General features: G+C 39.0%; 48 protein-coding genes, 2 pseudogenes and 1 riboswitch. Of the genes and pseudogenes, 14 read left to right on the top strand and 36 right to left on the bottom strand.

The features are described 5' to 3' along the window. Positions 1 to 177: 177 nt before the first annotated feature. Positions 178 to 1179, bottom strand: a complete 1002-nt coding sequence (ccpA, locus tag AX762_RS03100; protein WP_071847706.1) for a catabolite control protein A — start codon at positions 1177 to 1179, stop codon at positions 178 to 180. Positions 1180 to 1383: 204 nt separating this feature from the next. On the opposite strand from ccpA, the gene AX762_RS03105 reads away from it, so the two are divergent. After that, positions 1384 to 2481, top strand: coding sequence for a Xaa-Pro peptidase family protein (locus tag AX762_RS03105; RefSeq protein ID WP_071847707.1), 1098 nt, complete (start codon positions 1384 to 1386; stop codon positions 2479 to 2481). 63 nt (positions 2482 to 2544) lie between these two features. On the opposite strand, the gene AX762_RS03110 is transcribed toward AX762_RS03105, so the two are convergent. The 4 genes from AX762_RS03110 to AX762_RS03120 all read right to left on the bottom strand — a co-directional run bounded on the left by AX762_RS03110 (position 2545) and on the right by AX762_RS03120 (position 4275). Beyond that, positions 2545 to 3051 carry a DUF421 domain-containing protein gene (locus tag AX762_RS03110; RefSeq protein WP_083432765.1) on the bottom strand — a complete coding sequence of 169 codons (507 nt, stop codon included), beginning with the start codon at positions 3049 to 3051 and terminating at the stop codon, positions 2545 to 2547. Between the two features lie 81 nt (positions 3052 to 3132). Next, positions 3133 to 3312, bottom strand: a complete 180-nt coding sequence (locus tag AX762_RS12525) for a hypothetical protein (RefSeq protein WP_143139272.1) — start codon at positions 3310 to 3312, stop codon at positions 3133 to 3135. Positions 3313 to 3402: 90 nt separating this feature from the next. After that, positions 3403 to 3825 (bottom strand): YtxH domain-containing protein, encoded by a 423-nt coding sequence (locus AX762_RS03115; RefSeq protein ID WP_071847708.1) that lies wholly within the window; start codon positions 3823 to 3825, stop codon positions 3403 to 3405. A gap of 54 nt (positions 3826 to 3879) precedes the next feature. Next, positions 3880 to 4275: a DUF948 domain-containing protein gene (locus AX762_RS03120; protein WP_071847709.1), complete on the bottom strand. Its 396-nt coding sequence runs from the start codon at positions 4273 to 4275 to the stop codon at positions 3880 to 3882. 172 nt (positions 4276 to 4447) lie between these two features. Between AX762_RS03120 and AX762_RS03125 the strand changes: the two genes are divergently transcribed. Beyond that, positions 4448 to 5329, top strand: coding sequence for a mechanosensitive ion channel family protein (locus AX762_RS03125; RefSeq protein WP_071847710.1), 882 nt, complete (start codon positions 4448 to 4450; stop codon positions 5327 to 5329). Positions 5330 to 5424: 95 nt separating this feature from the next. Here AX762_RS03125 and cbpB read toward each other — a convergent pair whose 3' ends face one another. From cbpB to racE, 4 genes and pseudogenes are all read right to left on the bottom strand, one after another. Beyond that, positions 5425 to 5904 carry a cyclic-di-AMP-binding protein CbpB gene (cbpB, locus tag AX762_RS03130; protein ID WP_071847711.1) on the bottom strand — a complete coding sequence of 160 codons (480 nt, stop codon included), beginning with the start codon at positions 5902 to 5904 and terminating at the stop codon, positions 5425 to 5427. 183 nt (positions 5905 to 6087) lie between these two features. Then, a complete protein-coding gene (locus AX762_RS03135; RefSeq protein WP_071847712.1) occupies positions 6088 to 6609 on the bottom strand; it encodes a metallophosphoesterase family protein in 522 nt (173 codons plus the stop codon). A 15-nt stretch (positions 6610 to 6624) separates the two neighbouring features. Further along, positions 6625 to 7233: pseudogene (locus tag AX762_RS03140) on the bottom strand (XTP/dITP diphosphatase); the annotation flags it as partial. After that, entirely contained in the window at positions 7229 to 8050 is an 822-nt protein-coding gene (gene racE, locus AX762_RS03145; RefSeq protein WP_071847714.1) for a glutamate racemase, read from the bottom strand. The pseudogene AX762_RS03140 and the gene racE, both read right to left, overlap by 5 nt. Positions 8051 to 8262: 212 nt before the next feature. Between racE and AX762_RS03150 the strand changes: the two genes are divergently transcribed. Beyond that, positions 8263 to 8694, top strand: a complete 432-nt coding sequence (locus AX762_RS03150; protein WP_071847715.1) for a DUF2507 domain-containing protein — start codon at positions 8263 to 8265, stop codon at positions 8692 to 8694. A 67-nt stretch (positions 8695 to 8761) separates the two neighbouring features. On the opposite strand, the gene AX762_RS03155 is transcribed toward AX762_RS03150, so the two are convergent. From AX762_RS03155 to mgtE, 11 genes are all read right to left on the bottom strand, one after another. After that, entirely contained in the window at positions 8762 to 10204 is a 1443-nt protein-coding gene (locus AX762_RS03155) for an FAD/NAD(P)-binding protein (RefSeq protein WP_071847716.1), read from the bottom strand. 579 nt (positions 10205 to 10783) lie between these two features. Next, positions 10784 to 11065 (bottom strand): hypothetical protein, encoded by a 282-nt coding sequence (locus AX762_RS03160; protein ID WP_071847717.1) that lies wholly within the window; start codon positions 11063 to 11065, stop codon positions 10784 to 10786. Between the two features lie 285 nt (positions 11066 to 11350). Further along, on the bottom strand, positions 11351 to 11662 hold the full coding sequence (gene trxA, locus AX762_RS03165) for a thioredoxin (RefSeq protein ID WP_071847718.1): 312 nt from the start codon (positions 11660 to 11662) through the stop codon (positions 11351 to 11353). Between the two features lie 104 nt (positions 11663 to 11766). After that, entirely contained in the window at positions 11767 to 14139 is a 2373-nt protein-coding gene (locus tag AX762_RS03170; RefSeq protein WP_071847719.1) for an endonuclease MutS2, read from the bottom strand. A 109-nt stretch (positions 14140 to 14248) separates the two neighbouring features. Further along, entirely contained in the window at positions 14249 to 14809 is a 561-nt protein-coding gene (locus AX762_RS03175; RefSeq protein WP_071847720.1) for a CvpA family protein, read from the bottom strand. Between the two features lie 22 nt (positions 14810 to 14831). Further along, complete coding sequence (locus tag AX762_RS03180) at positions 14832 to 15101, bottom strand: cell division protein ZapA (RefSeq protein ID WP_071847721.1); 270 nt, start codon at positions 15099 to 15101, stop codon at positions 14832 to 14834. Positions 15102 to 15292: 191 nt separating this feature from the next. Then, positions 15293 to 17710, bottom strand: a complete 2418-nt coding sequence (gene pheT, locus AX762_RS03185; RefSeq protein WP_071847722.1) for a phenylalanine--tRNA ligase subunit beta — start codon at positions 17708 to 17710, stop codon at positions 15293 to 15295. A gap of 6 nt (positions 17711 to 17716) precedes the next feature. Further along, positions 17717 to 18763, bottom strand: coding sequence for a phenylalanine--tRNA ligase subunit alpha (gene pheS / locus AX762_RS03190; protein WP_071847723.1), 1047 nt, complete (start codon positions 18761 to 18763; stop codon positions 17717 to 17719). Between the two features lie 16 nt (positions 18764 to 18779). Continuing rightward, a complete protein-coding gene (locus AX762_RS03195) occupies positions 18780 to 19022 on the bottom strand; it encodes a hypothetical protein (protein ID WP_071847724.1) in 243 nt (80 codons plus the stop codon). Between the two features lie 47 nt (positions 19023 to 19069). Continuing rightward, positions 19070 to 19408: a helix-turn-helix domain-containing protein gene (locus AX762_RS03200; RefSeq protein ID WP_071847749.1), complete on the bottom strand. Its 339-nt coding sequence runs from the start codon at positions 19406 to 19408 to the stop codon at positions 19070 to 19072. Positions 19409 to 19516: 108 nt separating this feature from the next. Beyond that, a complete protein-coding gene (gene mgtE / locus AX762_RS03205) occupies positions 19517 to 20881 on the bottom strand; it encodes a magnesium transporter (protein WP_071847725.1) in 1365 nt (454 codons plus the stop codon). Between the two features lie 247 nt (positions 20882 to 21128). Beyond that, positions 21129 to 21294: riboswitch (M-box (ykoK) riboswitch) on the bottom strand. A gap of 186 nt (positions 21295 to 21480) precedes the next feature. Between mgtE and AX762_RS03210 the strand changes: the two genes are divergently transcribed. The 3 genes from AX762_RS03210 (at position 21481) to AX762_RS03220 (ending at position 24469) form a co-directional block, all read left to right on the top strand. Then, the gene (locus tag AX762_RS03210; RefSeq protein WP_071847726.1) at positions 21481 to 21900 is read left to right on the top strand and encodes a hypothetical protein; all 420 of its coding nucleotides are present in this window, start codon (positions 21481 to 21483) and stop codon (positions 21898 to 21900) included. 34 nt (positions 21901 to 21934) lie between these two features. After that, positions 21935 to 22801, top strand: coding sequence for an SDR family oxidoreductase (locus AX762_RS03215; protein ID WP_071847727.1), 867 nt, complete (start codon positions 21935 to 21937; stop codon positions 22799 to 22801). Between the two features lie 465 nt (positions 22802 to 23266). Further along, on the top strand, positions 23267 to 24469 hold the full coding sequence (locus tag AX762_RS03220; RefSeq protein ID WP_071847728.1) for a YibE/F family protein: 1203 nt from the start codon (positions 23267 to 23269) through the stop codon (positions 24467 to 24469). Between the two features lie 594 nt (positions 24470 to 25063). On the opposite strand, the gene AX762_RS03225 is transcribed toward AX762_RS03220, so the two are convergent. The 3 genes from AX762_RS03225 to AX762_RS03235 all read right to left on the bottom strand — a co-directional run bounded on the left by AX762_RS03225 (position 25064) and on the right by AX762_RS03235 (position 28005). After that, the gene (locus AX762_RS03225; RefSeq protein ID WP_071847729.1) at positions 25064 to 25591 is read right to left on the bottom strand and encodes an HD domain-containing protein; all 528 of its coding nucleotides are present in this window, start codon (positions 25589 to 25591) and stop codon (positions 25064 to 25066) included. Between the two features lie 161 nt (positions 25592 to 25752). Further along, positions 25753 to 26517 carry an RNA methyltransferase gene (locus AX762_RS03230; protein ID WP_071847730.1) on the bottom strand — a complete coding sequence of 255 codons (765 nt, stop codon included), beginning with the start codon at positions 26515 to 26517 and terminating at the stop codon, positions 25753 to 25755. Positions 26518 to 26619: 102 nt separating this feature from the next. Then, positions 26620 to 28005, bottom strand: a complete 1386-nt coding sequence (locus tag AX762_RS03235; RefSeq protein ID WP_071847731.1) for a peptidoglycan DD-metalloendopeptidase family protein — start codon at positions 28003 to 28005, stop codon at positions 26620 to 26622. A gap of 532 nt (positions 28006 to 28537) precedes the next feature. On the opposite strand from AX762_RS03235, the gene AX762_RS03240 reads away from it, so the two are divergent. The 3 genes and pseudogenes from AX762_RS03240 to AX762_RS03250 all read left to right on the top strand — a co-directional run bounded on the left by AX762_RS03240 (position 28538) and on the right by AX762_RS03250 (position 31872). Continuing rightward, the gene (locus AX762_RS03240; protein WP_071847732.1) at positions 28538 to 29302 is read left to right on the top strand and encodes a GNAT family N-acetyltransferase; all 765 of its coding nucleotides are present in this window, start codon (positions 28538 to 28540) and stop codon (positions 29300 to 29302) included. Beyond that, positions 29303 to 30325 carry a GNAT family N-acetyltransferase gene (locus tag AX762_RS03245; protein ID WP_071847733.1) on the top strand — a complete coding sequence of 341 codons (1023 nt, stop codon included), beginning with the start codon at positions 29303 to 29305 and terminating at the stop codon, positions 30323 to 30325. 488 nt (positions 30326 to 30813) lie between these two features. Continuing rightward, positions 30814 to 31872, top strand: a pseudogene (locus AX762_RS03250) (YeeE/YedE family protein). A 216-nt stretch (positions 31873 to 32088) separates the two neighbouring features. On the opposite strand, the gene AX762_RS03255 reads toward AX762_RS03250, so the two are convergent. Continuing rightward, positions 32089 to 33786: a M3 family oligoendopeptidase gene (locus AX762_RS03255; protein ID WP_071847734.1), complete on the bottom strand. Its 1698-nt coding sequence runs from the start codon at positions 33784 to 33786 to the stop codon at positions 32089 to 32091. A 213-nt stretch (positions 33787 to 33999) separates the two neighbouring features. On the opposite strand from AX762_RS03255, the gene rpoN reads away from it, so the two are divergent. Beyond that, a complete protein-coding gene (rpoN, locus tag AX762_RS03260; protein WP_071847735.1) occupies positions 34000 to 35280 on the top strand; it encodes an RNA polymerase factor sigma-54 in 1281 nt (426 codons plus the stop codon). A 97-nt stretch (positions 35281 to 35377) separates the two neighbouring features. Here the strand turns inward: rpoN and AX762_RS03265 are convergent, their stop codons facing one another. From AX762_RS03265 to AX762_RS03285, 5 genes are all read right to left on the bottom strand, one after another. Next, positions 35378 to 36319 (bottom strand): PTS system mannose/fructose/sorbose family transporter subunit IID, encoded by a 942-nt coding sequence (locus AX762_RS03265; RefSeq protein ID WP_143139273.1) that lies wholly within the window; start codon positions 36317 to 36319, stop codon positions 35378 to 35380. 19 nt (positions 36320 to 36338) lie between these two features. Beyond that, a complete protein-coding gene (locus AX762_RS03270; protein ID WP_071847737.1) occupies positions 36339 to 37136 on the bottom strand; it encodes a mannose/fructose/sorbose family PTS transporter subunit IIC in 798 nt (265 codons plus the stop codon). A gap of 28 nt (positions 37137 to 37164) precedes the next feature. Continuing rightward, the gene (locus AX762_RS03275; protein WP_071847738.1) at positions 37165 to 38139 is read right to left on the bottom strand and encodes a PTS sugar transporter subunit IIB; all 975 of its coding nucleotides are present in this window, start codon (positions 38137 to 38139) and stop codon (positions 37165 to 37167) included. Between the two features lie 53 nt (positions 38140 to 38192). Continuing rightward, positions 38193 to 38684, bottom strand: coding sequence for a PTS sugar transporter subunit IIB (locus AX762_RS03280; protein ID WP_071847739.1), 492 nt, complete (start codon positions 38682 to 38684; stop codon positions 38193 to 38195). A gap of 207 nt (positions 38685 to 38891) precedes the next feature. Further along, on the bottom strand, positions 38892 to 41723 hold the full coding sequence (locus AX762_RS03285; RefSeq protein WP_071847750.1) for a sigma-54-dependent transcriptional regulator: 2832 nt from the start codon (positions 41721 to 41723) through the stop codon (positions 38892 to 38894). A gap of 750 nt (positions 41724 to 42473) precedes the next feature. On the opposite strand from AX762_RS03285, the gene AX762_RS03295 reads away from it, so the two are divergent. Beyond that, a complete protein-coding gene (locus tag AX762_RS03295; protein WP_371261624.1) occupies positions 42474 to 43409 on the top strand; it encodes a transposase in 936 nt (311 codons plus the stop codon). Positions 43410 to 43436: 27 nt separating this feature from the next. After that, a complete protein-coding gene (locus tag AX762_RS13265; protein WP_371261625.1) occupies positions 43437 to 43649 on the top strand; it encodes a transposase in 213 nt (70 codons plus the stop codon). Between the two features lie 106 nt (positions 43650 to 43755). On the opposite strand, the gene AX762_RS03305 is transcribed toward AX762_RS13265, so the two are convergent. Beyond that, positions 43756 to 44307, bottom strand: a complete 552-nt coding sequence (locus AX762_RS03305; protein WP_071847742.1) for a hypothetical protein — start codon at positions 44305 to 44307, stop codon at positions 43756 to 43758. Between the two features lie 26 nt (positions 44308 to 44333). Further along, on the bottom strand, positions 44334 to 44552 hold the full coding sequence (locus AX762_RS03310) for a hypothetical protein (protein WP_071847743.1): 219 nt from the start codon (positions 44550 to 44552) through the stop codon (positions 44334 to 44336). Between the two features lie 661 nt (positions 44553 to 45213). On the opposite strand from AX762_RS03310, the gene AX762_RS13075 reads away from it, so the two are divergent. Together AX762_RS13075 and AX762_RS13080 are read left to right on the top strand one after the other, a co-directional pair. Further along, positions 45214 to 46101 carry a transposase gene (locus AX762_RS13075; protein ID WP_256244367.1) on the top strand — a complete coding sequence of 296 codons (888 nt, stop codon included), beginning with the start codon at positions 45214 to 45216 and terminating at the stop codon, positions 46099 to 46101. Between the two features lie 184 nt (positions 46102 to 46285). Then, on the top strand, positions 46286 to 46393 hold the full coding sequence (locus AX762_RS13080) for a transposase (protein WP_143139276.1): 108 nt from the start codon (positions 46286 to 46288) through the stop codon (positions 46391 to 46393). Between the two features lie 297 nt (positions 46394 to 46690). Here the strand turns inward: AX762_RS13080 and AX762_RS03330 are convergent, their stop codons facing one another. From AX762_RS03330 to AX762_RS03350, 5 genes are all read right to left on the bottom strand, one after another. After that, on the bottom strand, positions 46691 to 47278 hold the full coding sequence (locus AX762_RS03330; RefSeq protein WP_143139274.1) for a polymer-forming cytoskeletal protein: 588 nt from the start codon (positions 47276 to 47278) through the stop codon (positions 46691 to 46693). Positions 47279 to 47403: 125 nt separating this feature from the next. Next, positions 47404 to 47943 carry a hypothetical protein gene (locus AX762_RS03335; protein ID WP_083432766.1) on the bottom strand — a complete coding sequence of 180 codons (540 nt, stop codon included), beginning with the start codon at positions 47941 to 47943 and terminating at the stop codon, positions 47404 to 47406. A gap of 211 nt (positions 47944 to 48154) precedes the next feature. Beyond that, positions 48155 to 48640: a glutathione peroxidase gene (locus AX762_RS03340; RefSeq protein WP_071847745.1), complete on the bottom strand. Its 486-nt coding sequence runs from the start codon at positions 48638 to 48640 to the stop codon at positions 48155 to 48157. Between the two features lie 22 nt (positions 48641 to 48662). Next, the gene (locus AX762_RS03345; protein WP_083432767.1) at positions 48663 to 50537 is read right to left on the bottom strand and encodes a heavy metal translocating P-type ATPase; all 1875 of its coding nucleotides are present in this window, start codon (positions 50535 to 50537) and stop codon (positions 48663 to 48665) included. Positions 50538 to 50727: 190 nt separating this feature from the next. Further along, positions 50728 to 51591: a VOC family protein gene (locus AX762_RS03350; RefSeq protein WP_071847746.1), complete on the bottom strand. Its 864-nt coding sequence runs from the start codon at positions 51589 to 51591 to the stop codon at positions 50728 to 50730. Positions 51592 to 52060: the final 469 nt, after the last annotated feature.

Genomic DNA, 52060 nt, shown 5'->3' on the forward strand with positions numbered 1-52060 from the left:
AAAGTATCACTTAATTCTTTTATACTCAATCCATCATCTAGAAACATTAGAATATAATTTTCAAGTTCTTTAACCGTATGCTTACTATTTGAACGCATAAAAAACTCCCCCTGAAGTAGTTTACTTTAGGGGGAGCATATCACAATGTGATAAGGACCGTTTTTTTATTCGTTTTTTTTATTTAGTCGTTCCTTTTGATTTGATTGTGTATGGTAAAGTAATTGTTTTTTCATCAATCTCTTCTTTGTTCATTAATTTGGTCAATAGACGCATTGCTACCGCACCAATATCATACAAAGGCTGCTCTATAGTTGTTAGTCGTGGACGTGACATTGATGTTAATTTAGAGTTGTTTGAGGTGATAATTTCAAACACTTCTGGTACTGACACACCACGGTCCAACGCAGCATTCAACACCCCTAAAGCCAATTCGTCGTCCGCAACAACTGTAGCTGTTGCTCCAGCTTTGACAAGTTGTTCGTAGACAGCTTCCCCAACTTTATACGTGTACTCTGATTGTAAAACTAAGTCTTCTTCATAAGGTAATGATGCTTTTTCTAAAGCATTTTTATACCCATTCAATCGGTAAATTCCATTAATGGGTTCCTCATGGCTTTCGGAAATAAAGCCAATTTTTTTATGACCGTTTTCAATCAGCATAGTGACTGCATCTTCTGTCGCTTTTTCATAATCGATATTGACACTTCCGACTTGTGCATCCGGATCGACTGTACCTGCTAAGACAACAGGTGTGCGTGAGCGAGAAAATTCAGCGCGCAATTCTTCTGTAATTTTGTTCCCCATGAAAATGACACCATCTACTTGTTTAGCTAATAATGTATTCAGTACTTGTACTTCTTTTTCTTCATTTTTATCAGAGTTTGCCAGGATGATGTTGTATTTGTACATGGTGGCAATATCATCGATCCCGCGTGCTAATGATGAAAAATAAAGGTTCGTAACGTCTGGAATAATAACTCCGACCGTCGTTGTTTTTTTGCTTGCCAGTCCACGAGCGACAGCATTCGGACGATAATCTAAACGTTCAATAACATCTAATACTTTCTTTCTTGTGGTTGGTTTAACATTCGGGTTTCCGTTTACGACACGTGAAACAGTTGCCATTGAAACGCCTGCTTCGCGTGCCACATCATAAATTGTAATTGTTTGTTTATCCATTATTTGACTCCTTCTAGAGAGAATATTTTTATTTGTGAGCGTATTCTACCTTATATAGAATAACAGATTACGCTTACAATTTCAATTGTTATCTTATGTTTTCATGAAATTTTCTTATTTGTTTTCAGAAAAGGCTTTCTTGAACTATACTCCCCCCTTTTTTTCTGATAGACTGAATGTAAATTCTTGAAAGAAGGTTTATTGATGTCCGTCCTAACTCAACTACAAAACAGTATGAAAGAAAAAGAAATATCTTTACTTTATTACGATGACCCCTTAACGGTTGCTTACTTAACTGGTTTCGAAAGCGAGCCACACGAACGCGTTGTTGGCGCCCTCGTTTTCCTTGATAAGGTTTGGTTGATTGTTCCTGAACTTGAAAAAAAATCAGCAACAGCTAGTGAATGCGACCACGTATTATCGTATAAAGATGAAGTCTCACCCTGGTCTGTATTAGCTGCAGCATTACGCAGTGACCTAGATAGTATCAAAACGATCGGCATAGACGAACATTCATTGCTCGTTTCACGTTATCACGCTTTAAAAGAAATATTCCCAAAAGCCACTCTTATAAACAGTACCTCGTTGATTCAAGAATTACGCGTAATAAAACAGCACAATGAATTAGATATTATGAAAGAAGCTGGACTTTTAGCAGATAAAGCGCTGGAAATCGGAATGCATTACTTGAAAACAGGAATCACTGAAGCCGAAGTGGTTGCGCGCATTGAATATGAAATCAAAAAATACAGCGTAGAAAAAATGAGCTTCCCGACAATGGTATTGTTTGGCGACCACGCCGCAAGTCCTCACGGCAATCCAGGGAAGCGTCAGCTCAAGCCAAATGAGTGGGTGTTGTTTGATTTAGGTGTGGTTTATAACGGTTACACAAGTGACATGACCCGAACGATCGTTTACGGTAAGGCTGATGAAAAAACAAAGGCCATTTACACAATTGTCAAGGAAGCACAAGAAAAGGCCCAAGCTTTTGTTAAACCAGGCATTCTAGCCGGCGATATCGATACTATAGCCCGAACACATATTGAAGAATCCGGTTATGGCAGTTATTTCACTCATAGACTGGGCCATGGCATAGGGAAATCCGTTCATGAATATCCTAATATAGCGCCTAATGTTGGTGTCAAGCTAAAAGAAAATATGTGTTTTTCGATAGAGCCAGGTATTTATATTGAAGATTTCTTTGGAGTACGCATTGAAGACTGCGTTTATGTGAGTGGATCAAAAGCTCGACCTTTTACTCATACGACTAAAGAAATCATTGAATTACCGATAAAAGATTAAATTAGAAAAACGAGAACCAGAGGTTGCACTTCAATCTGGTTCTCGTTTTTTTCATACCTTCATCTAATCTATAAATATAAATTCTTCTTTTTGAATTTGTTTTTTATCAGATTTATCCATCACCGTTAACGTACCGTCTGATTCTAAAATGATTGCGGATATTTCATCAAAGGAAACATAACCCGCTTTTCTGATCGCCTGCTTTAATTCTCTCTTATTGACTCGCTCTTTTTTTAAATTTTCGTCCTTAAATTGACCCTCATAAAACAATAACGAAGGCTCTGAATTCAGTATCGATCGTATCTGTTTAAAATGAACAGACAGCCAGGTGAAAACATACTGAAGTCCTACCAACATGGCGAATGTCAAAATACCGCTCCAAAAAGACTCTTTATAGTTGACGATCGTCGTGGCTAAGATCGAACCTAAAGCAACGGTGACAATAAAATCAAAGGCATTCATCTTCGACAAGGTTCTTTTCCCTGAAGCGCGCAAGATAAAAACAATAGCAATGAAACTAACTATACTGATCGCGATGAGTTTGAAAACATCTGTATAACTTATTGTCATACGTCTCCTTCTTTCTAAATTTCACTTTTCAATCCAAAGCTTTGGGTGCATCCAGTAATTTATCATTACTTGTTATTTAAGTCATCCGGCTATCATCCCATTTGTTTCCAAAACGACCGTACCTACTTGTTCACGAATCGCCTTATTAACTTCCGATTTAGGCATACGTTCTTTTTTCAAAGCGGATCCCTTCGTCTCCAGCTCCACCGTCAGATCACCCTTATATAGATATAGTGAAAAAGGACGCGACGTTAGCCGCATCCTTCACCCTACTTATTCAATAATCTTTATTTTTTCAGGATCAAAGTAACTGACAATATCACCTATTGATTGATTTTTATCGTAATTCAGTTATTTTGACGTCGCTGAAGGTGTGGTCGGATCTTTTTCAGATGAATCTTTGTCTTCTTTATTCATTTTCTCTTTGACATTTTCGGCAGTTTCTTTAGCTTCTTCTTTGATTTTATCTAAATTTTCTCCCGCTTCATCTAATTCTGTTCCTAGTCGACTTGTTAACTGTTCGTATGTTGCTGATGCGCTATCCAAATAGTCTGAACTTGCTTGGTGCACAGAATCTTTTAATTCTAATCCTTTATCTTTTGCTTTATTCACATAATCTTTTGCCTGGTCTTTTGTTTTAACCGTATGGTCTTTGATATCTTCACGGACTTCTTTACCTGATTTTGGAGCCAATAACAAGGCTGTTAACCCAGCCACAGCCGCACCAACAAAAGTTCCCAATACGAAATATTCTATATTATTATCTCTATACATATAATTTCCTCGCTTTTCTATTATTTAGTTTATTTGTTAACATTGATGTTAATCTTAGCTCATTTTCGATCCAACTTTTTTAGCAATACCTATTGAAGCACCTTTTTTCCCAGCACTTGCTAAATGAGACGTTAAATTACTTGTCGAATTATTTAATCTTGAAACAGATTCGCCTAAATCTCCAACGGCTTTGAATAATGGATTTGTTAATCCTAACTTGCCATTTACATCATCCAAAGTGACATTGGTCTTGTTGAGCAAACCTTCTACCTCGATAAGTAGTAAATCTGCATCTTTCGTTATGGTGCTTAAACTCTTATTCGCTTCTTCCACTGTCGTGTTCAATTCAGATATCATTTTTGCTACCTTGAATAACACGTAAACTAAACCTAACACGAGTACTGCAAATGCTATTGCTGCAATTAATGCTGCTATTTCTCCACCTGTCATAATTATCCCTCTTCCTTCTTTTCTGTATGGGTTAACATTACCATTTAATGTCTTTTAAATGCAACTAAGATGGTTTGAAACACAAATTAAATAGAAGAATTGTATCTTTAACAAAACATGTTAAAATAGTTAATGACTATGCTTATTACTAAATATTCTTAAAGGAGACTATATGGATCAAACAAATGAAGCTCTCGAAAAAATTGAAGAACAAAGGAGTTTACTGACCGAAGTATTGGATACCATTGATTGGCAACAAATTGCCTGGTCAGTGATTATTACACTTTTACAAATTGTATTCGCGTTGATTATTTTCTTTATCATAAAACGAGTTGGACGTTATGTCATCGAAAAGATATTTACCCGGTATATGAACAAGAGAAATACTGTCCCTAATCGATTAAATACATTATATAAATTAAGTAAGAATATTTTTAATGCTGTCATTTATTTTTTTCTGGTTTACACTATTCTTGAATTACTCGGTTTTAAAGTAGCACCTTTAATAGCCAGTGCCGGTGTGCTCGGTCTAGCTTTATCACTCGGTGCACAGGGTTTTGTATCTGATATCGTTAATGGCTTTATGATTTTGCTTGAGAAGCAAATGGATGTGGGTGATGTGGTTAAAATCGGCGTCATTACCGGTACTGTGGAAGATGTTAATTTGAAAACAACCAAAGTAAAAGACTTTGATGGAACGACTCATTTCATCCCAAATCGTGCGATTACGATTGTCAGCAATCAATCACGCTCAGACATGCGTGTCCTCATTCAAATACGTCTCTATCCCTCAACGAATCTTGAGAATGTGAGGAAAGCACTTGAAAACGTCAATAGAGAAGCCATCCTGAATTTCGAGGAAATCACGATCGAACCGTCAGAAATTTCGTTCGTTCCAGTCGGACCTGGTCAACTCGCAGCGCAAGTCATTATGTACACAAAAGCTGGTACTCAGTATGGTATGCGTAACACCTTCTATGAAAAATATGTTAATGCTTTGAGAGAGTCCGGCATTGATTTGCCAAATGTTACCCTTGAATTACCCAATGCATAATCAAATAAAACAGTTTGTTTTGCATGCCCTTAGTCCATAATAAAACCACTCTAGTCGGCTCGATTTTCGAGAAGCAGACTAGAGTGGTTTTATTTTTAGTGGGCGACTATTTCTTTTTCTGTCACACTGTACATTTTTTCGAATTGATGCGCTAACCGATTCGTTCCTTTAAGTATTTCACTCCGTGTGATGATACCTTTAAAGTAACCCTCATTATCAACGACTGTAATAAACGCATGATTCACTAGCATACGCAGAACATCTTCTAACTCAAAGTCTTCTGTTACTGCAGGATAATCCGTATCCATAACTTCGCCCACTTTGATTTCGCTCAATTTTTCAAAATGAACATCTTCTATATCCATGATGGTCTGCATGATGATCGGCATCGATATAAGCCCTCTCATTTTTGAGCGTGCATCTAAAACAGGTACCACAGCATATTTATCCGTGGTCAATAACAGCAAGGCATGGTCTAATCCATTCTTCACTCCAACAACGGCAACTTTCTCAGCTGGTTTGACTAATTCCGATTCACTTTCAATCAATAATTTTTTAACCTTTTCACCTATCAATTTTTTCACTCCCTGTAACCGTTCTCTATAACTACATTGTACCTTTATTTCACTTGAAAGCCAAAACAAAGAAGTTGTTTTAGTGAATATTCTTAGATGTTAATCATACATCTTTATCATTAGCCCCGGTAATAGCGATTAAGACGTGATAAAAATGAGAATCCAATGAGGGTCAACAAGGTGTTAATCAATCCATGAAACACTTTTGCTCAAATCATGTAACACATTATGATCCTGGTCGTAATAAGTAAGCGAAGCCTTTGATAACTCTTCATCTATTTCCATCACTAGATACGTTCCTTTATCTCTGTCTCTCGGTTGAGCAATACTTCCCGGATTGATGAACACTATGCCCTCTTTTTTTTCAGCTTTAGGAATATGCGTATGTCCGTAAAAGACAACTTTGACGTCATGCGATTTTGCTAACTCTGCTAACTTATCATAGCTTCTTTTAACACCATGTTTGTGACCATGCACAAGAAGATAGCGAAAATCTTTAATCTGTTCAACACGGCTTACTTTATATTTATCCGTGATATCCATGTTACCGATCACTGTTTTATAAGTCTGCCACAAGGGATGATCTTCCATTAACTCCGAGTCCCCACAGTGGATCCATTCGTCAGTATCATGTTGATGCATAGAATAAATTTCTTCCATGTAATACGTATTACAATGATTGTCACTAACCACTACTAATTTCATAGTCTGTCTTCCTTTCTATTGATCGATTAACCATTCATCTAAATGATGCTGTAATTTTTTCAAAGCATCTGCTCGGTGACTGATTTCATTTTTTTCGATTTGACTGCATTCCGCTAATGTTTTTCCTTTATTGGGCACATAAAATAACGGATCATACCCAAAACCGTATTCTCCGCGAGGTACACCAGTTATTTCTCCATCCAGTCTGCCATCGATCACTAATGACTCTTTATCAGGATGTGCCAGTGCCAGTGAACAGTGAAAATGTGCTTGTCTTTCATTATCATTGTAATCAGCTAATTCAACTAACAATTTAGCATTATTTTTTGCGTCGTTTTTTTCTTCTCCAGCATACCTGGCTGAATAGACCCCTGGTTGGCCATGTAAGACATCCACAATCAAACCTGAGTCGTCAGCAAGCACCAGCATATTCAACTCTTTAGCAATCGTTTCTGCTTTCAGCAGGGCATTCGCTTGAAAGGTCCTACCGATCTCTTCAACATCTTCAATATCTGGATGATCAAGAAGGGTTGTAATGGTATAACCTTTGCTATTAAACAGTGCTTCAAATTCTTTTGCTTTACCTTTATTTCTCGTAGCAATGAGAATGGTTTTATTTTCAGTCATGGGGTAATTCCAACCTTTCTAATGAAATGGATCGTACGTTCAATTGGCTCGTCTGCAACCAGTTTTGTGCAATCGTGCGAAATGTCTCCTCTGGTCCTGTCGTGTAGATATCAATCACACTCGCATTAACTGCTCTAGCTTCAATTTTAAATGCTTTTAGAACCTTCTCCACTTCATGTGACGTCAAAGCGCCAGAATCGATCAACGCAACTTCTATTCCTAATCTTTCTTGTATGAAGGGAGTAAGTAATGGAAAATGAGTGCACCCTAAAATAACGGTATCCATATTTTCAGTTTTAAAAGACTCTAAACTTTTTTCTACTATCTTTTTAACTTCTACTGTTTCGTAGACATTCTTTTCAACAATATCCACAAATTTAGGGCATGCTAAACTCTTTACATGGATCGATTCATCTTTTCCCAGAATCGATTTTTCATAAAATCCAGAGTCAACGGTGCTCACAGTTGCTAAAACACCTACTTCTTTTGATGTTGTAAGACGTACCGCTGCTTCACTTCCTGGTTCGATGACGCCAATGACGGGAATGTCGACTTTTTTTTTCACTATTTCCAAAGTATGAGCAGTAGCTGTGTTGCAGGCAACAACTATCATTTTTACGTGCTGATCCATTAGAAACTGGACCAATTCAAGCGTATACTCTATAATTTCTTCTTTTGAACGATTCCCGTATGGGCAGCGTTTTGTATCTCCTATATATACGATCGACTCATTTGGCAAACGGTCTGTCACTGCTTTTAATACCGTCAATCCACCAACGCCAGAGTCCAGTAATCCAATCGGTTTATTCATCATATTAAAACAACCTTTTCTAAGATACTTACATGTAGTGCTAATTTAATATCATAACTCGGCATAAATCGACATATTACTATAGAAACCTTATGTAAAAAAAGGTAAAATAAGTAAGTATGACTTTTGTCTCCTATTCTATTATAAAGAATGTTCACTAAAAGTGAAAGACAAAACGAATTTACATTAGAGACAAAAAAGCGAGAGGTGAAAGAATGCAATCCGATAATCAATCCACTGACCCGTTAAAGAGTATCAGTCTCTTAAGAGATTACTTGCTTCCCAATTTACTTAAAGAAGATGAAAAAGAGATCTTATACTGGGCTGGGAAAGAACTCGCACGGTCCAACACTTTTGATTCTTTGGAAGAACTTACCGAACAAATGACTACAATCTTTTTAGGTGAGCTTATACAAGTGAAGTCAACGAAAAACACCATGGTTTATGATTGGTCTGGTCCATTAGTCAGTCACCGTTTAACAACTAAAACTGCTCCTTCTTTTTCGCTGGAAGCCGGTTTTTTAGCGGAAGGATATCAGCAAATAACTGGGACCTATACTGAAGCAACTTATGAGCTTGATTTCAAAAAATCCCGTGTCACTATTTTATTACAATCAGATCATCACGTTTCTTTAAATGAAAACTAAAACAAACCCATGATAACGCCTGACCGCAATTCAATTCGGCAGTCTATCATGGGTTTTGTGTTATTCTTCAAATTTTCAGCATATCTTGCACGCTATACTGCGCACTTTTGGAAATCAATTCCACATTATTATTGCCATACTGTATACCTGATGAGAGCTGTCCATATACGTATAAACCGTTGACCCTCTCGCCCTTTTGACTGATGGCAGTCATTGAAGGATAGTCGATCAGGACACCTCCGTATCGATACGGCGTCAATACACCTGATTCGATCAACTCTTTTATCAAGGGTTGCTGCAAATAAAGCTGTTTTGTTAGATCCATCTGCTGCCCCGTCGCATTGATAATAAAATCGTATGCTCTGGTCTTTTGACCGTTGATTTGGACCTTGAAATCCCCGTTTTCCTTCTTAATAGATTTTATCCCACTAAGCAGTTCTACTTCTCCGTCAGAAATAGATTTTAATAACAGAGCGGCCGTTCGTTGCGGTATGGGCGCTTTAAAATTCGACCATTTCAAACCAAAGTCATTTAAAAACCGGTCTTTTTCATTATCCGGCATGGCATTCCACAGTAGCGAATAAAAGTCTCGCATTTGATGAATAAGCATCTGAAACTTACCTAATTCTTCTAAATGATTCAAGTCTCGCTGCAAACCCGTGAGTGTTCCCTCACCCAGTGTTTTCCAAATCCAAGTCAAATCAATGTCGCGGTCTGCTGTTTCTTTTTCAACCCATTCCTTTATTTGATCGAGTGTCAGCTGCTGATTTTCTTCTACCAGCTGACGAACACGTTCTTGACAGACAGCGTGTGTACCTTTTTTTGGCTCGTGTCCCCTTACAGACGAGAAGCGTCCGTCTAAAGATAAAAATGACAATTTTGCTTCCGGGTAGTACTTTCTGATATATAAAAACGTGTCTAGGGCTGTAAGACCCGTTCCAACAATTCCAACAGCTATTGGCCCCTTTTGAAGACTCAATTTTTTGTTAGCCGGATACGGATTATAAATGTACTTTTCTTCACCCTTCAAATTATAGGGGTCCTGATAAGCTAAATGACCTACTGATAAATGAATGCAATCTGTCGTTTCCGTGCTGTTTTTCGTCTTGATTTCATATTGGTTGTTTTCTTGACGCTTAACCGATAGGACCTTTACGCATATTACAGTGACATTCAACTTTTCAATCAACTCACGACTTTTATCGAGCAGATACTCTCCAAACAGGTTTCTGGGTAAATGCGTATTGTAAAGTTGTTTCAGATTTTTATTTTCTCGAACCCATTCCAAAAAATCATTGGAATCATCAGGATCTATACTCATCGTTTCTGTATACTGATTAATCAGTAGGGCTTCATCGTCCGGTTGGTAAGGAAACCCCGTCCCAAAACTTTCTTTTTCTGCATAGACAGTGATATGAAGGTCTCCACGCATATCCTTCTGCGTTTGTTTTTCTATTTCTCTCAGTATGCTTATTCCAGCCACACCCAAACCTATAATACCAATCTTCATACATGATCCTCCATCGTTTCTATAGTCTCTATCATAATAACAGAAATTCTTTCATTGGAAAAAAACCTTCGACCCGAACATTTCGAAGGTTTTCCAATATTTTAATGATTCCCAGCGAAATTAGTACCGGCTGAAAAGGTTTTGGAAGCTGAGTGGTCACTTGAGAAATATTAAGTGACCACTCAACAAATCGATGGGTCAGAGTTGGACCTTTACTCGACCTATAGTGACTACTCAGAAGTAAGTGAACGATGGGTGAACACTTGTTGCCATCTATACAAACCGCTCAAAAGCATCTAATTGGCGAGTGGGTAATATAAGGGGGCTATACCTACTACTGAAGATTTTCACTTTGTTGACTGGTCACTAACGAGGGGCAATAATACCCACTCGCATGATGTCACACTTTCGGCGGACACATAACCAACACCATACTGATCACTCATTTCTGAAAGTTACCGAGTTGGCACTTAATGGTCATTATATTTTTGCACACCTGCTTTTATTACTGTTCATACTCGCCTTTGAAGACAAAAAAATAGTGTGATTTATCTTAATTAAAAGAAAATCACACATTTTTTATAAATTCATATTTAGAAGGACCTTTTTCAGAACATATTCCTCATCATCATTAACTTTGACAAAACGTATTTCTCTCGCATTCCAAGACGTCAAATCACTTAAATCATAATTGTTTTTTCTTAAAACAACATCTAGAGGACAGTCGATTTCATCATCAGCATTGTTTATCACATCCTGATTTGCTACCTCTAATTCGACCGTTTTATCTTTGCATTCGATTATATACCTGTACTGAATCGTTGATGTCAGCACAGACTGACTTTTCTTACTATGAGACATTTTAACACTCTCCAATTAAGTATAAATTTAACGCAATTCAATAAAAAAATCTGAAAACTATAATATATTTAACTTTTTCATTATATAATACACGTTATTTATAAAACCATCTTATACCAGAAACAAAAAAAAGTATAGCTACTTAAAGGGTTTTGTATTAAAAAAAAGACAAGTGTCATAGATTAGTCACATTACCGAAGATGTTTTTGTAATGTTAATATCATATTAGAATTATCTAAACAAAAAAAAGGCAAAGCCTCTAAGCTTTGCCCTAATAAATCAATATTACTGATGTTGTGATAATTTAGCTAAGATTTGTTCTTTACTGTGGTAGCCAATTAATTTGTCTATTACTTCTCCATCTTTAGTTACGAGCAACGTTGGAATACTCATGATTCCAAATTTACTTGGTGTTGACTGGTTTGCATCTACGTCCATTTTGAAGTAGTTTACATTGCCGTCAGATTCTTCATTTAATTCGTCAATAACAGGAGACTGCATGCGACAAGGTCCACACCATGTTGCCCAAAAATCTGTTAATGCTAGACCTGAACCTGTTTCTTGGTCAAAATTCTGATCAGTTAATTCTCTTACCATTCTAAATTCCTCCTATTTATTAACTTACTTATTAAAAGTAAGTTATTCATCCTATTGATTAGTATAGCAAATTCTTATATTCTTGTCTACCATAGACTATTATTCTATTTAAACGTGACAATCGTTGCGCCGTTCCCGCCCTGGTTCGCTGGTGCATCACCAAACTCCTTGACTTGCGAGTGTTTTTTCAAGAATTGTTGGACGCCTTTTCTTACCGCACCCGTCCCCATGCCATGAATGATCGTTACTTTTGGATAATTGGCAAGTAGGGCCTGATCTAAATATTTATCCACTTTGTTGAGCGCTTCTTCCACTCGTTCTCCTCTGACATCTATTTCAGTCGAAACGCCCATGCTTGAAGAGCGTGTGATCGAGACGCGTTGTTTGGGTTCTTTTTCCTGCTCTATCTGCACCAGATCTGCTTCAGGCAGTTTCATTTTAAGCATACCCATTTGAACCACCCAGTGACTGTTATCTGCCTGTTCAACTATAATCCCTCTTTGACCGAACGACTGTACTTCGACACTATTGCCGACCCTTAAACCTTTTTTCTGTTTCTGTTTCTGCAGGACTTTATTTTTATTCAGGCTCATTTCTTCGGTCTTAAGGTGTGATAACCGTGATTGGACATCGATAAATTCGTGTTCTTTAAGTGGTTCACTCATATGCCCTTCAAGCTGTTTTTGCCGTAAGTCTTTGATGATGGCTTCTGCTTCCTGCTTTTTCTTTTCCAAATAAATATTAGCTTCTGTTTCTGCTTTTTTACGTAAATGGTCTTTTTCATTCTGATAAGTTTTGTACTCTGCTTCAAGTTTTCGATGCAAGCTCTCTGCATCTCTACGTTCTTTGGTCGCTTTGCCCGCTTCACTTTCCGCTTGCTTGCGTTTACCTTCCAGATCTTCGATCATCTGGTCTACACTCTGGCTATCGCCACTCATCAATTGTTTGGCAGATTCAATGATCATCGAATCCAGTCCCAAACGTCTAGCGATCTCAAACGCATTACTTCTTCCTGGGATACCGATGAGTAAGCGAAACGTTGGACTAAGCGTATCGATATCAAATTCCATACTGGCATTAATGGTTTCCGGTCGATTATACCCATAGGCTTTCAGTTCCGGATAATGTGAGGTGATCATGACATAACAGCCGCTTTGAGCAATCGCATCGAGTATAGCGATTGCCAATGCTGCTCCTTCTTGAGGATCCGTTCCGGCACCCAATTCATCCAACAGAATAAGACTCTTGTCATTCATTTGTTTTAAAATATTGACGATCTTTGTTAAATGCGATGAGAACGTAGATAGACTTTGTTCGATGGATTGTTCGTCACCGATATCCGCGTAGACGCTCGAGAAGATGCCCATGGCACTGTTTTCTTCTGCCGGGATAAACAACCCTGACTGCCCCATCAACTGGAGCAACCCGAGCGTTTTTAAGGCTACTGTCTTCCCGCCCGTATTGGGTCCGGTCACGATCATGGTTTTATATTCTTTTCCAATGACGATATCGTTAGGTACCACTTCATCATCAGTGAGCAAAGGATGTCGCGCCTGATATAACTCAACATGATTATCCGTACTTATTCTTGGTTTGACGGCTCTGATCGCTTTTGCAAAGCGTCCTTTGGCTTGAATCACATCGAGTTCAACCAGTAATCTCAGATGTTCTTCCAAAGCTTCCCGGTAAGGTTCGATTTCCGCGGTCAATTCAGCTAAAATGCGTTCCACTTCATACTTCTCTTCCACTTGATACTGGCGCAGTCGATTATTTAAATCGACGACACTTTGGGGCTCAACAAACAGCGTTTGTCCCGTCGAACTCTGGTCATGGATAACACCGCCAAAAACAGATCGATTCTCTGCCTTCACAGGAATCACGTAGCGGTCATTTCGCATCGTTATCAGTGCATCTGTAAGAAACCGTGATTGGGGACCTCTAACAATACTTTCAAGTTTTTGACGTGCACGACTTTCTGTCTGTCTGATACCATCTCTTAACCCTTTCAGTTTCGAGCTGGCGTCATCCAAAACGTAACCGCTCTCGTCTACGACCATAAATATTTTTTTCTCCAAAGCATTAAATGTTTCCAATTTATTTATTTTGTCATATAACCGGTGCAGAGGAATGTCCTCTTCTTCCGCTTTTCTAAAAAACGTCTTGATTTCTCTCAGTGTTCTTAGTAAACGACCAATTTGAGCAATTTCTGTACCGTTCAAACTGCCTTGAACCCGGACGCGTTTCAGGTGAGGACGGATATCTTCAAAAGCAGCCAACGGAATGCCACCTCTTAAGCGCATCAGCAACACCGCATCTTCTGTTTCTTCCAATTGTTCCAAGATGCTGTCTTTATGATCAGATGGTTTGATGGTTCTGACTTTTTCCTTACCCAGCTTCGATACTGTGTGTTCACTTAATTTAATGATTACTTTTTCATATTCCAACGTCTTGAATGAAGATTGAAATGTTTCCGTCATACTTTCTCCCCTTATATGGTTCACGCTTACGACTCAACAAAAAAGGTTGATTGAAAGGCATCATAGTGATGTTTCTCCTTCAACCAACACACCTTGCGTTTATCTGTATTTATTCTTGTGGTCCTTGTTCGATCCACCAGTCATATACTTGCTCTGACAATGCTGGTGTGTCCGTGACGATTTCTCTCGCCAGTGCGCTTGACGCAAACTGGTTTTGTATGAGTGCTACAGGCAGCATTGAAAGAACAAAGAGGACAAAGAATATCCCGATGTAATGCACAACAAAGCTCAACGCCGCTCCACCAATTGCGTTGACTGTCCGTACCACTGGTAAATCAGCTAACGACTGGAACAAGCCGCCCAGGATTCGAGTGACTAGCCAACCGACAAATAGTAAAATCACAAATGAGACGCCTTTATAAAAAGCTCCGTCTAAATCAAATAAGAAATCGATGCTGTAAAGCACGAAAGGATTGTCTGACGTAGTTACCGGTGTAGGATACGGAATAAACATCTGCGCGTACTCATTGAGCATTTGATAATAGTTCAAAGCGAACCAGAATGAGACAACATACCCGATCGTTAATACGAGCTGTAAGACCAAGCCTCTTCGTGCTCCACTATATAGTGATAATAGTAATAAAAAGATAATAATCCCTGTTAACAGCATACTTTTCTCCTTATTGGCTCAGTTAGTTTTCTAAATCCTGTTCTAACTGTTCATATTTTTCTTTCAGTTGTTCCAATTCATGTCGCATGGTCAATTGATCCGATACGGCATTGATCGCCAGTAAGATGGCCCTTTTTTCTTTATCCAGACCTTTTGTTAATTCTTTTAGTTGACTTAATTGTTCATCCACTGTCTCTGCGACGACGCGCATATGTTTTTCAGGCTTTGAACCAACAATAGTGTATATTTCTCCATCTATAGTTGCTTTATATCTTCGCTTCCCTTCGGACATGACACAGCCCCCTCGCTTCTCAAATTCTTTATTATAATAACACGAATTTGTTCGGCGTGCATTACTTCCGGCTTTTTTTATACTGATTTCTGTGAATAATCAAGGTATTCTATATGAAAAAAACAGAGTAGACAGATGCCCACTCTGAAAATCTTCTTTCTTTTCAAGTTTAACTTGACACATTTCAGCTGTTATCTAATTTCTGCAGCAAAGTGCTTCACTAAAGCTTCTTTCACTTGTTCGAAGTCTTTGGTTACCTCTTCTTCTTTTAACGTCGCTTCCGGATTCAGGTAAGCCAAGCTATACGCCATTGATTTTTTACCTTGTTCAATGTTGTCCCCCTGATACAGATCAAAGAGTCGTATGGATTTCAACCATTTCCCACCGTTTTCTTTCATCACAGAAAGAATCGTGTCATGTAAAACGGTCTCCTCCACGATAAACGCGACATCTCTTGATGTTCCCGGATATCTTGGGATCGATGAATGGATCAGGTCTTCCTGGTGGTTATCCAGCAGCTCATCCATATTGATTTCAAACAGATAGGTGTCTTTCAGATCGCGTTCTTCTGCGATATGTGGGTGTAACTGTCCGATGACACCGACGACTTTATCTCTCCATTTGATCTCAGCTGTGCGTCCTGGATGGAGTTTTGAATAAGCCTGTGTTGGTTCGTAGCTGATTTCTTCAGATACACCGATCACCTCGAACCACTCTTCCACAATACCTTTAGCCGTAAAAAAGTCTACCGTCTGCTCGTCTTCTTGCCAGTTTGCTTCTATACGCGACCCTGTCAAAGCACCTGAGACGTGTGTCACTTCTTGTGGTAATTTCGAAGCTGGATCAGGATAGAACACCCGACCAATTTCATAAAAACCAATGTGTTTGTTTTGTCGCGCAACATTATACTGGATATTATCCAATAAACCACTCAGTAAACTTTTACGTAAGGCCTGGTGTTCTTCACTCATTGGCCAATCCAATTTTACCGGTTCGCCTTTGACACGTGCGAATGCCTGAGCTTTTTTGTTTGTCGTTAAGGCGTAACTGATTGCTTGAGACAATCCTGCGCCTTCCATGAAGTGACGCGTTTCGCGAACACGCTGCTGTTTGTGCGTCAGTTCTCCCGGGACAGACTCATTTTGTGGGAGTGTTGCCGGTAATTTACTATACCCGTGCAAGCGAATCACTTCTTCAATAATATCTGCTTCGATCTCAATATCCCAGCGTCTTGGTGGAACCGTGATCGTCAGTGTTTGAATCGCCGTTTGACTGTCAAAACCTAAACGATCCATCAAGCTCACCACTTCTTCAAGTGATAAAGCTGTTCCAAGTGCCTGATTGATCTTAGCGAGTGTGATGGTTACTTTTTTATCTTCCGGCTGAATGGCTTCGACACGTGCCACACCACTGACGACTTGACCACTGCCAAGTTCTGCAATCAGTTGGGCTGCATGATCCAGTGCTTTTTCAATGGTTGCTGTATTGAGTCCTTTTTCAAAACGTGAACTCGCTTCACTTCTTAAATTAAGCGCTTGCGCCGTTTTTCTGATGATGCTTGATTCAAATAAAGCTGATTCAAGGGCGATCGTTCTTGTTTCACTTGTGACGTGGGTGTTTTGACCACCCATGACACCGGCTAAAGCGACCGGCTTTTCACCATTTGTAATGACCAGATTGTCCGGACTCAACTGTCGCTCCTGCCCGTCTAACGTCACCAGCGTTTCGCCTTGTACTGCTCTTCTGACACTGATTTTTTTAGAACCTAAAGCCTCGTAATCGAAGGCATGCAAAGGTTGTCCGTACTCCAGCATGATGTAATTCGTTACGTCAACGACGGCATCGATGGGACGGATGCCTGCATGCATCAACTTACGCTGCAGCCACAAAGGACTTTCTTTCACTGTGACCTCTTTGATCACACGTATTTTGTACACGGGTGCATCCTTTGCATCATCGACTGACACATCGATATAATCGCTGATATCTTCAGAATCGTCTTCCGAAACAATGACTTCTTTGAAATCGGGTTGTTGTGAAAGGATAGCACCGACTTCATAACCGACACCGCGCATACTCAATGCGTCGGCACGGTTTGGGGTTATATCCAGTTCAATGAAGGCGTCATCCAGACCAATGTACGGTAATGCGTAGGCACCAATTACTGCATCTTCCGGCAGGACATAGATACCATCTTCAGCTTTCTTCGGTACGACTGAATCAGAAAAGCCTAATTCCTGTAAGCTGCAGATCATGCCATTTGATACGACACCTCTTAGTTTGCTTTTTTTAATTTTCAAGCCATTAGGTAGGGTCGCACCCGGTAAAGCGACAATGACCTTTTGCCCCGCTTTAACGTTGGGCGCTCCACAAACGATTTGAGCGTGTTCTGCTAGATCGACATCGACCGTTGTTACGTTCAGATGGTCTGAATCTGCCATTTGTTGAGCTGCCAGAACTTCTCCGACGATGAAATTCTCTAAGCCGATTGAAGGGATACTCACTTCATCCACTTCTATTCCTGTTAATGTAATCTGGTCCGCCAATTCTATTGGAGAAATACCGCTTAAATCTAAATATTCACTTAACCACTTGACTGATACTCTCATGCTCTCCTATCCCTTCCTTTTAAATTGTTCCAAGAATCGCTGATCATTTAAATAGAAATGACGAATATCATCCACACCATATTTCAGCATCGCGATACGATCAGGGCCTAAGCCGAAAGCGAATCCACCATATTTCGAAGAATCCACACCGGACATTTCCAGTACATGGGGATGCGTCATGCCGGCACCTAAAATTTCGATCCAGCCGGTTTGTTTGCAGACGTTACATCCTTTACCTTCACATTTAAAGCAGGACACATCGACTTCGACACTAGGTTCTGTAAATGGGAAATAACTTGGACGCAGACGGATTTCTCTTTCTTCGCCGAACATTTTCTTGGCTAACAGTTCCAGTGTTCCTTTTAAATCTGCCATGGTAATGTTTTCGTCAATAACCATCCCTTCGATTTGATGGAACTGATGGGAGTGCGTTGCATCATCGGTATCACGGCGATAGACTTTACCCGGACTGATCATTTTGAGCGGCCCTTTCGAAAAATCATGACTCTCTAAGGTTCGTGCCTGGATCGGTGACGTGTGGGTACGCAGCAAGACGTCTGACGTGATATAAAAGGTATCCTGCATATCACGTGCGGGATGATTCTGCGGTAAGTTGACACGCTCAAAGTTGTAATAATCGGTTTCCACTTCGGTGCCTTCAATGACCTGGTAGCCCATGCCTAAGAACAGATCCTCGATGTTTTCCATGATTTGAGTCAAGACATGCGTCTGACCGGTCTTGACTTGTCTGCCTGGCAGCGTGACGTCGATGGCTTCTTCAATGAGTTGCTTTTCCAGCGCTTCTACTTCAAGACTTGTTTTCTTTTCAGATAATACAGCGGTGATTTCATCACGTACCTCATTCGCTTTTTTACCGAATACGGGACGCTGTTCAGCCGAAAGGTCTTTCATGCCTTTTAGCACAGCTGTGACTTCACCTTTCTTACCTAAGTACTTGACACGTAGCGCTTCGATTTCTTTCAATTCAGCTGCACTGCTTACATGTTCTTTTACTTCTTCCAGCAGCGTCGTTAATTTTTCTTCCATTTCCATCGTCATGCTCCTTTATTTAAAATATGACATTTTGTCTGATGATTTTTAAAACAAAATAAAAAACCCCATCCCAATAGAGGGACGAGGTCAACACGCGGTACCACCCTTGTTCAAAAGTTACCTTTTGCACTTCTGCATAACGGCGCATACCGAGATTAAAAGTTAATCTACATAATTCTCCATCCAGTTCAGACTGGGTGAAAAAGCAATGAAAGTGAACTTCCTCAAACGATTCAATCGATGTTTTCAGCCAGGACATCGTTCTCTAGTAGTGTTTCGTCAGAGTACTCTTTTTCATCTTTTGTTTTAGTCTATTTTACAAACCCATTGGTCTGCCCATTCTTGTACTTCGATCATAACATTTTTTAAAGCTTTACCTTTTTCAGTTAAACAATAACCTGATTTCATATCACAGGAATCATCCAAGTCTTTGGTTACAATACCTTCTTTTTCGAGTTCTTTGAGACGTTCGACTAATACACGATCGCTGACGCCAGATATTGACTGTGACAAGTCTTTGAATCGACGAGGTCCATCCAACAATACATCAATAATCAAGCCTGTCCATTTTTTACCTAAGATGGCAAAGGACTGTTCAAACTTTGGACAAATAACTTTATCTTGATGCGTATCTGTTGTAATCATTTCTATCATACGCTGTCACCTCTACTTTCACACCTGTTATTATACCACTAACAGCTGTAAAATGGTACGCTCATTTATAATTTAAAAAAATTCATTTTCGTTAATATTTTATAAAAATTCTATTAACATCGTTGCGATAGTGAAGTAAATAAGCAGACCTAAGGAATCGTTGATCGTGGTGATGAATGGACCCGAAGCAACCGCCGGATCTATTTTAAATTTTGTAATAATCACTGGTATTGTTGCCCCTATGACGGTTGATATACTTATTGTGATAAACATGGATATGCTTATAATGAATGCCAGCACTGGATTGCCATATACTATGCTGATCAAACCAATAATAACCACTCCGGCAACTAATCCCATGATCATTCCGGCACCCAGTTCATTTTTAACGGTCTGAAAAAATCCATCTCTGTCTCTTTCATCATCGATCGTTAAATTACGTACAGCTACAGCCAGCGATTGCGTCCCCACATTACCCGCTGTATCCATTATCATTGGTATAAATGCGGCAAGTAATACTACCGATTCCAAGGTTTCTTCAAAAATACCGATCAGACTTCCTGTAATTGTTCCCAAAAACAACAGAATAACAATCCACGGAATACGTGATTTAGCTGTTCCAAAGGCGGTAACTTTACGATCGTCATCACTTCGTTTGATAGCAGAAAATTCATTAAAGTCTTCCGTAACCTCTTCTTCCAAGATATCCATGACATCATCAACGGTTATAATACCTTGAATCGTCCCATCATGACCCAAAACTGGAATGGCAAGCAAATCGTAATCCTGAATAACACGAGCGACATATTCCTGGTCTTCATTGACATTGACAGAAACGACTTGTGTGAACATGATATTTGCGACTGTTTCATCTTCCGGAGAAAGCAGTAAATCTCTCAAAGATAACACGCCTACCAAACGATCTTTTTCATTAACTACGTACAGATAATAAATCGTTTCAGCTTCGCGACCAATTGTTCTCAGTTTACTGACGACCTCTGCAGTCGTTTGAGTGTGGTGTACAGTAATGAATTCTTTCGTCATTATCGAACCTGCTGTTTCCGGTTCATATGACAGCAATTCTTGCACGCGTTGTCTTTCTTCGTCATCCATCATCGCTAACAATGCCTGATTGTCCGTTATGTCACTTTCAGATAGAAAATGCGCAACATCATCGGCAGCCATAAAATTGAAGACTTCAGCCATATATTCATCAGGCAGATACTGCACCGCAGCTTCCTGATCCTCTGTTTCCATCCATTCAAAGATTTCTGCAAATTCTTCAGGTGTTAAAAATTCAGAGATTTTACGTTTTTTATCAGGATAAAGTAAATGGAAAACCTCATGCTGGTCGCGATCATGTAATCTTAAAAAAAGTTCTCTAAAAGTCTGCTTGTCATTGTCTTTCGCTGCCTTGAAAATATGCTCATATGTTTTTTGTTTATTGCTTTTCACTAATTTCATAGTTTTTCACCCTTCTCGTTTGGTTTAGCGTCAGATCATCTTGAAATGTTATTATTTTTAAATTTCTCATCCTGATGTGCAAAGGAACAGGATCCATCCGCCTCACCTCCATTGATTTTTTACTAGAAGGACCTTAACCGAACGTACAACTATTTATGCTGAATTCAATATAAAGTTCTATAATTTTACAGATAAAAAAACACGCCTATTTGAGCGTGTCAAGAACATGAACGTCAAGTCATCTTCAAAAACACCTCTGTCGTTGAGCTTTAGCTTCATATGGCATAGAGAAAATTCCTCAGCTACATTAAAAATCCCCTTCATCCGAAATTTTTTGCTGACCCGTTGGCGTCTTTAGACGTTTCCGGGCAGTAGCTTGTCTCCATACGGAGCCTCACCTAACAAGGTCATGAATATCTATCGTTCCTATCATAACGAATCTTATTTAGTCAATCAAGCAATAGTTCTCATGTAACGCTCTCGTTTGCTGATTTTTATGAAAATAAAATAAAGAGCGTTATCTTTGAAGCCAAGTTGAAGAGTATTTATACTGAATGAGTAACCACTAACTATAAACGTATAACACGAGGAGAGATTCCATGAATAAAAGAAAGTTAATAGTGCTATTTTTAGCCGCGACCACTTTAGCCGCGTGTACGACAGATGATGGAGCGGGTGAAACCGAGACGTTAGATCCAATCGAAGAAGAAGCAGCCATTGAAGAGGAACCCGGCGAAGCTCTCGTGACAGACGAAGAAATGGCTCCCATAAGTGATGAAGAATTAGAACAAGCAGAAGTTATCGATGATTTGGATCAATACCCGGAATTTGCTGAACAGGACGCCTTCGACCCAACTGTTTATGACGCCTATTTGATTACGGATAATGGATCAACACGAGTCATTCTGTTCCAAGATGGGGATGAACAAGTCTTCAAATCCGTTTATATCGAAGAAGATAACCGTTTGAAAATCATAGATTTACAGAACAATGAACTGCTTATCAATTCTCCATTATAATTTCCATACTTATTATAAGGAAGGATGATTATATATGCATGAAAAAGAAATAGTTAAAACGCAACAACCTAAAGAAAATTATTTAATGGCTGATAATCGAAAAAACATTAAGCCCCTACCGAAAGTGGAGAGTGATTCCTATAAAGCCGCCGGCAAAATGAAAGGTTTCAATACCATTGTAACCGGTGCAGACAGTGGCATCGGTCTTGCCGTGGCCATTGCCTTTGCAAAAGAAGGTGCAAATGTCGCACTTGTTGATTTAAAGAACAACGAAGATCTGAAAACAGCCAAAAAAAGAATTAAAAAACTGGGTGTTAAGTGTCTGACGTTTGCGGGGGACGTCGGTGACGAAGACTTCGCTAAACACACAGTGAATGCTGTAGCTGAAGAATGGGAAGACATCCACGTGCTCGTCAACAATGCGGCCGAACAACATTCGCAAGAAAGTATTATGGATATTACTGCCGCTCAAATCGACCGTACTTTTCGCACCAATATCTATTCAACCATTTACTGGTCACGAGAAGTCTTTCCATACTTGGTTAAAGGTGGAGCGATTATCAACTCCTCCTCGGTTACAGCATATAAAGGCTCGCCTGGTTTGATGGATTATGCGTCAACCAAAGGTGCGATTATTTCGTTCACCCGTTCTTTAGCTCAGAACAAAGAATTCCTCAAGAAAAAAATACGCGTCAATGCCGTAGCTCCCGGACCTATCTGGACACCCCTTATTCCCGCAACCCTTGGAAGCTCTTATGAAGAGCATGCTGGTGTCCCTATGGATCGTCCCGGCGAACCTTACGAACTGGCACCAACCTACGTTTACCTGGCAACAAACGACTCAAGTTACGTTACCGGACAGACCCTTCATGTCAATGGCGGGACCGTCGTTAACGGTTAATGAAATATCTAATGAGGAAGAGGATTATCCTAAAAAACGGGATAATCCTTTTTTTATGTCCCTCGCCCCTACTGTTTTTTTGCTTAGCTTTAATTTGATACAATATACTTTATTGAATTTACTGTCCTTAATGCACCGCAAGTGACACCTAAATTGGCCGTTATTTATATAATCATCTTTCACCAGTTTAAAGGCTTGTATCGATCTCTGTATGGGATGACTATTATGTTTTTCGAAAATAGTCATATCTTGTTCTTATTTTTATTTTATTATTGAATCGTTACTTTAACCTTACCAATAACGGCTTCTTTTTGATTGTTTTAAAATTTTTATAGCTGAATTTCATCCCTTATCCTTTAAGGAAAAAATGGACAGGCTCTACTGAATATGACATAATCAGAATCAATTATAAATTAAGTTGACCTTTAAAAGTCATCTAAAGTTATTTGGAATGGGAGAGTATCAATGAAAAGAATATTGCTAGGAAGCCTAATGTTTATCAGCATAATCATGTTTTATTTTACAAACGTATCCGCTTATGCACAAGAGCCCGATTCTTCAACGGAAGAGACTTTCTCTGAAGAATTATTAGAGGAGCCTTATGAAGAGGAAGCTGAGCAGTACGAGAGAGCAAAAGTGTTGGAAGTCGAAAACACCGATGGAGCAGGTCTTGATGAAGGGTTTTACACTGAGATCCTGTCGGTTCGAATCGCCTTTTTATCAGGAGAAAGAAAAGGCGAGGAATCAGACGCAATTCATTATTTAACAGGAAATCCTGGTCATGATTTTTCCGTGACTCCTGGAGACAGGGTATTGGTAAATATACAGGAAATAGACGGGGAAACAGAAGTCCATATTATTGAATATGTACGCGATACTTATATATACATTGTAGGTGGGATTTTTATAGCTTTATTGATACTCCTCGGCGGCATGAAAGGGATAAAGACCATCATCACGTTAGCCCTAACGCTATTCTTGTTATTGTATGTGTTGATACCCGGATTGTTAGCAGGCTATAGTCCTATTTTACTGACTATAGGGATTTCAATTATTATTACTGTAGTTACTATTTTAATTGTAGGAGGCAGAAATATTAAATCCTATGCGGCAATCATTGGCGTCTTAGGAGGGGTATTGATTGCCGGTATCATTGCTTATGTATCGGGAAGTCAAATGAACTTAACCGGACTATCGAGTCAGGAAGCAGGAATGCTTATGTTTATTCCACAAGAGGTAGATTTCAACTTCAGCGGATTACTTTTTGCAGGGATCGTCATGGGCGCCTTGGGGGCAGTGATGGATGTGGGTATGTCCATCGCCTCAGCTATGGAAGAAATCCACCTGGCAAACCCTACGATTTCCACCAAAAATTTGATTTCAGCAGGAATGAATGTAGGAAAAGATATCATGGGTACCATGGCTAACACGCTGATTTTAGCCTATATCGCCAGTATGATCCCCTTATTACTATTATTTACCGCCTATCAAGAACCTTTTATTAGTATCATTAATATGGACGTAATCGCCACTGAAGTGATTAGGGCCTTATCGGGAAGTATAGGTCTAATACTATCTATTCCCCTTACGGCAATTAGTGCCGGTTTGCTAAGAGATAAAATAAAACCTCAAAAGGTTTCTCTTTCCTCTAAGGAAACCAGCGAATAAATAAGATATTAAAGGGAAGGTAAAATATGTTCAAACAGGAATCGATGGAGATAACACTGCAAGATCATCGATACAGACTTTGATTTGACGATTGAGTTTGTCATAGTCGAAAAGCTTCTGAAGTAGGCAAGGCTATGGGGAAATGGAATTATTAGTTAATCTTTTGCTTGACTAAACGTAGGAAAGAGACTGGGACTTTTGCCCCAGTCTCTTTTCTGTTTTGTTGAAGAATTATAAACAAAGAATATCACTTTGACTCCAATCGCAAAATCAAACCGAATGAACTGTTAAAAGATACCTTAATAAGTATAAAAAATAAACACTTACATATAGAGCTCTTACAATGACAAGCTCAGCTTCCTTTTTGTTTTGAGTTAGTCATTTCGCTCTTGAAATGACAAGCTCATTCATTATTTGTACTTGAGTCTGCAGTTTCTAAAGAGAACCTAAGTAAAATACTCAAAAATACCTTAGCGAATTCCAAAAAATCAAACCCTCAATAGCAAAAAAAAGTTGTTTTCTATTTTTGTTCAAACGCTGAACAAAAATGGAAACAACTTATATTAGTTATTAGTAAAACAGCTTGTAGGATAATTAAGCGTGTACCACTCTTAATTTCATGCTCCATTCTGATATTTTCCCTTTAAACTTCATTCTAATGGGGGTGGATACTTCACTGATTGCACAGTATTTGTCTACACACGTAACGACCAAACTCTCTTTATAGCGAGGCATTCCTATACCGGTTGTCGTCAGGAACATATGCTTCAATATAATATCTTTTTCAAGTTCGCTTAATTCGGTTAAGAGTAGAGCATTTTTTACAGCAATTTTAGGATGGACAAAGTTATGTGATCCTACTTTCATTGAAGCAATTTCTTCTCTGCCTTCATGGAAAAAATCATGCAGCAACCCTGCTCTAGCAACAGCTCTCACATTTAATTTCAAGCGTTTAGCGATTTTATAACTTACGTACGATACAAATAATGAATGAATCAAGCGCGTCGTGTAGCGGTGGTGAGTGATCTCATCTAATTTGAGTAAATCTTCATTTTCAAGTAAATCTTCGACTAACGTCATATAGTCTTTGTCATTTTCCCAGATTGATCGAACAAATTCCATGGAACGTCTCCTTTTTTAATGAATCAGTGATAAGCCAATGCAGTCATGTGTTTCGACTGTTCATAAGCTATTTTACTCCTCAAACAGAAAAAAGAAAAGGAAACAACTCTTTTTGAGAGCGTTTTAATGATATTTGTGACAAAAATGTTAAAAATGCCATGTTATTGATATAGACTAAACATCAAAACACCCGCTGCAATCGCAACATTCAATGACTCTGCCTGACCTTTTATAGGAATGTACAGGTTCTTGGTCGTTTGTTCCAATATATACGGGTCAACGCCGTTCCCTTCATTTCCTACAATCAATCCGAAACGATTCTGTGGTTCTATGGAGCGATAAGAGACGGCATTTTTATCTAGAGCTGTGCCATAAACGGGTATTCCTTTATCTTTAAATGTAGTGATCCAATTTTCAATATCATCATGTATGATAGTCAGATGAAACTGACTTCCCTGCGCAGAACGAAGTGCTTTGGGATTATACACATCAACTGAGCCTGTTCCAATGATGACCCCCTCAAATCCCGCTGCATCCGCAGTTCGAATCAGTGTCCCTAAATTTCCCGGGTCCTGCACTTGATCAAGCATCAAAACCGGTTTATCCCCCACGATTTTATCAGCTGACTCTTCACTTTTAATCACGGCTGTAATTCCCTGTTCAGTCACGGCATCACTTAAAAGATCGGAAATCTCTTCTGTGACCAGAACGACGCTGACCTTTCTTATGTCCAGTAATTCCGAATAATCTCCCACTTTATCTTCCCGAATTAAAATCACTTCAATTTCGGCTTTTGATCTCAGTGCTTCTTCTACTAAATGTAGTCCTTCAATCAAATATTTCCTCTGTCTCTTTCTTCCTTTTCTAGTCAGCAGTTTTTTCCACTCTTTTACTTGCTTGTTCTGTGTTGACTCAATTATTTCCATTACCTTTTCCTCCAACTCTGGTTCATCTAAATACAGTATACAGGACAAAAAAAAAGAGAGAAAGCAGTTTTGCTTTCTCTCCCTTTTAAATATTTAGTTTTCTTAATTGATGTAGTTCATTGGATTAACGGTTGATCCGTTTTTATATACTTTGAAATCTAAATGAACACCAGTAGAATCTCCCGTAGTTCCCATGATACCTAATTGTTGCCCTTGTGAGACGCCTTGTCCACGCGTAACACTTAAGTTAGGCTGCATGTGTGAATAAACTGTTACGTATCCATCACCATGATCAACTTTAACGTAATATCCAAGCGCACCATTAAAGCCAGCAGTCGTTACCGTACCGGCACGTGTTGCTACAATTGAGCCACTTCCAGCAATATCAACGCCTGTATGGAGTCGACGGTCTCCAAAGATTGGATGTGTTCTCCAGCCATATGGTGAAGAAATCCGACCATTTGCCGGACGTGTCCATCCATTACTTGCTGGAGCAGCGGCAGATGATGTATCGTTTGAGCTTGAATTACTTGAAGAAGTTGCAGCTTCAGCTTTCTCATTAGATGCTGCTTCTGCTTTTGCTACTGCCGATTTAGCTGCTGCTTTAACACTTGCTGCTGCATCAGCCTTAGCTTGCGCTTCCGCTTCTTTTTGGCGTTCTTCTTCCGCTATACGAATAGCTTCTTGTCGTGCACGTTCTTCTTCAATAATACGCTGTTTTTCAGCTTTCATTTCATCATTTAAAGTACTTGTTCGTTCAGCAATAATCGTTTGTTCGTTAATAAAAGATTTTCTTTCTTCTGCAGTCATTTCATATTTCTCTGCAATTTGTACGATTTTGTCATCTAACGCAACTCGCTGGTTTACTAAATTGTTACGGTTAACTTCGAGTTGAGCCTTAACATTTTCCATTTCTTCTTGCTCAATTTTTACTTGTTTTTCAGTTTCTTCCAATGCGTTTTGGTCAGCAATCTGAGCTTCCATAATATCTTGGTTTGCAGAAACGAGTTTGTTGACAACCCCGACACGTCCGATTAAATCCGACAAGCTATCTGCTGACATTAATAAATCTACAATATCAGAAGGGTTAGCGTTGGTTTGAACAGATCGTGCTTGTGATTCTAACTGCTCATTGCGTTGATCAATATTCGCCTGAAGCTGAGCGATCTCTGCTTGCAATTGTTCGATTTCTTCTTTAATACGTTTGATTTCTTTTTCCTGTTCACTGATTTCTACAATCAACACATCAATGTTTGCTTGTAGTTCAGCTACTTCTTCTTCTAATTGTGCTTTTTCATTTTCAAGTGATTCCATTTGCTGTTCGCGGTTTTTTATCTCGCCGCCCACTTTTTGTGATTTTTTATTTAATTCTTGATGTTGGTTCTCTAAATCTTCTAATTTTTGAGATGCATCTACTTCTACTGGACGCATTAGAGGTCCCGCGAGTAGTACTGATGCCAGTGCTGTTACGATAAGTTTCTTATTCAATTTGAAAAACTCCTAATCCATTAATATTCAGTCTAGCTGATTGGTTATTCATTATTATTTTAATATGATTTCAGTTTGTAATTAGTTGTATGCTCATCTATTTTAAGCACTGAAATCATCATATCATAGGAACCGGTAGCATAAGATTTAAATCCTGTGACAAAACAAGTAGATATCTGTTACACAACTGTATTGTTTGAAGAAAAAATGACAAGTCGCAAGCCTTATAAATACTGTTATGTAGCCTTTCTTCTTAATTTAATCGCTTTTCCCCAAAAAAACACATCTAAATAAAGTGAACAAAAGGTGACAGAACAAGTTTTGATTTGACATTTTTTCATACTATTTAAACTGTATAACCCGAATTACAGTTTAATTCCCTATACATTTTAGACGTCATAATCGAGTTGAGTAAATCGTTTTCAAAATGAATATTATGCATTATTTACTATTTATAAACAATTTTCCCCTTTATACTTACAGTCTCTCTTTTAATTTGCTATTCTAGTTAAGGATAGAAAGGAAGACACTTATGGTTACATTTGAAGCTATTGCTACACATAGCACACTGATCGACGAAAATGACTTTTTTAGTCACTATTATAATTCTGAGGCGCCATTTAGATATGATTCAAACTTTTTCCAATTGAAGTACTCCCCTATAAAAGTAGAATTTGAATTGATAGAAACGATGCACTGGACCTTTTCAGAAGAGTATGACTTGACTCATGTCAAATTCTATTGGCCCGAAAATCAAGGCATCCATCCTGATACTTTAGATTATTTAAATCAAGAAGAGTATGGCTTGGAAAAATTGGAACTATATTCCATTACGCCTTCAGACTTTGCTGTTACTACTGAAAATCCGGATATCAGCATCCAAGTGGTCACTTATGATAACTTGAATATATTTAAATCGATCAATTATATAGAAGACAAAATCATTTCAACATCTTTTGCAGGAGCCAAGCAACCTTTTTATGATAAACTTTTTCAAGATGAATCGATTACTTTCTTATTAGCCTACTACAAAGGAAAGGCTGCTGGCTCCTGTATAATAGTTGAGAGTGCTGAAGGATTGGAACTGGATGATCTGTTTACACTCAAAGAATATCGTCTGAGAGGCGTAGCCAAAGCGTTACTTGATTATATAATCAAGCAAGCTGCTTCTAAGCAAAAAATAGTGTTCCTCGTTGCGGATGCAGAAGATTCCCCAAAAGAGATGTATTTAAAATCTGGATTCAATTATGAAGGTTTTCGTATTGGGGCTCAAAAAATGATAAAAGGAGATGATTAAATGACTGAACACATCCGCCAATTAACAGCAGATGATCTAACTTATTATGAAAAGATGCAAACTGGCTTAGACAGTGATTACATGATCCCAGTCTTTGACCAAATTACGAGTGGCGCTAACTACTTGTATGGTTTATTTGTATCGGACGAGCTTGTCGCCTTATCAGGTTTCACTCTGTTCAAAGATTATTATGCTATGCTCGGTCGTTTAAGAACAGATCAGCGTTTTAGAAAAAGTGGCTATGGGACAAAGATTGTCGAATACAGTTTAAACCAGGCACTCGCCCATCCGGATGTTAAATGGATCGGTGCGAACACAGAACAACACAACCAAGCCGCTCAATCAGTGTTGAAGAAAGTAGGCTTACCTCCTGTCAAACTTCTCTATGCGGCTCAAACAACTACAATAGAAGCGCTTGTTTCAGATGCTACACTTTTATGGAAGGAAGAGATAGATAAAAGTGCGAAAATGAACTGGATCAGACAAACGTATCTACATCCGGCATTTGATAAAAAAGTATTTCCTTTGGAAGCGTATTACCCTTTCCCGGTCAGTGAAGAAATGTTTGAAGATTCAATCGACCAGTGGCACTTTTTTGAGAATGAAGATAAAACGCGCTGCGTCATCATGTGGGAAGAATTTAAAGGAGTTAACTATCTCCATGTCGTCTATCCCTGGCATGATTTCTTGGATCAGCCTGGCCTTTTCGATATCGTGCAACAGGAGTTGAAGAAGGCACAACAGAACGATAGCAAAACAAAAATATGGTGGGATTTTTCAGAAACTGATGTGGCTCTTCTTCCTAGTGATCATCCATTTGAATTAGGTTCTCCTTGGATACTATACGGTTTATCAAAAGAGGCGCTTTTAACGGATGACGTTACAGGCTCTATCAAGAGAGCGAATGAACTCATTCAAAGTGTTGAAGATGAATTAAATGATTTAGAACAGCTAATCAATCAGGAAGCAGACACCCTTGAATCTCTTTCTGATCAACTGAAAGACAATGAACAATCGCTTTAGTTTTTCGGTGCAATCATTAATCGTGTTGGTGGGTTCTAACGAACTCACCAACACGATTTTTTGTTGTGTAAAATCGATCACCAACCGTTTACATTTTAACCATTCTCTCATTATAGCCACATTGATTGTGAACCAGTGAACGAAATATTTTTTTCGTTCCGGAAAGCATATGTTTTTTCACGAATCATCATTGTTAAGAGCAATATATAGCAGTATACTTAAAGTGAAATTATTAGTAATAAACTTATTATACGAGGAGAGGTTATTATGTTGGCATCAAAATCAATACCGAAAGTATCTAGCTCCCAACCGATTTTTGGCTTTGTTTTTTTAGGAATTATTTTATTTATGGGGGCCATTTTTTAGAGTCCGGTATGTTGTTTTTCCGCTTGCTAATGGGATTGACATTGGGCTATGCACTATCACGCGCGTACACAGGCTTTGCCGGTAGTGTCAATCGTGCTTACACTACTGGGTCAACGAAATTATTGCGTACATTGATGTTTATGTTTTTCATTTCATCATTGATCACGGCTGCTTTCTTGTTTAATGCGGATCCCACTACTTTTGGGTTATGGATCAATCCGATCAACTTCGGCTTACTGGCTGGTGGTGCGTTATTTGGATTTGGAATGTCCTTTTCCGCCTGTTGCGATTCTGGAGTGCTGACCGACTTGGTTACTGCTTTACCCCGTGCATTAGTCACTTTAGTATTTTTTGGAATGGGTGTTTTCATAGGATTCCCTATCGAACGCTCCAGTGAATTTGTAACAGCAACTTGGCTTAACACTGGTACGTTTGAGACCGGTGTGTTCTTCCCCGATTTATTTAAATGGGACGGCTTGAACGGTTACTTGGGTGCCATTGTATTAACAGCTCTCTTGTGTGGCATTGTCGTTTTCCTCAGTTTGAAATTTGAAAGTTCACGCAAACGCAACAATACGTATGCTTGACACTTCATAGAAAAACGTCAAGATGAACCTGATACTTTTGATTCAAAAGATTACAGCTTGTTCTCAAACGAAACCTATAACCGTTTGTTTGTTCGTCCATGGACTTTGAAACAAGACGCCGTAACAATCGCGTTGGTCTTTGCTTTATTAATGGGTGTGACAGGTTCTGGTTGGGGTGCTTCTACTCCCTATGGTTTCTGGTTTGGGAAAGTCCTGATGCTGTTTGGTGTTTCTGCAGAAGCTTTAGCTAATTTCACACTTGGCGCTCCTGAACATTACAGTGCACCCTTCTTTAGTCATCCAGTCAATACACAAAATGCCGGTATTTTTTTAGGGACAGTTTTCTTCTTGCTCACTGCCAATAGATTTAAAGAAGTCTTTATGTCTGAAATGAGTTTGTCCGTACGTCAGTTCTTCTTATTTGCTTTAGGTGGCTTATCTATGGGATTAGGAACACGTTTAGCTAATGGTTGTAACGTCGGTGCTTTATATACACCTATCGCACAATTCTCCTTATCCGGCTGGGTCTTCTTGGCTGTGATGATTCTCGGTGGTATTGTCGGAAACAAATTTGCAAAAGTTTGGTTTAAATAAAGAAATAGCTTGCGACAAGAGGCATTACGGACTGAAACACTTTACAAAAATTCGGAAATCAAATTAAGGATCGGAATTTTTCGGTTCTATAATTTATCGTATCGGCGCGTTCTTACGAACATACCGATACGATTTTTATATATCACTATAAAAAGCCCTAACTGATAAGGTTTCATTCCTTTTCGGCTAGGGCTTTTCATATTTAATTAGTTTGTTTTACAGCTTTGTATCGTCAACGGCTTCCAGCGCTTCATCAATCGTTTCGATGACACGTTCCAGTGAACCTTCTTCAAAGGGTGAACGCAAGTTGGCTGCTTCAACAGTTTCGAGGAAGCTCTTCGTTCCGCCCGCTTCACAAATCGTCATATAGTCTCCCCACGCCTTGTCATCCTGGTCAACGATGGCACGTTTCCAGAACTGTAACGCACAGACTTGAGCAAGCGTATAATCAATGTAGTAAAATGGTGAAGTGAAAATGTGACCCTGTCTGAACCAGTACGTTCCTTTATCCAAGAAATCACTCTCTGAATAATCACGTTCTGGCAGGTACTGTTTCTCCAGTCTTCGCCAGCATGCTTTACGTTCAGCCGGTGACCACTCGGGATTTTCATAGACTTCGTGCTGGAAGTGATCCACCAGGACACCATACGGAAGAAAACGAATGGCGCTACTCAAGTGGTCAAACTTGTACTTTTCAGTCTGTTCTTTAAAGAATAATTCCATCCACGGATACGTAAAGAATTCCATACTCATGGAGTGGATTTCACAGGTTTCAAATGTTGGAAAGACGATCTCAGGCTGTTTGATCCAGCGAGACTGATACACCTGGAACGCATGCCCCGCTTCGTGTGTCAAGACGTCAATGTCTCCAGAAGTACCATTAAAGTTTGCAAAAATGAACGGGGACTGATAGTCAGGAATATACGTGCAGTATCCCCCACTCGCTTTTCCTTCTTTGGAAAGCAGGTCAACCAGATCCTTGTCAAATAAGAAATCGATAAATTCAGCTGTCTGATCGCTCAATTCGTGATACATTTTGCGGCCATTCTCAATAATATAGTCTGGATCCCCCTGAGGAGTCGGATTGCCATCTAAAAATTGTAACGTTTCGTCATAGTGTTTCATCTCTTTTATACCGATGCGATCTGCTTGTCTCTTGGCTAATTTTTTGGTTACAGGCACAACATAGTCAAGTACCTGATTACGGTAAACTTCCACCATTTTTCGGTCATAATCAAAGCGTTTCATTCTGACATAACCCAGTTCAACAAAGTCTTTATAACCAAGCTTTTTAGCTATTTGATCTCTCACATTGACGAGTTCATCATACATACTGTCCAGATTTTCTTCGTTTTTTTCAAAGAAACTCAATTGTGCGTCCGAAGCTTCTTTTCTAATAGTGCGGTCTGTCGACTGTAAGTAAGGTCCAAATTGTGACAACGTCAATGTTTTACCATCAAATTCGATTTCTGCAGAAGCGATGAGTTTTTGATAATCACTGCTCAGCTGGTTTTCTTTTTGTAATAACTCAATGACACTTGAATCAAATGAATCCAATTCAAACTGCATATTCTGGATGAATGTCCGCGGGTAAGCTTCCTTCACTTCGTCCAAATAAGGTGAATTCATGATCGCTTTATAATAGGTGATGCTCAATTCCTGATAAAGCGGACCATACTCATTCCAATACTGATCTTCCTGTTCGTAAAAATCGTCTTTCGTATTGATGGAGTAGCGAATAGAAGCAAGCGTCCCCATTGTTTCTAGTGAAGCAGAAAGTGCAGATATTTCATCGACTGTTTCTTTCAAATCGTCTAAAGACTTGGCATCCTTGAGCTGCTCAACTAAATGCATAAAATCTTTTTTATATAAATCATAATCTGGTCTTTCATAAGTATAATCATTAAATTTCATTTTATCCCTCCACTATTCATAAGTTATGATAAGTATATCATAGAGATTATAATTTCAATATAAAGATATCATGAAAATCTTATTTCGAAAGGTCTCTTATCTAAGGTTTTCCTATTCATTTATGATTAGCCGAATACGCAAACTTTTTGCGTTGGTCAAAGTCAACGCAAATAACACAGTTTATGGTAAACTGGACAAGAAAGGAGGGGTATTATGGACTATAGACAACAGCCCATGCAACGTCAAACACAAAAACAGGCTTATATCCCTAATTTAGTGCAAGGTGTACATTTGCTCCAACTCAACCGAATAGACCTTTCTACTTATTTAACCAATCAAATTCTAGAGAACCCCTTTATTGACATTCCAGACCGGGAAAACCGGCTGGTTCAATCCGCACTCAAAGAGACAGCTTCTGCTATCGAACAAACGACAGCTAGTCAGCCTTCGCTTCATGACTTTTTAAAAGAACAAATCGAGTTGTTCTACCGAAAAACATACTTACGCGAGCTCATCTTCTGGTGGGTCAATCAGCTCGATCATAGAGGTTATGTAACGAAAAGCGTCGATGAAGCCTTGGTGGATACCAGCGCTTCATCAGTTGAGCTTATCGATGCTCTGACATTGCTGCAGCAGCATGATCCCCCTGGTATCGGTGCACGCACACTTAAAGAATGTTTACTATTGCAGACGGAACGCTTGGATTTCGCTCCAAATATAGCTTATATTGTTATAGAGGAAAACCTGGAATCCTTGACAAATAATAACTGGGCAACGTTAGCCAAAATCTACAACGTGAACGAAGAAGACATCAAAGCAGTGTCTCAGTTTATCAAAAATTTGACCCCTTCGCCAGGTGAAGCTTATCAGTCCGCTTTCACACCGTTTGTCTTGCCTGAACTGAGTGTTCACATTGATAAACAGGAATTGGTCATCAATGAAACAAAATACAAAACACCTTTGTTGACCTTTAACCATGACTATTTTGAAGAGATGAGTGCATCAGACGATACTGATTTAAAAGCTTATATCAAAGAAAAAAAACAGGAATACGAAACGCTCCAGACCAGCTTGCAAAAACGCAAAGAAACCATTCTACGTGTGGGTACGGCAATCATCATGCACCAGCATGCCTTCTTTAAAGACAAGTCTGCGTCACTCGTTCCTCTCCAGTTAAATGATCTAGCCGAAGAGTTACATCTCAATCAATCAACCATCAGTCGGGCTGTAAGAGAGACCTATATCGCAACGCCTTTTGGTTCTTATGAATTGAAATCCTTTTTATCGCGACGGTCTAGTCAGTCTGACGTCTCTAAAGATCACATCATGCAGGCTTTGGATCAACTGATCAACTCAGAAAATAAAACAAAACCGTTATCTGATCAAGCACTATCGGATGCCTTAAAAAGACAAGATATCACGTTATCACGGAGAGGCGTCACTAAATACCGTAAACAACTGGATGTTCCCTCTTCAAAGCAACGAAAAAATTAAAAAAACACTTCCTAGAAATCCTCCGTTGTTAAACAGAGGATTTCTATAGGAAGTGTTTTCTAATTATACAGTATTTCTAAATAATCAACGGTTCATATTATCCAAAGATACCTAAAACGTAACCGATAATACCAACTACGAATAGTCCGAAGATAATTGTGATTGGGCTAACTTTTCTACGTAATAACCATACGCAGCCAAGAGTTAAGAGTAACGGTGCAATACCTGGAAGTAACTGATCCAATGTATGTTGCATTGTCGTCACTTCTTGAGGTTGGATAGCCATGCCTGCTTGAATATCAGCAACAACATTTCTCAACATGTCGCCAGACATGACACCTTCATTTGCTGCCTCTGAAAGTGCGGCAAAGTCGATCATTTCACCTTCTGCATTATCGACCCGACTGATCACCATCGGGAAGTTCATATTTGTCCAACGTGGTACCAAGACTCCTAAGATGAACATACCTAAAACAGAAGCACCTTGAGTTAATTTTTGCATCAACCCACCAGCTAAGTTTTGAGTGATATTACCACCTTGTACATACCCAAGTTCTTGTGAATACCATAAAAAGGACATACGGATAACATTCCATGCAACGAAGAAAATGATCGGGCCAAGCCAGCTTCCACTTAATGCGAGTGAAGCGGCAAAAGCGCCTAGTATCGGACGTAATGTTCCCCAGAAGATAGGGTCACCAACACCAGCAAGCGGTCCCATCATACCAATTTTTACCCCTTGAATCGCAGCATCATCAATATCTTCTCCTGCTGCTTTCTGTTCTTCAAGTGTTAAGGTCACTCCAAACACTGGAGATGCCAAGTAAGGATGAGTATTAAAGAACTCTAAGTGCCGCTTTAAAGCTGCCGCACGGTCTTCTTTTGTTGTATATAATTTTTTAAGCGCTGGAATCATTGCATAGGCCCATCCAACGTTTTGCATACGTTCAAAGTTCCAAGAAGCCTGGAGAAATTGAGTTCTCCAAAATACTTTCAAACGGTCTTTTTTTGTTAATTTAAATTTCTTATTCTCAGCCATATTCATTCAACGCTCCTTTTTAATAGTCGTTTAAGATATCATCGAGTGGATCTCCGCCAGAGGAACTTCCTCCACCGCCGCCACCTTGATTAAATTCAGGTGATAATTGGATATAAAGTAAAGCTATTACAACACCAATAATACCCATTGCGATAAGGTTCAATTCACCTAAAGCAGATAAAGCAAAACCTAAGGCAAAGAACATCCAAAGTTTTGGTGTAGCCATCATGTTGATAACCATCGCATAACCAACAGCTACGATGAATCCACCGGCTACGGCTAGACCACCGGTCAACCAGGCTGGGATAGCATTCAATGCATCTGTTACGACTTCTACCGGGACGGCTAAAATAATAGCTGCCGGAATTGCAATACGTAAGCCTTGAATCATAAGTGCACCAATATGATAGAGTTCAACACCTCTAAATGATCCTTCTTTTGCTTTCGCGTCGGCAGCATGCGCAATCCCAACAGTTAACGTACGAACAAAGATAGTTAATACTTGTCCAGCAATAGCTAACGGAATAGCTAAAGCAATACCTTCTGAAACGCTTGCACCGTGATATGTTACTAAAATAGCTGAAGCAATGGAAGCAAGTGCAGCATCAGGCGCCACCGCAGCTCCGATATTCATCCAACCTAAAGCAATTAATTGTAACGTCCCGCCTAATAGCAAGCCATCCATTGGATTCCCGGTTGCAAGACCGATCAATGTACATGCCACAATTGGCTGGTGGAATTGAAATTGATCCAAAATCCCTTCCATTCCTGCAAGAAATGCAACGAATATTACTAAAACAATAGTAATTATGTTCATAATTTATTTTCCCTCCTCAGAATCTTTCTTAATCAACAAATTTTGTTTTCTTAAGCATTGGCCATATATCTTTACTTTGATCTGATGGTACTTTACGTACATCAAATTTTATACCGTGATTTTTCAGTTTCTTAAAAGTTTCAACGTCTTTTTCATTCACGGATAAAACGTTATTGATCATGACTTTTCCTTCAGAGTGCGCCATGGACCCAACGTTTATTTCTTCTATCTCTACGCCACCTTCGATAACACGCAAGGCATCATGCGGGTTTTCGAACAAGAGCAAGGCGCTTGTTTTACCGAAACGAGGATCTTTTGCTATTTCGATCATTTTATCGATTGGTATTACGTTTGCTTTGATCCCTGGTGGTGAAGCTTGAGTAATCAAGTTTTTACGCAACTTATCTTTTGATACCTCATCGGAAACAACAATGATACGTGTCGGTTTGACATCTTTTGACCAGGCTGTTGCGACTTGACCGTGTAACAAACGTGAGTCTACACGAGCAAGGCGGATATCGATTTTACCAGTACCAACTACCGTACCTTCTGGTAAGGGGTGATTCGGTTCTTCACTTTCTGTTTCAACAGCTGCTTCAGCAGGTTGAAGACTTTCAGGTCTCACTTTAACGCTGTCTTTAGCCACTACGACGATGGAGGCGGCAATATCTTGTGCTTTATCCATCGAAAAACGACCTGTAAAGGATTCAATCAACATTCCTAAATTAAGTCCCGCGACAATCGCCCATTTGTCTTTGTGATCCTCAAACAATGTATTAGCTTGATTGAATGGTGTACCTCCCCATAAATCAACGAGGAATAAAACTTCGTCTGAATCGAACGTTGCGATTGCTTCTTCCATTTTACGTCTGATATCATCGGGGCCTTCACTTGGGAGTAACGTTACTGCTTTTACGTTTTCTTGTTCTCCCACGATCATTTCTCCTGATTGTAAAATACCTTCAGCAAACACGCCATGGCTTGCTAATATAATTCCTACCATTTATTTCCCTCCTACTACTAGCATACTTTGCTAGTTATTTTCTTCTAGCACTCTTACAAAAAACTCCCTTTTTTCAACACATCGATCATATTTTGTTTTCGATCGCTGGGAACTTTTCTTATTTCTAATTCAATGCCCTTATCATCTAAATACTTAAAGGCATCAATATCGGGTTGGTCAACGGACACGAAATGAGTCACCATTTGTTTCCCCTCAGTAAATTTCATCCCACCGATATTGACGCTATCAAAACTTAAGCCATATCGGTGAACACGCATGACGTCTATAGGATTGGTAAATAAGAGCATTATTTTCACGTCATGTAATAATGGATGTTTGGCAATTTCTTTGAGCTTGGAAACAGAGACGACATGGGATTTCACCTCAGGTGGTGCAGCTTGAGTAAGCAATAACTTTTGAAGCGGATTGCAAGCTACTTCATCACTTACCACGATGATTCGACTGATACCTGAAGATTTCGACCAAGTCGTAGCGACTTGACCATGAATAAGCCGATCATCTATACGAATTAACCGAATATCCATCGTTCCACATTCCCTCCTATTATAAACAACACTCCTTTCAATCGATCATACATGGGAATCTCTGAAAATGACGCTAATATTCCCTTCACTTATATATAAGCAAGAAGCGTGCCAACACACTAAGACGAAATACACCGGTAAGACAAGGTTCCTGAAAAAACACACAGTCGACACACTACGGTAGTGTGTCGACTGTGTGTTTTGTTCTTATTCGGTCAGTAGTGTGTCGATATCTTCAAGCTGGCCTTCTTCTTTTGTAATGAAGTATAGAATATACGCATACTCCCCTAGCGAAATACTCAATTGAAGCTGTTTTTCCAATTGTTCAATGCGTGTTTTCAGGTCATTGAACAGCGGGTGATTTTTCGTCTCTTGATTGAGATCGTGTTCCACTGGAAGATTATCTCTTTGAATCGACCGCTCGATAATTCCAGCCACATGCAAGGCTAAATTGATATGAAAAGTATACTGATCAGTTTCTTTTGCTCTAAGTGCAGCACAGTCGTTTACGAATGCCCAGATAAGTGGCACAATTTTCCTTGGATTAATAAACGCATAATTTTCTTCCACAAACGAGTAAACGAGAGCCTCAGCTTGACTTTCTTTTTTTGCAGGATTTTCTGATTCGAATAGGTTGAGATTGATAAATTTTCTCAGTAAATGTTCAGGTTTTTCTTCAATAAAACGCTCGAGAGGAATAAAGGGTGCTTGAATTTTGGGATTCACAATTCCGGTCGATGCAATGATTGTGTAGTTTTTCTGCCATTCAATTATTTTAGCATCCAGCTCTGTCACAGAACACGTCTTCACTTCTATGCCTGATTCATTTGATTTCCGCAGCGGCTTTTCAATTATTTCTTTGATCTTCTGCGCAGTCCCATCTCCGCTTGCACATACAGCTAATATGATCGGCGGTTTACGTTTCGATGGCTGACGTGTTCGATCGTGTTTTGGCAATTCTTTTGTATAACCACTGAACTTTGTTAAGGATTCATACAATAGTTCGATATCTGCATCCACGAGCCCTGCTTTCCTCACTGCTTCTAGAACAATAGCTGTAGACACCATATCTATCGACCGGATGTGAATGCCCGTTTCTTTCTGCAGAGAGGTCTCAAATGTTGCCAGTGAGCCCATATCAACGAGCAATAAGACACCACTGCCTTGGTTTGCTTCGATCACTGCTTTTTTTATCCGTTCATAAACAATGGTTGGAGACATATCAAGTGGCATATCAATAGCAACCACTCCTGAAGTGTCTAAAAGTTCTTCTGCCACACGTGCCATGCTGCTAGCAGTAGAATCACCATGTGTCGCTACGACAATCCCCACTCGCCCTGAAGCTGATTCTTCTTTAAGGGAAACAAGCAAAACCGTTAAGTAATAGACTTCGTTGTCCGGAATTTCTACAGCAAAATAATCGGCGATTTTGTCTCTTAATCCTTCTGCAACCGCATATTCTCCGGCATACGTCATGGCCATCTCCCGAATACGATTATTCATCTTTCTTTCTTGGCCACTGTCGATTTTGCTTAACAAAGAACTGATGTGTAAACTTATCGCATAAATGAAATTCTGCTTAAACAATCCACCCAGAGCCAATTCAACTTCTTCAACGATCTGGTGAGCGAATTGAATCACTTCTTTGCTTACCACTTCTGCTAATTTGGATTCTGCCTGAAATGTGAAGCCATGATTACGATAAAAAGATTTTAAATGGACGTTTATGTCAGTCGAAATATACTGGTTGATGGAATTTCTATCTAAACCTTCCGCCTCAAGTAATGCCGCTTTGTCTCCAATAATATCGTAAATATTATAAGGCAGTTCATAGGAATCCATGGCCATTTTATAAAAGGGTTCATTCGGGTTGATCGTCATTTTGGCTTCGACATATTTCGATAGATCCATTTGCTGCAGGCGGTTAGAAGAAAGGCCTACTAAGTGATCTTTAATTGTTTCAGGCAAATCCTTGACGGTTAACGCAATTTGATCTTTATTTAACTGGTTCATAAATCCTCTAGCGCAAACCAGTTGAATCGAGGATTTCAATTGTCCGACGTTGCCATAACCGACACTAGCTATCAGTCCTTTAACTACTTCCTCATTCAATATGATTTTTCTCTGAATACGATTAGCTTCGAGGCCCGTCAAAAGCTTCACCAAATCAAGCTGTTCACTCACTGCTCTCTCTTTAAATGATGGCAAGTGTATGTTGATCGGAATGCGTCGCATAAACGTATCTAAAAATGTAGATTTTGGATCCTTAGTTGTTGCACATACAATACGCACATTCGCTTGTCTACTTTTTCCGGTTTCACCTAAACGACCATAAGTCCCCGTATCCATGAAGTAAAAAACCATTTCCTGTCCTTCTGGAGGCAAACGGTGAACTTCATCTAAAAAGAGCATACTTTCGTCGGCTTGATGAATGATGCCTTCTTTTGAATTCGCCGCTCCAGTAAATGCGCCTTGAACATAACCAAATAAGTAGCTCATCAATAGCTGTGGATTTGTCGCATAATCAGCGCAGTTAAAGACGATCAATTCTTTGTCTTTATCAATCAATTCATGTGATTGAGCATATTGAAACATCGCATGTGCAAAGAAAGATTTCCCTGAACCGGTTGGCCCCGTTATCAATGTATTCAAGCCTTTGGGAGGGTATAAAACAGCTGCTTTTGCCTGTTCAACAGCATTTTTCATGCTTCCATTGGCACCAATGATCGACTTGAAAATGTCTCGGGTCTGATCGTAAGAATATTCCAGCACTTCCTGCGTTACTCCAAGGGATGCTTGGTGCTTTTCTTTATAACTCGGTACATGTTTGGTCAAAGGTTGATGACGCACTTTTTCCAGCGTTATAAAGCGAACGGGTCGACCGTCAATCTTTTTAAGTTCCCCATCTCTTACAAGCTGATTTAAATCTTTTGATACATTACTGCGCATACTATTTATGGCTTCAGCTACTTCTTTTGTTGTGATGCCGATACCTTCTTCGATATCCTGGAATGAAAAGGACGCACAAGCTTCTCTCATATATTTTAAAATGCGTTGTTTACGGTTCACGTTAATCCCCCTCGAATGCTCAGACAGTATCACTTTATGTAGTTATCATTATACACTTTTTCCAAAACAATTAACACACTAGCGACACACAAAAAACATCTTTCAAAGTATGTGAATAGCTTTTCTGAAGACTATTTTATATTAGTATAACTGTGTTTATAAAACTTTCCAGGGGAATGTCTTTTGACTATTCGGTTTATGTTTGCTGTATCTCTAGTTGCGAATTTAGTGTGTTAAAAAACATTAGATTAAATGTTTAATCCTCGGTTTTTTTCATAAGTCACTGCTGACCTGTTCTAGACGTTTGAGCAGTCCCTTGAAAAACAATCCCAAGGGATCAGTTTCATCCTTTCAATAATAAAAAACGAGGCTGAGAAAAAAGTCCCAGTAAATAAAAAAAATGCCGAAATGTAACTTAATTTCTTCGGCGTTTTTATTCGTCTATATAAGCAAAAGGAGCGTCACTTTGATATAATAAAGTCACCACAACCTATTATAGAAAGGATACTCCTCATGTATACTCAATATACCATGAACCAAACAACCTTGCCATTATAAATAGATTCACTTCTTCCAAATGATCATATCATTTACTCTATTAACAAAGTCGTCGAAGATTTGGAGGGTGCTCACTACCTGTTAATCGAAAACGACTTCGGTCGTCCAGCTTACCATCCCAAGGTTTTAATTAAAGCCATTCTATTTGTCTACTGAGAAGGTATCTTTTCAGGTCGCAAAATAGAAAAAATGATGCAAGAAAACCTTGCAATGCATTGGTTGACAGGACAAACATTTGTCTCTTACCGTACAATTAATCGGTTTAGAGTATCAGAAATAATTAAAGAGATCATACGAGACCTTTATTGCACGTTCTCTATTCGTCTAAAGCAAGAAAAACTTATTGAAGGACAGTCGCTGTTTATCAACGGGACAAAGTTTGAAGTGAATGCCAATAAGTATAGGTTTGTTTGGAAGAAAGCAGTGGACCGATTCTATCCTCGACTTAAGCAAAAAGAAGTACAATATTATAAACAAGAAATCGAACCTCTTATCGACCAATCGGTTGAAAGGGATAATAATCAAGAATTTTCCAAAGAGGAAATTATCGAACTACATAATCTGCTTGAAGAAGAACTTGCGAAAGCAGAAACCGAGATCACCTCTTCCAATGATAAAAAAGCGCTAAGCCGATTGAAGAAAAAAAGACGTTCATTGAAAAAGCACAGAAATCGCCTTAGAAATGATTTTATTCCTAGGGAACAAAAGTATGAAGACTATTATGAAACGTTTGACGGCAGGAATAGCTTTTCGAAAACCGATAAAGACACTACATTCATGCGGATGAAAGACAATCATATGATGAATGGACAGCTCAAACCGGGTTATAATATCCAAATCGCAACAGAGAACCCCTTTGTCCTGCATACTCAAATCTATCCAAATCCAACAGACACTAAAACACTAACTCCCTTTTTAGATTCTCTTCCGGAAGTGATTAAACCGTCTAGCTATATCGTCGCAGATGCAGGATATGGGAGCCATGAGAACCTGGAATTTTTAGAACAGTTCCGTTGGACTGGATTGGTCAAGTACGGAATATATGAAAAAGAACAGAAGAAAAAGTATATAAAATCAGATAAGAACCTTGATAATTGAATCTATGATGAAGAACAAAAACTAAAAATCAAAGAACAGCTTTTATCTAAAGAAGGGGCTAAATTATACGGGCAGCGAAAAATCGATCTCGAGCCAACTTTCGGACAGGTGAAGGCCAATTTAGGTTTCACTCGATTTTCAGTTTGCGGAAAATCAAAGGTGGAAAATGAAACTAACTTGATATTTATGGCAAACAATCTAAGGAAATACAATAAGAGAATCAGAAGTCACGAAAGATAAGACAAAAAAACCGAGTAGGTTTGTACAAATGTACAATTCTACTCGGTTTAACTTTATCTTACTTCGGTTCAGACTTTTGTCCCAACCTCGAAATACTAGATAAAAATTAAAAACCTAAAGTTGTTCCTCCTGAGGCTAAACTAAAGACTGCTCCTGCTACTCCACTAGAAGTAGTGATTTGAGTATTTCCCCTAAAATTGAAATAATTAGCTGGACCATGATAAAGAATGTTAGTAGACATTACTGCTCTTCTAGCATTAGGACTTGAAGTTGTTGTTGCATTACGAATAATACCTCCACCGGAAGCAGTTGTTCGCATAGAAATATGTCTCATCACGGATGTAAAAGAAGTGACTTTGTATGTAGATTTTGCACGATATATCATTTCTCTTCTTGTACTTCCAACGACTGTTGCGATTAAATTGCTGGCTGGAGCAAAACCTTTAGATGATGTATCAGACATAGTGATATTTTCTTTAAAAAAAGTGTCTTCTTCAGCAAATCCTTCTTCCATAAACAATTCTTTATCCTCGCTTGAAAGTTCTTCAAAAGTTAGTATCTCTAAGTCGTTTCCTTCCTCAGCTGAAGCACTAGTTCCAAACATATTAAATCCAAAAACAAGCAATATTACAGAAAAAATAAATTTAAACGATTTCATCAGTAATGCACCCCCTTTCTTAATTTTTAGTCCTCAACATCCATAAACATGAAACCGAGACCATGATCTGCTATAGATACTGAGTTTAGATTTTTTTTGAAAAAGATTTTATCACCAAGTTTAAAGCTTTTCTTTTGATCATCTAATAAATCTGGCATTATTTGTTTCATTTCTCCAGGGTCAACAGTGTACACCTCAATAAAGTAATCGTTATAGCACACATCTATTTCAATTATTTTTCCCACCTGCTTCCTCCCAACTTTTAGAGCGCTTTCATGTTGATTGTATAATATTTATCGACATAAAGAAACATAAATAAAAAAAACATTCTTAAAGTCTTTTTTTGCTCTGGGGTATGTAGGGCTTGCCCTGCACGAGCGAAGCGCGCCTTAAACCACCTATCAACTTTAGGGATAATGACGGTTAAAACGCACTGATTGTCACCCTTTTCTGCCCCATAATGTTCCTTACCAACAAGTTTGATTTTTATAAAATGAACTTAAAGAGGCTGGGACAAAAGTCCCAGTAAATAAAAAAAATGCCGAAATGTAACTTAATTTCTTCGGCGTTTTTATTCGTCTATATAAGCAAAAGGAGCGTCACTTTGATATAATAAAGTCACCACAACCTATTATAGAAAGGATACTCCTTATGTATACTCAATATACCATGAACCAAACAACCTTGCCATTATAAATAGATTCACTTCTTCCAAATGATCATATCATTTACTCTATTAACCAAGTCGTCGAAGATTTGGAGGGTGCTCACTACCTGTTAATCGAAAACGACTTCGGTCGTCCAGCTTACCATCCCAAGGTTTTAATTAAAGCCATTCTATTTGTCTACTGAGAAGGTATCTTTTCAGGTCGCAAAATAGAAAAAATGATGCAAGAAAACCTTGCAATGCATTGGTTGACAGGACAAACATTTGTCTCTTACCGTACAATTAATCGGTTTAGAGTATCAGAAATAATTAAAGAGATCATACGAGACCTTTATTGCACGTTCTCTATTCGTCTAAAGCAAGAAAAACTTATTGAAGGACAGTCGCTGTTTATCAACGGGACAAAGTTTGAAGTGAATGCCAATAAGTATAGGTTTGTTTGGAAGAAAGCAGTGGACCGATTCTATCCTCGACTTAAGCAAAAAGAAGTACAATATTATAAACAAGAAATCGAACCTCTTATCGACCAATCGGTTGAAAGGGATAATAATCAAGAATTTTCCAAAGAGGAAATTATCGAACTACATAATCTGCTTGAAGAAGAACTTGCGAAAGCAGAAACCGAGATCACCTCTTCCAATGATAAAAAAGCGCTAAGCCGATTGAAGAAAAAAAGACGTTCATTGAAAAAGCACAGAAATCGCCTTAGAAATGATTTTATTCCTAGGGAACAAAAGTATGAAGACTATTATGAAACGTTTGACGGCAGGAATAGCTTTTCGAAAACCGATAAAGACACTACATTCATGCGGATGAAAGACAATCATATGATGAATGGACAGCTCAAACCGGGTTATAATATCCAAATCGCAACAGAGAACCCCTTTGTCCTGCATACTCAAATCTATCCAAATCCAACAGACACTAAAACACTAACTCCCTTTTTAGATTCTCTTCCGGAAGTGATTAAACCGTCTAGCTATATCGTCGCAGATGCAGGATATGGGAGCCATGAGAACCTGGAATTTTTAGAACAGTTCCGTTGGACTGGATTGGTCAAGTACGGAATATATGAAAAAGAACAGAAGAAAAAGTATATAAAATCAGATAAGAACCTTGATAATTGAATCTATGATGAAGAACAAAACACGTATATTCATCCAGATGGGACCCTCTATGCTCAAGGCTATATTGGTCGTCAAAAAAAAGTACAGGATATGTCAAGCTATCTCACTTTTACCATTCTACAGATCCAACGTACCGTAACGGTAAAAAATCCTTGTGGATTAATTATGAGTACGAAGAACAAAAATTAAAGAACAGCTTTTATCTAAAAAAGGGGCTAAATTATACGGGCAGCGAAAAATCGATGTCGAGCCAACTTTCGGACAAGTGAAGGCCAATTTAGGTTTCACTTGATTTTCAGTTCGCGGAAAATGAAACTAACTTGATATTTATGTCAAACAATCTAAGGAAATACAATAAGAGAATCAGAAGTCACGAAAGATAAGACAAAAAAAACCGAGTAGGTTTGTACAAATGTACAATTCTACTCGGTTTAACTTTATCTTACTTCGGTTCAGACTTTTGTCCCAACCTCGTTCCATTTTTTTGCTTTACTAGATGGTTATTCTTCTCTCCTATGTCCGATAGGTAGAACACCATCGTAAAAAAGTATTAATGAACTAACTGTGATTAAAGGTTACCGCGTAAAGATTACTCGTCTACGCTTACGTCGCCTTCAACTGTACCTTCGTCCATTAAAGCAGCATCCATTAACTCTTGTGATGCAAATGTTACGTTACCTGTAACAGTAGAGTTAGTTAATTCGAATCCTTCAGCGTCGACATAAACGTCTCCATCCAAAGTACCTTCCTGGATACGGAAGTTTGGTGATTCAACAGTCATTGTTCCTACTGATAAAGTGTATTCGTCAGTAACGTTACGGTCTTCATCTTGAGCGTATAAAGCTAATTTACGGTATTCTGCTTCAGCTTCATCTCCGCCATCATGGAAAGTACCTGCAACTGTTACGTCTTCATCGATTGCTACATCAGCAATAATAGCTGTTAACCAGTTACCGTCAGTGCTTAATGATGCAACCACTTCGTTTGCGTCATCTGTGATAGATGCAGCTGTCACGACGTCTTCATCGCCATCGACTTCTTCGCCTTCTTCAACAATTTCCATGTCATCTGCTGCATCGTCATCTGTATCACATGCTGCTAAAAAACCACCTAATGCTAAAACTGCAGCGCTTGCTGCTAATTTCTTTCTAGAATAAATATTATTAAAATTTGACAAATTTCAGTCTTGAATTATAAATGATTTCAGATTCAGTCAGATGGGTTTTTGACGATATATCAAACAGAAAAAAGATCTGCAGCTGAGCTGCAGATCTTTTTTCTATTTATAGGGTTTGAGACCGATTATTCTTCGACGCGTGTTTCTCCTGTTACTTCGCCTTCTTCTAATTGAGCTGATTCTTGATATTCTTCACTTGCAAAGATCAAGTCTCCGTCAATCGTTCCGCCTGGTAATTGGAAATTGTTTGCTTCAACGTAAACGTCACCAGCAAACGTTCCGTTTTGGATACGTGTGTTTTCACTTTGAACAGTTATACTTGCTGCTGTTAAAGTAAATTGATCCAAGACATTACGGTCAGCATCTTGAGTATACAAAGCTAATTTACGTTCGATTTCGCCGCCGTTTGTTGGTCCTTCTTCAAAGACTAGTTCTTGATCTGTTTCAACGTCGCCTTCAAAGATAACGATCCATCCACCATTAGCTGATACTGCTTCTTCTAAATCGTCTGCACTAGCAATTTCTGATTTTGTTGCGCCTGTAGTTGCATCTTCAGTAACCTCTTCTGTATCGTCTGTTACTTCTTCTTCTGCATCATCTGTACCACATGCTGCAAGTAATCCCATGCTTGCTGTAAGTAATAATAATTTATTCCATTTTAACATTATTTGTTCCTCCTACCTTTTTTTATTGTGATTCACTGCACATTTATAATACCATGTTTCTTTTTCATGTCAAATATATTTCGTAAAAAAAGTTCAAAATTTTGTATTTCATTTTTAAAAAATTGATACAAAAGCATTTAAACATTATATTTCATTGTGAAAAACTTACTTTTTCTCATGCATCTTACAATTATTACATCGAAAAAGTTTGTTATAATCCGATTTTACTGTCTATCAGCGCATATAGTTCTTTTTTTACCGTTTCTGGACTTGTCTTAGGTGCGAAACTGATAATTTTTTCTTCATGAGGTGTCACAATAAACTTGGTGAAATTCCACTTGATTTTTTTGTTGTCCGTATTCTCTATTAAATATTTATATAATGGGTGGGCATCTCTGCCGTTAACTTTTATTTTTTCAAACAAAGGAAAAGTAACATTATAATTCATCTGACAAAATGCCTCAATGCCTTCACTATCCAAAGGTTCCTGATTTAAAAACTGATTAGATGGAAAACCTAGAACTGCTACGTTCTTGTCTTTAAATTCTTTATAGATTTCTTCTAGCCCTTCAAGTTGACCCACTAAGCCGCACTTGCTGGCTGTATTGACGATGACCATGTATTTATCTTCATAATCTTTCAGGGTCTTCACTTGGCCATCAATCTGTGTGACGTTGATATCATAAATTTTTGTCATAAAAAATCTCCTTCTTGTTCCCTTATTTTATCGGTCTGAGTAATCTCAACCCGTTCAAGATGACTAAAATCGTACTGCCTTCGTGACCAATAACGCCTAGTGGTAAATTAATTAATTGTAAAACATTGGCTAATATCAAAAATAATATAACGCCGATTGAAAAAATGACGTTTTGTATAATCACTTTATTTAGTCGTTTAGACAACTTATGACTATACGAAAGCTGCTCCAGTTCATTTCTGACGAGTACCACATCAGCCGCATCCATCGCCAGGTCTGTTCCCGCACCCATCGCAATGCCAATCGAAGCATTTGCCAAAGCGGGGGCGTCATTTATGCCGTCCCCAACCATCGCAATCGTTTCATATTTCGTTTTCAGATCCAGTATCAAAGTTGCTTTCTCAATAGGCAGACAGTTTGCTTTCACTTCGTCTACGCCGACCGTTCTCCCGATAGCTTGACCGGTCGCTTCATTATCACCGGTAATTAAAATGGTATGAATGCCCTGACTCTTAAAATAATCGATCATTCCTTTTGCTCCAGGTGCCGGTATATCAAGTAAAGCAATAAAACTCACGAGCTGATTATTTTTCGTGACATAGAGAACGGTTTTTCCTTCCGTCTGTTTCTTATTGGCTGACAACACAAACGTGCTCGCATCATCTTTTACTGTGAATTCTTTCTTACCGATTTTCCAGTGATCACCATCGACGAAACCTTCGACACCATGGCCTTCGACTTCATTGATCTCAGTGACTTTGACATCATGTTTTATTTCAGATGCATTAAGATGATCTATTACAGCTTGTGCCAGTGGGTGGGAAGAAATGCGTTCCAGCTGAACAATGACTTGATTGACTGTTTCCTGGTTAGTTTCTTCTAAATAATTCACGTCCGTCACTTTTGGGGAACCTTGCGTTAATGTTCCTGTTTTATCAAATGCGATCGCATCGATCTGTCCAAAATTTTCGAGAAAAGAGCCACCTTTGTAAAGCACACCTTTTTTGGCACCGTTTGAAATAGCTGAAAGTGTTGATGGACTTGCAGAAGCCATTAGTGCACAGGGAGATGCGACTGTTAATAGGACCATTCCTCGATAAAAAGATTCATTAAATGTCCATCCTAAAACATAATAGAAAATAAGCATCATTACTGGGACAAATATTAAAACGATTTTCACATATCTCGTTTCGATCGATTCAATGAAGGTAGCGGTTTTAGATGGAGTCCCTTGAGCTTCATCCACCATTCGGATGATTTTAGCAAACAATGTATCAGAGTATTCCGACTTCACTTCTATTTCGACCGCTCTGCTGACATTTATCGTTCCGCCGATCACTTCATCCTGCACCGCTTTATTGACCGCCATCGATTCGCCTGAAATTGCGGCTTCATCAACTAATGCATACTCGCTTAAAAGTGTACCGTCGATAGGAAAAGCAGAACCTTTAGGTACAAGTACTTTGTTCCCGACTTTTAAATCTTTCGTTGCAACTTCTTCTGTCGATCCATCATCTTTTAAAAGCAAGGCTGTCTCCGGAGTCAACTCCATCAGTTTAGAAATAGCATCTGTACTCTTATTTGTCGTATAGACCTCAAGTGAACCGCTCAATGAAAAAATAAAAATAAGCAGTGCCCCTTCCAACCAGTAACCAATGACTGAAGCGCCTATAGCAGCTAAGACCATAAGGATATCGACGTTCAACTTTCTTTTGAAAAACAGGTCACTGAAGCCTACTCTGGCTTGAAAGTAACCGCCAATCAGAAAGGCTGTCACATATACGAAAGCATCCAGAGGCTGTTCATTATTATAGGATAACATCCCTCCCACAATGATGAGTAACCCGCTTATGATGGTGAGCATCATGGGCTTATTATTCTTGATAAGTGCTGTCATATCTTGTCATCCTTTTCTATAATGATTCTTAACTATAAGATATCACAGCCTTATTTAATAAGATAGCACTTTGAATTAACTGATAATGATAGTATTTCTCATTATCCACATTGTCGTCAAAATCATCTGTAAAGAATTTCCTGATCGAAAAAATTGCCCTTCATACGTATGGAAAATGAGGCGGAAGCTCTTATTCAGATGTGGTCACAGTCACACGGATGCCATTTGGATCCGTAACGGTGATAAACGTCCCCCCTTCGTCATTAAGAGTGAAATTCCGCGCATTTAAATGCTCTTTCACTTTGTTCATCTCTTCATTCGTCGACACCCCTAAAGTGAAACGAGTTAGTCCCAGATCAAACTGTTCCCTTTTGGGTATATCTGTCCCCAGCCACGTATTTAAGCCGATATGGTGGTGGTAATCGCCAGCAGCAACAAAGCGCGCCTGGCTTCCAAATTCATATTTCAGCTGCATGCCTAAAGTATCTATATAAAAATATTGAGAATCCTCCAAATCAGCAACGGCTAAGTGAACATGACCGACTCGTGTCCCCGCTGGTAGAGTATCGACCAGCTGGTCATCCCGACTCGCTATGACTCCATCCGCATCAATTTCTGCTGTGATCCCTCTGATCATGCCATTTTCCGAAATGTCCCATTCCTCTCTAGGTTTATCTCTATAAATCTCAATACCGTTTCCTTCCGGGTCGTGTAAGTAGAGCGCCTCGCTATAGCCGTGATCAGAAGCGCCTTCAATTGGTATTTCTTTTTTCAATAATGCAAATAAACTGTTCCCCAAGTCTCTTCTTGTAGGTACTATAAATGCCGTATGAAAGAGTCCAGCTTTTTTAGTCCGTGTGCCTCCTGCATCTACTTCAATTAAATTCAGCAACACACGGTTATCCGTCTTCACACCCAGCGAGGCGTAGTTATCGGATCCTTCAAGGATGGACAAACCAATCTTATCCTTATAGTAATTCGTCATTGTTTCTAAGCTTTTAACATTCAAATCTACTGAATGAACCGATAAGTTCTTGTCAATCGTAAATGCCATGATATCTTGGTCTCCTTTTCCCACGTTCACTCTAAACTATTAGATAATAATCGAATCATCAGTGGCCACTAATTATTCTGTCCTTTTTCTGATCAATCCCATTAGGCCTGATCCTATTGTAATGCTGAAGTTCATAGGCTATTTTATTTCACAACTTATTTTAGCTTGTTTATTTATATCTACACTTAGAGCCGTTCTCATTGCTGAAAATCTGAACCCACTTCGGTCTGCTCCGCGCATAATCTGCTTGAGCATGCCGAAGTTTAGCCTTCTTAGCATCACTCGCTGGGAGTTTCGCCTGAGCATGCCGAAGTTTGAGCTTCTTAGCATCACTCACTGGGAGTTTCACCTGAGCATGCCGAAGTTTGACCTTCTTAGCATCACTCACTGGGAGTTTCACCTGAGCATGCCGAAGTTTGACCTTCTTAGCATCACTCGCTGGGAGTTTCACCTGAGCATGCCGAAGTTT

The sequence above is a fragment of the Alkalibacterium sp. 20 genome (assembly GCF_001885615.1).
GTDB lineage: Bacteria > Bacillota > Bacilli > Lactobacillales > Carnobacteriaceae_A > Alkalibacterium.

Coding starts and splice junctions, on each gene's coding strand:
- ccpA (WP_071847706.1), bottom strand. CDS start 1,179: ATGGATAAACAAACAATTACAATTTATGATGTGGCACGCGAAGCAGGC.
- AX762_RS03105 (WP_071847707.1), top strand. CDS start 1,384: ATGTCCGTCCTAACTCAACTACAAAACAGTATGAAAGAAAAAGAAATA.
- AX762_RS03110 (WP_083432765.1), bottom strand. CDS start 3,051: ATGACAATAAGTTATACAGATGTTTTCAAACTCATCGCGATCAGTATA.
- AX762_RS12525 (WP_143139272.1), bottom strand. CDS start 3,312: ATGCGGCTAACGTCGCGTCCTTTTTCACTATATCTATATAAGGGTGAT.
- AX762_RS03115 (WP_071847708.1), bottom strand. CDS start 3,825: ATGTATAGAGATAATAATATAGAATATTTCGTATTGGGAACTTTTGTT.
- AX762_RS03120 (WP_071847709.1), bottom strand. CDS start 4,275: ATGACAGGTGGAGAAATAGCAGCATTAATTGCAGCAATAGCATTTGCA.
- AX762_RS03125 (WP_071847710.1), top strand. CDS start 4,448: ATGGATCAAACAAATGAAGCTCTCGAAAAAATTGAAGAACAAAGGAGT.
- AX762_RS03135 (WP_071847712.1), bottom strand. CDS start 6,609: ATGAAATTAGTAGTGGTTAGTGACAATCATTGTAATACGTATTACATG.
- racE (WP_071847714.1), bottom strand. CDS start 8,050: ATGATGAATAAACCGATTGGATTACTGGACTCTGGCGTTGGTGGATTG.
- AX762_RS03150 (WP_071847715.1), top strand. CDS start 8,263: ATGCAATCCGATAATCAATCCACTGACCCGTTAAAGAGTATCAGTCTC.
- AX762_RS03155 (WP_071847716.1), bottom strand. CDS start 10,204: ATGAAGATTGGTATTATAGGTTTGGGTGTGGCTGGAATAAGCATACTG.
- AX762_RS03160 (WP_071847717.1), bottom strand. CDS start 11,065: ATGTCTCATAGTAAGAAAAGTCAGTCTGTGCTGACATCAACGATTCAG.
- trxA (WP_071847718.1), bottom strand. CDS start 11,662: ATGGTAAGAGAATTAACTGATCAGAATTTTGACCAAGAAACAGGTTCA.
- AX762_RS03170 (WP_071847719.1), bottom strand. CDS start 14,139: ATGACGGAAACATTTCAATCTTCATTCAAGACGTTGGAATATGAAAAA.
- AX762_RS03175 (WP_071847720.1), bottom strand. CDS start 14,809: ATGCTGTTAACAGGGATTATTATCTTTTTATTACTATTATCACTATAT.
- AX762_RS03180 (WP_071847721.1), bottom strand. CDS start 15,101: ATGTCCGAAGGGAAGCGAAGATATAAAGCAACTATAGATGGAGAAATA.
- pheT (WP_071847722.1), bottom strand. CDS start 17,710: ATGAGAGTATCAGTCAAGTGGTTAAGTGAATATTTAGATTTAAGCGGT.
- pheS (WP_071847723.1), bottom strand. CDS start 18,763: ATGGAAATGGAAGAAAAATTAACGACGCTGCTGGAAGAAGTAAAAGAA.
- AX762_RS03195 (WP_071847724.1), bottom strand. CDS start 19,022: ATGTCCTGGCTGAAAACATCGATTGAATCGTTTGAGGAAGTTCACTTT.
- AX762_RS03200 (WP_071847749.1), bottom strand. CDS start 19,408: ATGATTACAACAGATACGCATCAAGATAAAGTTATTTGTCCAAAGTTT.
- mgtE (WP_071847725.1), bottom strand. CDS start 20,881: ATGAAATTAGTGAAAAGCAATAAACAAAAAACATATGAGCATATTTTC.
- AX762_RS03210 (WP_071847726.1), top strand. CDS start 21,481: ATGAATAAAAGAAAGTTAATAGTGCTATTTTTAGCCGCGACCACTTTA.
- AX762_RS03215 (WP_071847727.1), top strand. CDS start 21,935: ATGCATGAAAAAGAAATAGTTAAAACGCAACAACCTAAAGAAAATTAT.
- AX762_RS03220 (WP_071847728.1), top strand. CDS start 23,267: ATGAAAAGAATATTGCTAGGAAGCCTAATGTTTATCAGCATAATCATG.
- AX762_RS03225 (WP_071847729.1), bottom strand. CDS start 25,591: ATGGAATTTGTTCGATCAATCTGGGAAAATGACAAAGACTATATGACG.
- AX762_RS03230 (WP_071847730.1), bottom strand. CDS start 26,517: ATGGAAATAATTGAGTCAACACAGAACAAGCAAGTAAAAGAGTGGAAA.
- AX762_RS03240 (WP_071847732.1), top strand. CDS start 28,538: ATGGTTACATTTGAAGCTATTGCTACACATAGCACACTGATCGACGAA.
- AX762_RS03245 (WP_071847733.1), top strand. CDS start 29,303: ATGACTGAACACATCCGCCAATTAACAGCAGATGATCTAACTTATTAT.
- AX762_RS03255 (WP_071847734.1), bottom strand. CDS start 33,786: ATGAAATTTAATGATTATACTTATGAAAGACCAGATTATGATTTATAT.
- rpoN (WP_071847735.1), top strand. CDS start 34,000: ATGGACTATAGACAACAGCCCATGCAACGTCAAACACAAAAACAGGCT.
- AX762_RS03265 (WP_143139273.1), bottom strand. CDS start 36,319: ATGGCTGAGAATAAGAAATTTAAATTAACAAAAAAAGACCGTTTGAAA.
- AX762_RS03270 (WP_071847737.1), bottom strand. CDS start 37,136: ATGAACATAATTACTATTGTTTTAGTAATATTCGTTGCATTTCTTGCA.
- AX762_RS03275 (WP_071847738.1), bottom strand. CDS start 38,139: ATGGTAGGAATTATATTAGCAAGCCATGGCGTGTTTGCTGAAGGTATT.
- AX762_RS03280 (WP_071847739.1), bottom strand. CDS start 38,684: ATGGATATTCGGTTAATTCGTATAGATGATCGGCTTATTCATGGTCAA.
- AX762_RS03285 (WP_071847750.1), bottom strand. CDS start 41,723: ATGAGAGAAGCTTGTGCGTCCTTTTCATTCCAGGATATCGAAGAAGGT.
- AX762_RS03305 (WP_071847742.1), bottom strand. CDS start 44,307: ATGAAATCGTTTAAATTTATTTTTTCTGTAATATTGCTTGTTTTTGGA.
- AX762_RS13075 (WP_256244367.1), top strand. CDS start 45,214: ATGCATTGGTTGACAGGACAAACATTTGTCTCTTACCGTACAATTAAT.
- AX762_RS03335 (WP_083432766.1), bottom strand. CDS start 47,943: ATGTTAAAATGGAATAAATTATTATTACTTACAGCAAGCATGGGATTA.
- AX762_RS03340 (WP_071847745.1), bottom strand. CDS start 48,640: ATGACAAAAATTTATGATATCAACGTCACACAGATTGATGGCCAAGTG.
- AX762_RS03345 (WP_083432767.1), bottom strand. CDS start 50,537: ATGACAGCACTTATCAAGAATAATAAGCCCATGATGCTCACCATCATA.
- AX762_RS03350 (WP_071847746.1), bottom strand. CDS start 51,591: ATGGCATTTACGATTGACAAGAACTTATCGGTTCATTCAGTAGATTTG.